This window comes from Amycolatopsis sp. NPDC003731 (assembly GCF_053586895.1).
The window spans coordinates 167,520-225,190 of sequence record NZ_JBSFNC010000001.1; the positions used below are offsets into that span (position 1 = coordinate 167,520).

Sequence of the window (57,671 nt, forward strand, 5' to 3'; positions counted from 1 at the left end):
CCGGCCGGCTGCCGCCGCCGGCCTCGGCGATCTCGCGCAGGTAGAGGTCGATCGTCCGCTGGAAGGCGTCGGCCGCGGCCTGCACGGCCTGGTCGCGGCTGAGGTTGGCGTCCGCGGCCGACTTGGCCGCGTCGGCCGCCGCCGTCCGCGCGTCGGCCGCCGAAGCCGCCGCGTCCGAAGCGGACGCCTGGGCCTTGTTCGCGGACTGCTGCGCCTGCTGGGCCGCCTGGTGGGCGGCGGCCTCGGCCTGCTTGGCCTGGTTCGCCGACTGGACCGCCTCGTCCGCCGACGCCTTGGCGTCCTGCGCCGACGCCGCGGCCTGCGCGGCGTAGGTCTTGGCCAGCTCGGCGGAGTCCTTGGCCTGCTGCGCGTAGCGGGCCGCGTCGTCGGCCGCGCCCCGCGCCACCGCGGCGGCCTTGGCCGCCTCGGCCGCGTTCTGGCGGGCCAGCGCCGCCGAGCGGGCGGCGTCGGCGACGTACCCGGCGACCTCGGCCCGGTGGGTGGCGGTCAGGGCGTCCCGCTGCCGCGCCCGGTACAGCCCGGATTCCAGGAACGTCCGGACGACGCCCGCCGGCCCGGCCAGCGCGGCCCGCGCCGAGGCGCGCACCTCCGGCCCGCCGGTCGAGACGGCCTGCGTGGCCAGCACCCGGTCGTCGGCCTCGCGGGCGGTGTACTGCCCGGTGCGCAGGAACGCCCGGACGTCGTCCGCGGTCCCGTCGAGGGCGCGCCGGCCGGCGGCCTGCACGCCGGGTCCGCCCGCCGCGATGATCTGGGTGGCGAGCACCCGGTCGTCGGTTTCGCTGCCCGGGTACCGGCGGTTGCGCAGGAAGTCCTGCACCTGCGCGTCGGTGCCGACCATCGCGGTCCGCGCGGTCGTCGCCTCGGCCGGGTGGGCGGTGGACGCCGCGATGGCCGCGACGCTGGCCCGGTCGTCCTTGCGCTCGGTGGCCGGCTGGACGGTGGTGACGAACGCCTTGACGTCGAAGTCGTCCCCGACCAGCGCCGTTTCCGCGGCGGAGCGGGTGAACGGGCCGCCGAGCTTGAGCAGGCCCGCCGCGGCCTTACGACCGTTGCGCGTCACCACGGCCGCGTCGGCGCCCGGCGTGCGCGCTTCGGTGAGCAGGCGCTGGGTTTCGGCGTCGAGCTTGGCTTCTTCGCCGGCGGTCCAGGTGGCGTCCGCCTGGGCGTCCGCTTCGGCGTCCTTGGCCGATTCGGCCTCGGCCGTCTCCTGGGCTTCCTGCTGGGCCAGCCGCTCTTCGTCGGCCTTGCGCGCGGTCGCGGCGACGGTCGCGGCGGTGTCGGACGCGGTCTTCGCATCGTTCGCGGCGGTGTCCGCTTCCCGCGCGGCGGCTTCGGCTCGTTCGGCCGCGTGGGCGGCTTCGCCGGCGTGGGCCGCGGCTTCCTCGGCGGCGGTGGCCGCCGCATCGGCGTGCGCGGCGGCCGAATCCGCGGCCGCGGCGGCCTGGTTGGCCGCCCCCACCGCCTCGTTCGCCAGCGCGGTGGCGGCGTTCGCCGCGCGGGTCGCCTCGGCGGCCTGTCGCTTCGCCTGCTGGGCCGCGCGCCGCGCCCGGTCGGCCTGCGCGCCGGCCTGCTCGGCGAACCCACCGGCGGCGTTCGCGGCGTCGCCGGCCGCGGTGGCGTGCTGCCCGGCCGCCGCGGCCGCCGTGGCGGCATCGGCCGCGGCGAAGGCCGCGGTCACCCCACCACGGGCGGCATCGGCGGCCCGGCGGGCGTTCCACGAGACCTGACGGGCGTCGACCGCGGCCTGCCGCGCCCGGTCCGCTTGGCCGGCGTCGGTGGCGGCCGCGGCCGCCGCGTTGCGCGCGTTCGTCGCGGCCTGCCCGGCCTGCACGGCCGCGGTGGCGGCCTGGGACGCCGCGCTCGCCGCGATCCGCGCCGATTCGGTGGCCGCGGAGGCCGCCCGGATCGCCGTCTTGGCCGCGTCGGCGGCTCGCCGGGCCGCGTCCGCCGCCCGGCCGGCCGCGGCGGCCGCGGTCAGGGAGTCGTTGCGGGCCGCCTCGGTCTCCTGGGCCGCCCGCTGCGCCGCCTGCTTGGCCAGCTCCGCGGCCTGCACGGCCTGGGCGGCGGCCTCCTTCGCGGCCTCCGTCTGGGCCGCGGCCCGCGTCTGCGCGTCCGCGGCGAGGTCCGCGAGCTGCGACACGGTCAGGGTTTCGTGGTCCTGCGCGACCGCGACCGGGTAGCCGGCGGTGAGGAAGCGCGAGATGTCTTCGTCGGTGCCGTCCAGCGCGATCTGCGCGGCCCGCTTGACCTGCGGACCACCCGCCGCCATCAGCTGGGTGACCCGCACGCGGTCGTCGCCGGCCTGGGCCCGCGCCCGGCCGGAGCTGAGGAATTCCCGCTGCTGCTCCGGGGTCCCGGCCAGCGCCGTCTGGGCGGCCCGCTTGACACCGGGGCCGCCCGCGGCCAGTGCCTGGGTGACCTGCACGCGCAGATCGTCGAGGCTCGGCTGCTGCCACCCGGTGTCGAGGAACGCCTGCATCTGCGGGACGGTGCCGCCGGCTGCGGTCTGCAGGGCGCGCCGCAGGCCCGGGCCCGCCCGCGAGACGAGCTGCGAGATGCGCACCCGCAGGTCCTGCTCGGCGGCGACGGCCAGCCCGGCGGTCAGGAAGGCGTGCACGTCGGCGTCGGAGCCGCAGAGGGCTCGCTCGGCGGCGGTCTTGACGCCGGGTCCGCCGGTCTTGAGCTGTTCGAGGGCCTGCGCCCGCTCGCTCGGCGGCGCCGGTTCGGCGGCGGCCGCGGGCAGTGCGGTGACTCCGGACAGGAAACCCACGGCGGCCAGCACGGCGGCCACGGGTCTGCGGAAGGATTTCATGTCTCGTCTCTCCCCTTTTTTGGGCACGACGAAATCGCGGAACCCGGCCACGCGGAAAACAGCGCGGCCGGACCGCGCGAATGGACGGAATACCGGTCAGCGGAACACGACCGGAGCGGCTCAGGACCGGCCGGAGCGCAATTCGACGAGCGGGGTGAAACCGTTCTGCGGGTCGGCACCCTCTCCGACCGGCGTGTAGGTGTTCTTGACCACGTCGGTGGGCGTCGCGGTGCCCTTGATCACCACGGTGGCCTTGAGCTCGTGGGCGTCGCCGGTGATCGCGAAGACGTCGGGGACGTCCATGGTCAGGTAGCCGGATTCGCCGGTGATGCGAAAGCAGAAGTAGGAGCGCTCGGCGATCCGGCTCCACACCTTGACGAGCGGGCCGCTCGCGGTGCAGTCGGTGAACAGGATGTGCCCGTCACCCTTGAGCAGCCGGATGTGGTACTGCGCGTAGATCGCGTCGGCGCCGGGGTAGTCGTACTCCTCGACGATCGGCGGCGGGACGTCGTCCGCGGCGGCGATTCCGGGAACGAACGGCAGAACGGCAGCGGAAAGAGCACCCGCGACGAGCGGGCGCGCGAACTTCTTCACAGTTTTCATCCCCCTGAAAAAAGGCGGCTTTCGCCGCCTCGAATCCCCGATCCGAAGCCGATCTTACGGAGACCACACCGGGGAAGTCAACGGGCGAACCCGGCGCACCGTTCGCTAACGCCCGGCGGCTTCGAGCCGCGCCCGGATCGCCCGCCGGGCCAGCTCGTAGGGGCGGGTCCCGCCGCCGAGGACGGCGTCGGCGTTGGCCGCGCGACCCAGCGCGTGGAGTTCGAAGGCCAGTATCTCGGCGTCCGCCTCGACGTGCCCGAGCGCGACCGCCTCCGCCGCGGTTTCCCGCAGGAAAGCGGCGAACGAGCCGCCCGCCGCCGCGACCGCGTCGTGCACCCGGCCCGGGCGCGCGTCGAACTCCGCGCCGACGTTGAAGAAGAAGCAGCCGCCCGGGAAGACGCGCTGTTCGGAGTAGGCCAGCCACTTCTCGCACACCGCGCGCAGCCGCGGCAGCCCGGGCGCCACCGCCCGGGCCGGTGTCACGACGTGCGAACGGAAGATCCGCAGCGCCGTGTCGATCGTCGCGAGCTGCAGCTCCTCCTTGGAGCCGAAGAGCGCGAACACCCCGCTCTTGCTCAGCTCCAGTTCGGTGGCCAGCCGTCCGAGGGAGAGCCCCTCGAGACCGTCGACCGAAGCGACGTCGACGGCCCGGCGCAGCACCAGCCGCCGGGTCGCGTCGCCGCGGGCGACCCGGCCGTCAGCCGGCACGCCGCGCCCGCCAGCGGTCCACAGTGGACTGGACGCCGCCGCGGTAGGACGCCGAGAGCGCGGGCGCGGCCAGCACGCGGTCGGCGAGGTCCAGCGCCGCCTCGACCTTGTCCTCCGGCAGCTGCCCGTAGTTGGCGAAGGAGACGAGGTACACCTCGGTGATCGTCGGCCCGTCCGCGCGCTCGACGAGCTCGACCGGCCCGGACGTCGGCACCGTGCCGGGCCGCAGGACGCGCAGGTACCAGCCGCTGCGCCCGCTGTCGATCATCAGCGGCGTGACGTCCTTGCGCCCGGTCTTCATGGCCAGCTTGAAGCACGGCTGCCGCGGCTGCGAGACCTGGACCAGCGCGTCACCCCAGGCCCAGACGTCCCCGATCCGGACGTCGTCCTCGGTGACGCCGGACAGCGAGACGTTCTCGCCGAAGCCGCCCGGCTCGGCGTCGAGACCGTCGGCCGCCCACGCCGGGTAGTGCTCGGCCGGGTAGACGTAGACCGCTTTGTCGACCCCGCCGTGCACGGTGAGGTCGGCCTGGCGGTCGCCGTCGAGGTTCAGCTCGGTCAGGTGCAGCTCCGGGGCGGTGACCCGCGCCTTCGTGATCGCGCTCAGCACCGGCCGCTCCCGCCGGTACCCCAGGACGCTCGGTTCCCCCACAAACACGCCGTCGACGTTCATGAGAGGAAGGTAGCACGATCGTTCGTTTATTTTTCTGGCTCCGCCGGCCGGCTTGTCCGCGGGTTAAGCGAACCGGCGGCCGGCAACGGAAGCCGGCCAACGACGTCACCAGGCCTCCCCCGCCCCTCATCCCAGCTTTCTCTTCAGCCGGCGGAGGGGCGGGGGCGGTCGGACCCGCTCTGCCGCGGCAGAGCACCTCGCCGAAGCCTCCCCAGAAACTCCCTAAGCCGAAGTGCCACATCACGGTGACATTTGGCCCTAGGGCGACCGAACGGCCCTTACAGCTTGCCACCTGCCAGCCCGCCAACTGATCTTTTCTGCCGCCGCAGAAAAGATCAAAAGCTGTCCTCGCCGGACGGGCAGGCTCCGGGATGACCTCCGGGAGCGCTGCCGTCTCACCTTCTGGAGGTGGGCCGCTGGGTGGTCATCCCGTCGCCTGATTGAGGCCTTTCACGGCCTCAGGCGACGGGATGACCACCCAGCTCCTTTCTTGGGTGTTGTTCGGGCCGTCACGGCTCGAGGTCGGTCCGGCCCTGGCCGGTCGCCATGTCGAGCGGCACCGATGCCTGGTCGTGGACGATCACCCAGTCGTCGCCCGTCTTCCGGAAGACGAAGGTCGCCCGGACCCACATGCCGTCCGTCACCACCCCGTTCTTCAGTGTTCCGCTGACCCTGCCGAAGCCGTGTCCGACAGCGAGGTTGCCGCTCGTCGTGATGGTCAGGTCTCGCAGCTCGTAATCCACCTTTTCGAAGACCGTGAACACCCTCGCCCAGTTCTCCAGCTTCGCGTCGGTCCCGACGTGCTGCAGCGGTGGTTCGACGTCGAAGGACACCACGTCCGGCGCGTAGACCCGCCGCAGGGCTTCGAGGTCCTTGTTCCGCAGCCCGTCGATGATCGCGTCGAGCCTGCTCCGGATCGCCGCTTCCGCGTCGCCGCCCCGCAGCGGCGCCAGCGCGGTGCTCCAGGCGACGACGTGGTCGAGCAGGGTGTCCAGCGCGGTGAGCTGGTGGTCGCCCGGCTTGAAGACAGCGTGGTTCTCGAACTCCGTCGCCAGGGGCAGCGTCACCTGCGGGGCCACGTCGGCCAGCTGGAGTGCGCCGCAGACGAGCCGCAGCTGCTCGACCGACCGGGCGCCGCCGACCCCGCCGTACGAGACGAAGCCGGCCGCCTTGCTGTTCCACTCCACGTAGACGTGGTCCAGGGCGTTCTTGAGCACCCCGGGCACGGAGTGGTTGTACTCCGGCGTCACGAAGACGAACCCGTCGCACGACGCGACGACGGCCGCGAAGGCCCGGGTGCGCTCGTCCTGGTACTGCCCCGAGAAGCCCGGCGGCTCTTCGAGGTGGGGCAGCGGGTGTTCGCGCAGGTCGATCACGGCGAACTCCGCGTCGCTCCGGCGCGCGGCGCGCTCGTGCACCCACCGGGCGACCTGGTCCCCCACGCGGCCGGGGCGGGTGCTGCCCAGCACGATTCCGATCTTGGTCATCGTCTTCTCCCCTGTTCGGTTGCCTTCGAGCGGTACGACGAAGCAGCCGCCGGGAACGTCAGGCCCTGACGTTCCGGCAGGCTGTGTCGTCGGAGGAGTCATGACAACGCCATCGGAACCGGTCGTCGCCGAACGACGTCACCTGGTCAACCTCGCCTACCGGCTGCTCGGCTCGCTGACCGAAGCCGAGGACGCCGTCCAGGAGACCTACGCCCGCTGGTACGCCCTGTCGCCGGCGCAGCAGGAGGAGATCTCCTCGCCCGGCGCGTGGCTGACGACGGTGGCCGGCCGCATCTGCCTGGACGTCCTCGGCTCGGCGCGGGTCCGGCGCGAGCGGTACGTCGGCGAGTGGCTGCCGGAACCGCTGCCCGACCAGCCCGATCCGGCCGACCGGATCACCCTGGACGAGTCGGTGAGCATGGCTTTCCTGGTGGCGCTCGAAGCGATGACGCCGGCCCAGCGGGTGGCCCTCGTCCTGCACGACGTCTTCGGGTACTCGTTCGCCGAGGTCGCCGAGACCACCGGCCGGACACCGGCGGCGTGCCGCGAACTCGCCTCCGCGGCCCGCCGCCGGATCCGCGCCGACCGGCCCGCCGTCTCGGTCGGCCGCCAAGCCGGTCTGGTACGGGACTTCAAGGAGGCCTGGGCCGCCGGCGACATCGGCACCCTCGTCGGGCTCCTCGACCCGGACGCCACCCTGACCGCGGACGGCGGCGGCCGGGTCCGCGCCGCGATCGCCCCGATCGAAGGTGGCGAACTCGTCGCCCGGTACGTGGCGGAGCTGGCCTCCTCCGGCGAGCTGACGCTCGAGGAGCGCATGGTCAACGGCCGCCCGGGCCTGGTGCTCAGCCGCGGCGACGAGCTGGCGGCCGTCTACTCCTTCGCCGTCGAGGACGGCCGGATCACCCGCATCTGGGCGATGCGGAACCCGGAGAAGCTGGGTCCCTGGCTGGGGTGAACGCCGAGTAGACACCGTCTACACAAGTTTGATAGACAGTGTCCACAAGGTGAACCACGGGTTACGGAGATCGGGATGAGCTACCACCGTTTCGTCGTCGTCGGCGACAGTTGCGCCGAAGGCCTCGACGACCCGTACCCGGACCAGCGGCACTACCGCGGCTGGGCCGACTTCGTCGCCGCCCGGCTGGCCGAGGACGAGCCCGGCTTCCGCTACGCCAACCTCGCCGTCCGCGGGCGCCGGCTCGACCAGATCGTGCCCGAGCAGCTCCCGGCCGCCCGGCGCCTCGAACCCGACCTGGTCGCCCTCTTCGGCGGTGGCAACGACGTCATGAGCCGGGGCTGGGACGCGCGCACGGTCGCCCGGCGGGTCGACGCCGCCGTCCGGGCCTGCACCGACATCTCGCCCGTCGTCGTCACCTTCACGCTCAGCGACGTCTCCCGCCGGATGCCGCTGGGCAGCCGGATGCGGCCGCGGATCATCGCGCTCAACGACGCCATCCGCGAAGCCGCCGTCAGCTACGGGGCTCAGCTCATCGACCTGTGGCCCGACCAGGCCGTCACCGATTCGCGCTACTTCGGCGCCGACCGGCTGCACCTGTCCGCTCACGGGCACCGACGGCTCGCCGCGTACGTCCTCGCGCGGCTCGGCCTCGATCACGATCCCGCCTGGCTCGCGCCCCTGCCCGGCAGCGCCGCGCCCGGCAGCCGGCGCGCCGACCTGCAGTGGCTGCTCCGGGAGGTGCTGCCGGTCGCCGTCACGCGCACGCGCAACCGGCTGATCGGCCGCCAGCCCGGCGACGGCTTCTTCCCGAAGCGCCCCGACCTGCTCCCGATGACCCTGGACGAGGCATGGGCACGCGGCAACGCCTGATCACGACGGCGTCGGAGCTGCTCGCCGACGAAGGCGTCGGCGCGGTCACCCTGCGCGGGATCGCCAAGGCGGCCGGGGTTTCCCACGGCGCACCCCTGCGGCACTTCTCGGGCCGCGCCGAGCTGCTGTCCGCCGTCGCGACCCGCGGGTACGCCGAGCTGCTCGCCCGCCGGGAGACGCTGCCGGACACCTCCCCGCGGGAGCGGCTCACCGCGGCTTGCCACAGCTACCTCGACTTCGCGCTGACCAACCCGGCGATGTTCGAGCTGATGTTCCGCCGCGACCTGATCGACCCGGACGACCCGGCACTCTCGGCCGCGGCGAGCGCGGTGTTCGACACCTTCGCCGTGCTGGTGGCGGCGGTGCCGACCCGGGTCGCGCGGTCCGGTGCCGACCTGCGGCTGGTCGCCGCGTCGCTGTGGGCCGCGCTGCACGGCCTCGCCCAGCTGTGGCTGTGGGGCGGCCTGGCCGGGGCGAGTTTCGCGCCGTCGCCGGAAGCGGCGCTGGCCGTCACGCTCGACGCCTACCTCGGCTGAGGAGCGCGTCGAGGTCCTGCTGAACGGCGATCACGGCCGGCAGCGAGCTGAAGCCGAGTTCGCGGTTGACCCGGATCATGTGCGCGTTCTCCACCCCGGTGGTGGTGCTGATCCGCCGCAGCCCGGGCCGCTCGGCGAGCAGCCACCGGATCATGTGCGCCTTGACGCACCGCCCCAGGCCGTGCCCGCGGTGCCGGGGGAGCACCGCGGTGTCCCGCTGGTAGCCCCAGTCCGGCCGGCGCGGGTGCACGCACACTTCAGTGAACCCGGCGACGTCTCCGGTTTCCTCGTGGACCGCGGCGACGATCCGTTGTTCGAGGCCCTGCGACCGGGCTTCGGCTTCGGCCGCGCGCACCCGCTCCGCCGTCCACGCCGGCCACTGGTAACCCGAGTCCCCGAGCGGGGCGTCGTGGATCGCCGCCCGTGCGCCGGCGTAGGAATCGAGCAGATCGCCCGGGGCCGCACCCGCCCACCGCACCACCCGGTATCCCACCGGGACGGTCACCTCCCAGCGCGACCGCTCGCCTTCGGCGACGACCAGGGCCTGCCGCACGATCGTCCGCACCGGCCGGAAGCCGAGCGCCTCGGCCCACGGCTCCCCGGCGGATCCCGCGGCAACCTGCCACCCTTCGACGCTCCGGCGGTCCCGCGCGCGCAGTTCCGGCAGCACTGCGTGCAGCAACGCGGTGCCGATCCCCGAGCGCCGCGCGGCCGGGTGCACGACGACGTCGATCAGCCCGATTCCGCTGTTTTCGGCCTCGAGGAAGTGCACCTCGGCGAACGCGACGAGCTCGTTGCGGCGGTAGGCCACCCACTGGGCGGCTTCTCCCATCCCCGGCAGCGGCCTCGTCAGCCGTCCGGCCAGCTCACCGAGCGGCAGCACGGGTTCACCGGGCCGGTCGGTTTCCCGGCTCGCCGCGAGCACGGCGTGGTAAGCGGCGAATTCCGCCTCGGCGGCCGACAGCGGGGCGAAGCGTTCGATCGTCACCATCCCCCCAGTGTCCAGGCCGACACGCCGACCCGGTCCCCGCACCCGAACACCTGATCGAATACCCTCTCGGCATGACCGAGTCAGACCCGCAGCTCGAGCGCATCCGCAAGCTGCTGGCCAAGGCCGAAGACCCGGCGGTCACCGAGGCGGAAGCCGAGGCGTACAACCAGAAGGCCGCCGAACTCGTCGCGCGGTACGGCATCGACCAGGCGATGCTCGTCGCGTCCGGGGCCGGCAGCGACGAGATCGGCACGCTGAAGATCCCGATGAACGACCCGTACAGCCGCGACAAGGCGAGCCTGCTGACCTCGGTCGCGTACCCGCTGCGCTGCCGGACGCTGCTGCACCGCCTCGGCCAGAAGGTCGAGAGCGTCACGGTGTTCGGCTTCCGCTCCGACCTCGGCCGGGTGGAGCTGCTGTTCACCAGCCTCCTGCTGCAGGCGAGCACGCAGCTGACGCGCGTCCGGCCGGACGGCTTCTTCCCCGGCGAATCCCTGGCCGCGTACCGGCGCACCTGGCTGCACGGCTTCGCACGCGCGGTCCACGAACGGCTTTCCCACGCCGAACAGGAGGCCGTCCGCACCGCGGTGCCGGGCGAGCGGTCGGCGGAACTGGTGGTCCGCGACCGCGCGCAGATGGTCCAGCACGCGTTCGACTCCGAGTACGGCGACCTGCGCGCCGCCTCGCCCCGGCGGCTGTCCGGCAGCGGTTACCTCGACGGCCACGACGCCGGCACCCGGGCCAACCTCGACCCGGCCGCACTGACCCGGCGGCGCAAAGCCCTGCGCTGAGTCGCCCGGTTGCCGCTATCGCGGCGGTGATCGCTTCCGCTTGTATGGGCGCATGCGCGTTGTCGATCTTGCCGGCCGCCCCGACCTCCTCGACGCCGCACTGGCCCTCGGCGACGTCGGCGGCCAGTTCATCTACCAGGGCGTGAGCGGCCGGATGATCACCGGCGAGCGCTTCCTGCGCCACTGGGCGCGGTACTTCCTGATCGCCCTGGACGACGCCGGCACGCCGATGGCCCGCGCCCTGTCGGTCCCGCTGGCCTACCCGGCCCCGGACCGCACCGAGCTCCCGGACCACGGCTGGGACCAGGCGATCGAGTGGGCGGCCCACGACATCATCGACGGCCGCGCGCCGAACGCGTTGTGCGCGCTGGAAGTCGTGATCGCCCCGCACCTGCGCGGCACGGGCCTGTCGGCCCCGATGCTGAAGGCGCTCAAGGCCCGGGCGACAGAAACGGGCCTGCGCAAGCTGATCGTCTCGGTCCGTCCGATCGGCAAGGAGGCCGAGCCGGCGGTCCCGATGCCGGAGTACGCGGCCCGCCGCCGCCCGGACGGCCTCCTGGCCGACCGCTGGCTGCGCACCCACGAGCGTCTCGGCGCACGGGTGGTGAAGGTGTGCCCGTTCGCGGTGACCCTCTCGGGATCCTTGTCCGACTGGCACGACTGGACGGGCGTCAAGCTCCAGGAAGGCGAAAACTTCATCCCGGGCGGCATCGCCCCGGTCCACGCCTCGACCGCCTACGACACGGCGACCTACGTCGAGCCGAACGTGTGGATGGAACACCCGATGTGATCTCGGGGATCACCCCGATGGCCAGGCCGCCGACCACCTGCTAACTTTTGTTGGCATGTGGACGACGGGTGACGAGCTCCTGCGGCAGCTGGGCGCCCTCGGCAACCCGCACCGGCTGCGGATCGTCGCGGCCCTGCACGCCGAACGCACCTACGTCAGCAAGCTGGCCCGCGAGCTGCGGATCAGCCGTGCGCTGCTGCAGGTCCACCTGCGCAAGCTCGAAGCCGCCGGCCTGGTCACCGCCAGCTTCGAGGCCGGCGAGGACGGCAAGACGCTGCGGTTCTACGAGCTGACCCCGTTCTCCGTCGTGCTGACGCCGGAGGCGATCGCGGCCGCCGCGCCGACGCTCACCACACCGGATTCCGTCCACGGGGACGGCGAGGAGGGACGGACATGAACTGGCACCAGTGGCAGGAGATCATCGGCGTCACCGGGGTGTTCGCCCTGCTGTCGATCGCGATCGTGCAGCTGGCCTCGACCTGGCGCGCCAAGGCGAAGCTGGCGCGGGAGCACGAATACCGGGCGCTGGCCGAGAAAGCCGTCCGGACGCAGGAAGAGACCGAACGGCAGCTCAAGGACGTCCAGGACCGGCTGCGCTCCATCGAACGCGTGCTCAAGGAGGTCGACTGAAGTGAGGCCCTGGGCCACCGAGCGGCAACTCGGCGGCCCAGGAAGAAGAAGCAATCACCTCGCCCGAGGGCGAGCTCTCATCGGATCACTCCTTCACGGAAGGACCTTAGTTCATGCTGCCCGCAAAAACGCCGGTGGTCGAGACCGTGACGAACTGGTCGTTGCGGCACCGCGCCGCCGCGATCCTCGGCTGGCTGGCGCTCGTCGCGCTGGCCTGGGCCGTCGGCACGTTCGTCCCCGGCACCGACGCGCGGTCGAGCCCGGCCGGCGACGCCGGCACCGGCCAGGCCGTCCTCGACCGCCAGGCCACCCGCGAACCCTTCTGGGAGAACGTCCTCGTCCAGCCCCGGTCCCCCGAGGCCACGGCCGACCTCGTGACCACCTTGACGACGTCGGGCGCGGCCGCGGACATCCGCTCCGAAGTCTCCGCCGACCACCGGTCGGAACTGGTCACCTTCCGGATCACCGGCAGCGGCCCCGAAATCCGGGCCAACCTGGCCACGGCGACGGCAGCCGTCGACACCGTCGCGACCCGGCACAGCGGCGTGCGGCTGGCCCAGGCCGGCGACCTCAGCGTGTCCGGTGCGGTCGACAAGAGCATCAAGGAGGACATCGGCCGGTCGGAGGCCCGCTCGCTCCCGATCACCGTGCTCATCCTGCTGCTCGTGTTCGGCTCACTGGTCGCGGCCGCGATCCCGGTCCTGCTGGCGGCCACCACGGTGGCCGCCACCTTCGGCTTTCTGTCCGTTGTGGACAATGCGATCCCGGTCAACAGCGCGACTTCCGCGATCACCTTGCTCATCGGCATGGCGGTCGGGGTCGACTATTCGCTGTTCTTCCTGCGCCGGGTCCGGGAGGACCTCGAACACGGCACCGACGAGTCCATCCGGATCGCGGCCCGGACGTCGGGGCACGTGATCGTCGTGTCCGGGCTGACCGTCGTGCTGTGCGTGACCGGCCTGCTGTTCACCGGCCTCGACAACCTCCGGGGCCTGACCGTCGGCACGGTCCTGGTCGTCGGCCTGGCCGTGCTGGCCGCGGTGACGGTGCTGCCCGCGACGCTTTCCCTGCTCGGGTCCCGCGTCGACCGCGGCCGCATCCCGTGGCTGGGCCGCCGCCGCCTGCGCTCCCGGTTCTGGGCCGGCGTGGCCGACGTGGTCACCCGGCGGCCCGCGGTCTGGAGCGGGCTGGCCACCGCCCTGCTCGTGCTGCTCACCATGCCCGCGCTGGGCATGCGGCTGCAGGACCCGGCACCGACCGAAAGCCTGCCGCGCAGCATCCCGGTGATCGACGCCGCCGTGCGCGTCCAGGAAGCGTTTCCCGGGGTCACCATGCCCGCGCACGTCGTCCTCTGGAACACCCGTGGCGGCCCGGTCGACACCCCCGCGCTGCGTCAGGCGATCGGCGAACTCACCGCGGAGGTCCCGCGCCCGGCCGTCGTCGTGCCGGTGGATGATGCACTCGTCGTCCGGATCCCGCTCGGCGGCACCGGCAACGACGAAGCGGCGAGCCGCACGCTCACGACGTTGCGGGAAACCCTGCTGCCGCGGACGGTCGGGCGGATCGACGGGGTCGGGTACGCGGTGGCGGGCCGGACCGCCGAAGCACACGACTTCACCGAGCAGGCGATCGCCCGGGCGCCGTACACCTTCGGGTTCATCCTGCTGCTCGCCTTCGTGCTGCTGCTCGTGGTGTTCCGGTCGGTCGCGGTGCCGGTGGTGTCGATCCTGCTCAACCTGCTGTCGGCCGGCGCGGCCTACGGCGTGCTCACCCTCGTGTTCCAGGACGGGTTTCTCGCGCCGCTGCTGGGTTTCACGCCCTACGGCGGGGTGCTCGGCTGGCTGCCGTTGTTCCTCTTCGTGCTGCTGTTCGGCCTGAGCACCGACTACCACGTGTTCATCCTGAGCCGGATCCGCGAGCGACGGCTGTCCGGCGCGCCGGTCCGGCAGGCGATCGTCGAAGGCACCGCGCGCAGTTCCGGCGTGGTGACGAGCGCCGCGCTGATCATGACTGGGGTGTTCAGCGTCTTCCTCAGCCTCGCCGCGATCGAGTACAAGATGCTCGGCCTCGGCATGGCGGTCGCGATCCTGCTCGACGCGACGATCGTCCGGGGTGTCCTGCTGCCCGCCGCGCTGGCCCTGTTCGGCGACCGGCTCTGGCGCCGGGAGGAATTAGCACTCCTTAAAGATCCGTCCAGAACTCTTCACTTGTCCTGACGGGTCCGCTTCGGCACGATTGATCTCATGAACGGTGGACGGGGCGCCTCGGCCCGGATAGCGGCCCTGGCCCTGCTGTGGGGCTCGGGTTTCCTCTGGATCAAGCTGGCCCTGACCGGGCTGAGCCCCGTCCACCTCACCCTCGTCCGCTGCGCCCTCGGCGCGCTGACGCTGCTGGGCCTGGCGTTCGCCGCCCGGCAGCGGCTGCCGCGGGACCGCCGGACCTGGGCGCGGCTGATCGTCGCCGCGTTCTTCTGCAACGCCTTGCCGTTCGCGCTGTTCGGCATCGGGGAACGCACCGTCGACTCCGGCGTCGCCGGCGTCATGAACGCCACCACCCCGCTGTGGTCGCTGCTGATCGGCGTGGCGCTCGGGACGGAACGGCGGCTCAACCCCGCGCGGCTGCTCGGGCTGGCCCTCGGCTTCGCCGGCATCGTGGTGATCTTCGCGCCGTGGCACCGGTCGGGGTTGCTGAGCACGGGTGCGCTGGCCCTGCTCGGCGCCGGCCTCAGCTACGCGATCGCGTTCGCCTACATGGCCCGGAAACTGCCGCCGGACGGCGCTCCGCTCGCGCTGTCGGCCGCGCAGCTGATGACCGCCACCGGGCTGACCGCGCTCGCCCTGCCGGTCGCGGGCACGGCGCCGCACCTGACGCTCACCGCCGTCGTCGCGGTGACGATCCTGGGTGTCTTCGGGACCGGCATCACCTTCTCCCTGAACTACCGGATCCTCACCGACGAAGGCCCGACCGCCGCGGCGACCGTCGGCTACCTGCTGCCCGTGGTGTCGGTGGCGCTCGGCGCGCTCTTCCTCGGCGAGCCGCTGTCGCTCCGGGTCGTCGGCGGGATGGCGGTCGTACTGGTCGCCGTCGGCCTGACCCGGTGGCAGCCTCAGGTGCGGGCGAACTGCCCGGCGAGCTCGGCCGGCGGCCTGGCCACCCCGAAGTAGTCGCCGGTCGCCAGCTCCGCGCCGGCCGTGCGCCACCAGTCCGCCTGGTCCTCGGTGTGGATCCCGTCGACGACGAGCGTCGCGCCGACCTGCCGGACCAGCGGTACCAGTGCGCCGAGGAACGTCGAGTCCGACCACGCCTGCCACTCCGCGAGCCGCCGGTCGACGCGCACGATGTCCACCGGCAGGTCCTCGATCGCGCGCAGGTCGTCGGGCCCCAGCCCGAACTCGTCGAGCATGACGTGCACGCCGAGGTCGGCCAGCGCGGTGACGTTCTCGATCACGCCGGAGACCGGCAGCGCGCCGGCCGGGACGCCGAGCATCAGCTGCCCGGGCGGCAGGCCGGTGTCGCGCAGCAGCCGCGTCACGCGCGTGCCGAGCGCGTCGTCGGACACCTGGTGCCCGGTCAGGCCGGCGACCATCGGGAGGCCGAAGCCCGCGCGCTGCCGCCACCATTCGCCCTGCCGGCCTGCCGCGCGCACCAGCCAGTCGCCGAGCGGCAGCATCAGCCCGGTCGACTCGGCGAGCTCGACGCAGCATTCGTGCGAAAGGGCCGTGTCGTCCGGCCGGTTCCAGTGCAGGCGGGCTTCGACGCCGGCGACTTCGCCGTCCGCCAGCCGCGCCATCGGCCGGTACCGCACGCCGATCTCGCCGTGCTCCCAGGCACCCGCCATGCCGACGGCCACCGCCTGCGTCCGCCGGTCGTGGGCGTCGGCGTCGCGGTCGAACATCTTCCACTGGCCGCGCCGGCGCTCCTTGGCCCGCCGCAGCGTCTGGTCCGCCTGGCGCAGCAGTTCGAGGGGGTCGATGCCCTTCGCCGGCCGGTGCACCACCCCGGCGCTGGCCGACAGCGCGAGCCCGTGGCCGTCGACGAAGAACGGCTCGGCGAGCTCGTCGTTGATCGCGCGGACGATCGTGTCGATGTCCGGCGTCGATTCGGTGTTCTCGACCAGGATGCCGAACTCGTCGCTGTGGAACCGCGCGATCATCGCGTTTTCGCGGGCCATCACCGCCTTGAGCCGCTGCGCGAAGTGCACCAGCAGCTGCTCGCCGACCCGGCGGCCGAGGCTGTTGCAGACCATGCCGAACGCGTCGAGGTCGACGTGGAACAGCGTGACCCCGTACGCCGGATCGGCGCGCCGCAGCGCCGCTTCCAGGTGCGTGCCGAAGTACTGGCGGTTCGGCAGCCCGGTGAGGACGTCGTGCAGGGCCTGGCGGCTCAGCTCGCCCTGCAGCAGCATCAGCTCGGTGCCGTCCTCGATCACGACGACGAAGTGGGACGGCCGGTTTTCCGCGTCACGCAACAGGGACGCGGTCAGCGAGATGCGGACGACGTCGCCGTCCTTGCGCAGCAGCCGTTCCGACTGCCGGATCCGCTCCTTGCCGCCGTCCAGCAGCGCCGTCATCGCGTCGCGGAGGACCTCGACGGACTCGGGGTGGACGACGTCGTACAGCACCGAGCCGGCCAGTTCGCCCGCCGGGTGCCCGAGCATCTCGGCCAGCGCCGCGTTGGCGCGCACGATCCGGCCGTCCAGCGCGACGACGGCGATGCCGCTCGCCGTCGACGTCACCACCTCTTCGAAGCGCGCTTCGCTCTGCCGCAGGTTCCACTGGGCGTCCCGCACCGCCTTGATCAGCGACAGGTGCATGATCTCCTGCTGGTCGAGGACGCTGCGCTCGTGCGCGAGCAGGAAGCCGCAGGCCAGCGCGCCGAGCGCGGCCACGACCCGGTCGGCGGCGCCGTCCACCTCCTGGAGTTCGGGCAGTGCGGGCAGGCCCTTGCCGAGGACGTCGAGCGTGCACCGCAGTCCGGGCTCGCCGACGTAGCCGAGCGCGACCAGCCGAGCGCCGATCCGCTCGGCCGGGGTCAGGTCCGGGGACGTCCGGCGCAGGGCGTCGCAGAGCGTGCCGACCAGATCGCGCAGTTCCGCGTCGAGTTCTTCGCGGCTCAGCGACACGACGGTCACGCCGCTGAGCAGGTACGCCCATTTCCGGGCGAGCAGCACCCGCTCGCGGCCCGCATCGGGTGCGAGGGGCTGATCCGGCTGGGATTCGATCATCGGCATGAGGGCGTCCGCCATCAGATCCTGCGGCCGATTCCGCAGGAAAGCGCGATGGGTACGGTTATATCGGCACCCGGCGGAACGAATCCCGGTGATCGTGTCACGAAGAACACCTTCTCGATGAGGCTTGTTTCAGCCGTCGGACGGAAAGAGCTTAGCGATTCCCGGTGGTCCGGCTACTGGGCCATCCGCGTGAGCCCACACCACCCGATCGGGCACTGTCCCGTTCGACCGGACAGGCCTACCGTGAGCCGTCTCGTTGGGAAATCCACACAATGGCGCAACGAGGAGTATGCATGAGCGTCCCGGTCGCCCCCAGCCGGTGGCCTTTTCTCGGCCACACTCCGGCGCTCCTCCGGCAGCGCTTCGCATTCACCGACTCATTGCCCGCCCACGGCGAGATCGTCAAACTCTATGTCGGACCCGCGCCCGTCTACTTCGTCGCGAGCCCGCGATTGGCCCACGAAGTGCTGGTCAACGAAGGACCGAAGTTCCGCAAGGGCGCAATGTTCGACAAGTTCCGGCCGTTCGTCGGAAACGGCTTGGTGCTTTCGAACGGCGACTTCCACCTGCGGCAGCGCCGGTTGATGCAACCGGCGTTCCACCGCGACCGCCTGGCCGCCTACGCGGAGATCATGCGGCGCGCGGCCGCGGACCTGAGCGACTCGTGGCGCGCCGGCGAAGTGCGGCCGATCGACGACGACATGCAGAGCCTGGCCGTGACGATCGTCGGCGAAGCGCTGTTTTCCACCGAACTGGGGAAAGCGGCGATCGCCGAAGCCCGCCGCTCGATTTACGTGATCATCCAGCAGGGGATGATTCGCGCGTTGTCGCCCAAGTTCGTCGAAAAGCTCCCGGTGCCGGGGAACCGGCGGTTCGACGAGGCGATCGCCCGGATGCGGGGAATCGTCGTCGAGGTGATCCGCGACTGGCGGCGCGCCGGCACCGACCACGGCGACCTGCTGTCGACGTTGCTGCTGGCCGGCATGACCGACGAGCAGGCGCGCGACGAGGCACTCACCCTGCTCACCGCGGGCATCGAGACGACGGCACTGGCCCTGGCCTGGACGTTCCACGAACTCGGCCGGCACCCGGAGATCGAGGCGCGGGTCCACGCCGAGCTCGACGAGGTGCTGGGCGGCCGCCCGGTCACCATCGAGGACCTCCCCCGCCTGACCTACACCCGGCAGGTGGTCGACGAGGTGCTGCGGCAGTACCCGCTCTGGATGCTGATGCGCCGCACGCTCACCGAAGTCGACCTCGGCGGCGTCCGGCTGCCGGAGGGGGCGGAGGTGATCGTCAGCCCGCACGCGCTCCACCACGACCCCACGTCGTTCGCCGACCCCGAGCGCTTCGACCCGGACCGCTGGACCCCGGACCGGGCGGCGGCGGTGCCGAAGGGCGCGTTCGCACCGTTCGGCGCGGGCACCCGGCAGTGCATCGGGAACCGTTTCGCCCAGAACGAAATCGTCATCACCCTGGCCACGGTGGCCGCCCGCTGGCGGCTGGTCCCGGTGCCGGGCAAGCCGGTCCGCGTGAAGTTCACGTCGGCCGCGTACCCGGAAAGCCTGCCGATGACGGTGGTTCCCCGCTAGCGCAGGCCAGATCCTGGACAGATCCGGGACAGTTGGCGGCGATCCGTGCCGGTCCGCCCGCCCGCGTAATACAAACGGGCCGCAGGCACGAGACCACCGGGGAGTGCGCATGCGGGTCGTGGCGGTCATGAACTACAAGGGCGGAGTGGGCAAGACGACGCTGACGGCGAACCTCGGCGCGGTCGCCGCTAGCCGCGGCCTGCGGGTCCTGCTGCTCGATCTCGATCCGCAGACCAACCTGACGTTTTCGTTCTTCTCCATCGACGACTGGCACGAGCGGCTGGCGGACAAACGCACGATCAAGCAGTGGTACGGCGCCGAACTGCCCGGCCGGGACATCCCGCTGGCCCAGCTCGTCGTGTCGCCGGAACGGGTGAACAAGGTCCTCGACGGCACCGGCGGACGGCTCGACCTGATCTCCTCCCACCTCGGCCTGATCGACATCGACCTCGAACTCGCCGCCCTGCTCGGCGGGACGACCACCCTCGACGGCTCCAAGCGGCGGTTCCTGGACCTGCACGGCTGCCTGCGGCAGGCCTTGGCGGACAGTTTCTTCGCCGAATACGACCTGGTCCTCATCGACTGCGCCCCGAACTTCGGGCTCGTCACCAAGACGGCGATCGTCGCGAGCGAGCGGATCCTCGTCCCGGCGAAAGCGGACTACCTGTCCACCCTGGGGCTGGACTACCTCGGGGGCAACTGCACCGGCCTGGTCGAGCAGTTCAACGACTTCGTCCACCACAAAGGGGGCAGTCACGGACACAAGCCGATCAATCCCGAGTTCCTCGGCGTCGTGTTCACCATGGTGCAGTTCTACGCCCAGCGGCTGACGGCCGCCCAGCAGAAGTACGTCGACGAAGCGCAAGCGAACTCCCAGGTTCCGGTGCTGAAGAGCTACATCCGCAACAGCACTCCCCATTTCGGCGACGCCGGCGAAGACGGCGTGCCGGCCATGCTTCGCGCCACCAGCCGCGACAACGTCGTGCGGGAGTTCGACGAATTCGCCGACGAGGTCCTCGGCGCCCTTTCCCTCTCCGGAGATCGCCGGTGAACGACCTGAAGCGGCTCGCCGCCCTCCAAGCGCGGGTGTTCGAATTCCTGGAGCAGCAGGACGAGGCCACGCTGGAAGCGATCATCGACGGCACTGCTCAGCTGACCGTCGACGGTGCGGCCGAGCCGCCCCAGACCCGCGCGGGCTTGGAGGCGAAGACGGTGCCCGAGCTCAAGGTGCTGGTGAAGAACCGCCGGTTGGGCCCGTACAGCAAACTCACCAAGCGCGAACTCATCGACCGGCTGCTCGGCGCCGGCTCCAGCGCCCCCGTCGCCGCGCAGCCAAAGGCCCCCGCCGCTTCCCAGCCGGTCGCGAGCCCGCCGCCCGCACCGCCGCCGGCCGCCGCGCGCCCCGGCGTCGACGCGGCCGCCATCGCCGCCCACCTGCGCGAAACCGAAACCGAAGAGGAAGGCGCCGCCTACCTCGAGGCGCAGCACCTCGACCGGGACAGCCTGCTCGCCGTCGCCACCGAGCTGCAGCTCACCCGGGTGGACCGCCTGAGCCAGAAGGAACTGAAACGCCGGATCCTCAAGCAGGCCATCGGCGCCCGGCGCAAGTTCGCCGGGCTGCGGAAGTGGTGACCGCCGACGGCCGCTCGATGTACCTGATCGACGGCCGCCGCGTCACCGTGCCGGACCTGCTGGAAGCCGGCCTGCTGGCGCCCGGGGCGAAGCTCAGGTTCGAGCGCAAGCGCGTCGGCGCGACCTTCGACGCGACCGTCACCGCCACCGGCAAGATCCGGCTCGAGCCCGACGGCGAAGAATTCCGCTCGCCCTCCCGCGCGGCGATGGTGGCCGCCGGGATGCGCGCGGTCGACGGGTGGCGGGCCTGGGTGGTGGTGGCCGAGCAGCGCCTGCTGGATTCGGTGCGCCAAGACTTCCTCGACCAGGCGATCTCCGCCACCGATCGGCAGACCGGGGACCAGCGCGTCCACGAGCGGTTGCGGCAGGCCCGCACCCGGGCCGACCAGGGCGATCCCGAGCGCATCACGGTCCGCGACCTGCTGAAGCTGTGGGGCGTGACCGACCGCGGCGACCAGGTCGGCCGGATCGAAGCGGGCCTGGCCAACCACGGATTGGTGACGTCCCCCGGCTTCCGCGCGGTCACCCTCGACACCGTCGTCACCCTGACGACGCCACCGGAGGAGCCCGAAGAACCGGCGGCCCCCGACGTCCTGCCGGCCACCGAAGACGACGAAGGCGGCGGCGACCTGGACGTCCGCTTGACGGTGGGCAACCTGAAGCCGGTCGAAGGCCTGGCGTTCATCGGGCCCAACGGCTCGCTCGAAGAAGCCATCACCACGATGCTCCTCAACGACTTCTCGCAGCTGGCCGTACTGAGCGGCCCGCGCAACCCCCGCGGAGCCGTGACGTGGCGCTCCATCGTGCAGGCCATGCACAGCAAGCCCGGGGCGAGGCTCGCCGACGCGATCGTCCACGCCGAGGTCGTCGCCTACGACCGCGACCTCTTCGATGTCCTGCCCACCCTCCAGCAGCAGGAGTTCGTGCTGGTCACCGACGAGAGCCGGGCCGTGCAGGGCATCGTCACGACCTCCGACGTCGCCCGGCGCTACGGCGAGATGGCCACGCCGTTCTTCCAGCTGGGCGAGCTGGACCAGACGCTCCGCTGGATCATCCGGTGCGAACTGGACCTTCCGGCCGTCCGGCCCCTGTGCGGCCGCCCGGTCGACAGCTTCGACCACCTGACCTTCGGCGACTACCAGCGGATCCTGGAGAACAAGGACGCCTGGAACCGCATCGGCTGGCCCCTGGACCGGCCGGCGTTCATCGCCCGCCTGAACGAGATCCGGCAGATCCGCAACAGCGTCATGCACTTCCACCCGGACCCGGTCTCCGCAGACACCGTCGAGAAGCTGCGGCACTTCAACAGCCTGCTGCACCGCTACCGCACCCGGGCCTAGGAGGCCTCGAGCACCGCAAGATCACGCACGGCGTAACGGTGGTGCTCGGCCTCCTCCTTCAGCACGACCTTGAGACAGCGCCGCACGACGTACTCCTGGTCGGGATACGGGTCGGCCGGCTTGCGGCCGCACACCCGGTCGAGCTCGGCCTCGGTGAGCCCGTCGACCACCCGCCGCATCGCGGCCATGCGGGCGAGCCGCGGTGCGAGCACCTCGTCGAGCGTCGGAGTGGCTTCGAGGGTGAGACCGAGCTTCGCGGCCGCGTCGGGCGACATCCCACCGGCCGGAAAGCCCAGTGGGTGGTACGGCGCTTCCTCCTCGAGCACGGCGTTGCCGAGCCAGGCGTCGCACGCGAACAGCAGGTGCCGCTGGGTTTCGACGAACGACCACTCGCCGTCGACCCGCTCGTGCAGTTTCGCCTCGGGCAGCAGCCTCGCCCGGTCGAGCGTCGCGCTCCACAGGTTCTCGACGGCGTCCCAAGCCGCCCGGTAGTCCTCGGGCGAAGCCGCCTCCCGCGCCAGCACGCGCGCGGGGTGCCTCCGGTCGAGCTCGGCCTCGACGTAAGCGGTCACGTCGACGTCGTTGACGACGAGGCGCTCGAAGTCGCCGCCGAGGTAGACGTCGCCGCCGTAGCAGTCGACGATCTTCAGGCCGCTCACCTCGCAGTCGCGGATCTCGAGGCCGGCGAGGTCGCACAGGTGGATGCGGGCACCGCGGAACTGGTCGCTCTGGGTGTATTCGGAAACCATCGGAGCAGTCTCCTCCTCCGGCGGCTACCGCGTCCGCGGATCCTGCGACGGATCGGCGTACATCGGCGGGCACCCGTGTTCCACGGCTTCGGGCCGCAGTTCGTAGTGCCACGGTTCGTTGCGGTAGATCTGGCACAACCCGTACCGGGCGCCGTGTTCGGCCAGCCACCTCCGGGCGGCGGGCGGGCCGATGTCGACCGCCTGGCCCCGCACGTGCGCCGACCTGTCCGGGGTCGTCACCCAGCGGGCCGCGGCCGCTTCCGAGCCGTGCTTCGCGATCCCCTGGCGGCGCAGCTGCTCCTGGTACGCCCAGGAACGCCACCCGCCGTTGACGACGAACGACACCCCGTCGGCCGCGGCGGCCACCGCGGCCCGGCGGAGAGCGTCGAGCAGGCCGGGGTCGAGGTTCGCCACGGCCGGGGAGTCGTCGAAGACCGGCAGGCCGTCCGGGACGGCGCCGTGTCCCCGGCCGAGGAACGTGCGTTGACTGGAGGTCATGGCGGCCAGTCAAGGCCGCGCGGTGTTGCCGGCACGTACGCGCTTTCCGATATGCGCCCGATATGCACCCGCTCGTAGCATCGGCGGGGTGCGTGTCTTGATCGTCGAGGACGAGCCCTACCTGGCCGACGCCATCCGGGACGGCCTCCGGCTGGAGGCCATCGCGGCGGACACCGCCGGCGACGGCGACACCGCGCTGGAGCTGCTGAGCGTCAACACCTACGACATCGCCGTCCTCGACCGCGACATCCCCGGCCCGTCCGGCGACGAGATCGCCCGGCACATCGTCGCCTCCGGCAGCGGCCTGCCGATCCTCATGCTCACCGCCGCCGACCGCCTCGACGACAAGGCCACCGGCTTCGGCCTCGGCGCCGACGACTACCTCACGAAGCCGTTCGAACTCCGCGAACTCGTGCTCCGGCTCCGCGCCCTCGACCGGCGGCGCGCGCACAACCGGCCGCCGGTGCACGAAATCGCCGGCCTGCGCCTGGACCCGTTCCGCCGCGAGGTCTACCGCGACGGCCGGTACGTGGCCCTGACGCGCAAGCAGTTCGCCGTGCTCGAAGTCCTCGTCGCGGCCGGGGGCGGGGTGATCAGCGCCGAAGAACTGCTGGAACGGGCCTGGGACGAGAACGCGGACCCGTTCACCAACGCCGTGCGCATCACGGTGTCCGTGCTGCGCAAGCGGCTCGGCGAACCCGGGATCATCGCGACCGTGCCCGGCGTCGGCTACCGCATCGACACCGGCGACGAGGACCGTGGCTAGGGAACCGGGGTTGAGCGCCCGCCTCAAGCTCACCCTCAGCTACGCCGGGTTCGTCATGCTGGCCGGCATCTTGCTGATGGGCGCCGTGCTGGCCTTCTACCTGTACTTCCTGCCCAACGGCTGGATCATCACCGAGGGCAACTTCTGGATCAACCGCTCGCGCCTGGTGCGCGCGTTCGTCCCGTTCATGGCCGTCGTGATCGTCTTCCTGCTGGTGTTCGGGCTGCTGGGCGGGTGGGTCCTCGCCGGCCGGATGCTCGACCCGCTGACCCGCATCACCGACGCCACGCGCGTCGCCGCCACCGGCACGCTCTCCCACCGCATCCGCCTGCCCGGCCGCGCCGACGAGTTCCGCGAACTCGCCGACGCCTTCGACACCATGCTCGCGCGGCTCGAGACGCACGTCGCCGAGCAGCGCAGGTTCGCCGCCAACGCGTCCCACGAACTGCGCACACCGCTGGCGATCACGCAGAGCCTGCTCGACGTCGCCCGCAACGACCCCGAGCGCACCACCGACGAACTCGACGAACGCCTTCGCGTCGTCAACACCCGGGCGATCGAGCTCACCGAAGCCCTGCTGCTGCTCAGCCGCGCCGAGCAGCGGGCCTTCAGCCGCGACCGCGTCGACCTGTCCCTGGTCGCGGAGGAAGCTGCCGAAACGCTCCTGCCCCTCGCCGAGAAGCGGGGCGTCACCGTCGAGACGTCCGGCGACGCCGCGCCGACCCTCGGCTCACCGGCGCTCCTGCTGCAGCTGACGACCAACCTGGTGCACAACGCGATCGTCCACAACCTGCCCGAGCGAGGCGCGGTGTGGGTCACGACCGGCGCCGAGCCGGGGGCGGTGGTGCTCACCGTGGAAAACACCGGCGAGCACCTCCCGCGGCCCCTGGTGGCCACCCTCGCCGAGCCCTTCCAGCGCGGCACCGAGCGCATCCGCACCGACCAGGCGGGCGTGGGCCTCGGCCTGGCCATCGTCAAGAGCATCACCCAGGCCCACGACGGAACGCTGACGCTGATCCCGCGACCGGCGGGCGGCCTCCGCGTCACCGTCCGGCTGCCCGGTCACGCGACGGGGAAGTCGAAGTAGGTGTCCGGGTAGGGCTCGTCCTTCAGGCCGTAGTGCCACCATTCGCGGTCGTAGGCGGCGAACCCGCAAGCCTCCATGATGGAACGGAGGCAGGCGCGGTTCCCGGCTTCGGCCTGCGGGATCCCCCGGGCACCGTGGTGCGAGATCGCGTCCATCAGGTCGTGGCCGCCGCCCATGGACGCGAGCTCGCCGGTGTCGAGGTGGTAGAGCGTCAGGTCGACGGTGCTGCCCCGGCTGTGGCCCGACTTCGCGGCCACGTACCCCTTGGCGAACATCGCGCGCCGGTCGATGTTCGGGTAGTGCCACAGCTTCGTGCGGCCGTCCTCGGGCTGGTCCACCCAGCGCAGGAAGCATTCGACAGCGCGCTGCGGGCGGTAGCCGTCCCACAGCACCAGGCCGAAGCCGAGGGAGGCGGCCTTCTCCTGCGCTTCGCCGAGGGCGGCGCACAGAGTCGTCGTCCCGGCGATCCGGTTGACGAGGTAGCCGTCCACCGGTCTGCCGGTGAAGTTGTCCCAGGTGGCGTACTTGGCGTCCCAGCGGATGCCGGGCACCAGCTCGTCCACGAAGGCGAAGTCGTCGTTCACCGCGCCACCCCGGCGACGATCCGGTCGATCAGCTCCGAAAGCGGCACCCCGGCGGCGGCCATCATCCGCGGGTAGCGGCTGTAGGACGTCAGACCGGGCAAGGTGTTGACCTCGTTGAGGACTACCGTGCCGTCGTCGGTGAGGAACATGTCCACCCGGGCCAGTCCCCCGCACCCCAACGCGCGGTAGATGGCTTTCGCCGTCTCCTGGACGCGTGCGCGGGTTTCCGCCGGGATGTCGGCGGGCACGATCGGTGTCGAGTTCTCGGAGCCGGTTTCGGGCGCGTCCTCCTGGTGGATCCGGAAGAAGCCGTGGGAAAGGGCGATCCGGTCCACCTCCCCGGCGAAGAGCTCCGGGCCGCGGCCCAGGATCGCGCACCCGACCTCGCTGCCGGCCACGGTCTCCTCGATCAGCACCTTCGAGTCGTACCGCGCCGCGGTCGCGATGGCCGCCGCCAGCTCGTCCGCACCGGACACCTTGCTGACGCCGAATGACGAGCCGGAACGGGCCGGCTTCACGAAAACGGGATAAGTGAGCCCTTCGACGTCCTCGCCCGCCTGAACGGTCCGGAAGTTCGGCGTGGCGATGCCCGCGCTCCGGGCGACGACGTAGGCGAGTGATTTGTCCATGCACAGGGCCGAACTCTGGACGTCGCAGCCGGCGTAGGGAAGGCCGGAGAGTTCCAGCAGCCCCTGGATCGCCCCGTCCTCGCCGAGCTTGCCGTGCAGCACGGGCAGCACCACGTCCAGCTCGATCGTCTCGTACTTCCCGTCTTCCAGGACGAGCAGCCCGGGAACGCTCCGGTCCGGCGACAGAACGACGGTCCGCCCGTCTTCCCAGCCCGCCTCCGGTCCGTCACAGAGCTTCCAGGCCCCGGTCTTCGTGATCCCGACCCAGCTCGGTGCGTACTTCCCGGTGTCGAGGTGTTTCGCGACCTCTTGCGCGGACTTGACCGAGACGGGGTGTTCTTCGGAACCGCCCCCGAAGATGATCCCGAGCCTAACCTTGGCCATGCCGTTCCCCGCTTTCGAATTCCAGGCAGTTGACGATGGAGTTTTCGACGGTGTCGCGCAGCGCGTGGTCCGTGTAGTAGGCGGTGTGCGGACTGACGAGCACGTTCGGCAGTTTCTGCAGCCGCACCAGCAGTTCGCTTTCGACGGGCCGTCCCCGCCAATCGGCGTAGAAGACGCCTTCTTCTCCTTCGAGGACATCGAGTGCGGCCCCGCCCAGCCGGCCGGTTTCCAGCGCCTCGACGAGGGCTCCGGTATCGAGAAGCGGCCCTCGCCCGGTGTTGACGACGAACGCACCGGGCTTCATCAGCTCGAGCCGCCCCCGGTCCAGGAGGTGACGCGTACCGGCGTCGAGTGGCGTGTGGAGGGTGACGATGTCGCTCGACCGCAGCAGTTCTTCGAGCGGCAGGTAGTCGACGTCCGCGTGCGGCCGGCTGTCGTACGCCACCACCCGGGCGCCGAACCCGCGCAGCCGCCGGACGACCGCGGCGCCGATCCGTCCGGTTCCGATCACCCCGACGGTCAGATCGCGCAGTTCTCTTCCCCGCACGTCGTTCAACCGGTAGTCGTGCTCGTCGGCCCGCCGGATGACGGACTGGGCGTCCCGCGACAGCATCAACATGAGCATGAGCGTGTAGTCGGCCACGCTGTCCGGCGAATAGGCGACGTTCCCCACGGAAATGCCGACGCTGTGCGCGTACCCGACATCGACGTGGTCGTAGCCGACGCTCCTCGTGGAGAGATAGGAGACGCCGACCCGGCTGAGCGCAAGAAGAGTCCGGTCGTCGACCGGCGACTTGTGGCCGACGCTGACGCACCGGCTTCCGGCGGCGAGCCCGACGTTGGCCTCGCACAGGGCAGCGTCCGTAATGGTCGGCGTCACCCCGAAGCGCGGCGCCATCTCCCGGAACAGCAGGGCCTCATCGGGTGCACACCCATAGATCGTCATCCCGAGTGCCGGTTCGCTCATGCCGGCCAGTCAAGGGAAGACGGCGTTGCCGGGACGTATGCGCTTTTGGATACACCGAAGATAAGTTACCGTCTGGTAAGTAACATCGACGCTGACACTCAACGCAAAAGGCCCGCACCCTGCACGGGTACGGGCCACCGAAGCGTGGCGGTCAGGGGGTCTTACTCGAGACGGAATTCGACTACTACTGTGGCTACGCCGCGGCGCGCGAGTAGTTGGCTCGCTTATACGCCAGGGTCACACCATCGAAGACCGGCAGCATGCTCAGGTCGACCCGGTCGTCATCGCATAGTGCGGCGTTCAGTGCGCGGAGTGAGTCTGTCTCCTCGTCACTGATGTCGGGGCGCGCCACCTTGCCTGACCAGAGCACGTTGTCCAGCACAAGCAATCCGCCCGGCCGGAGTAATTCAAGGCATCGTTCGAAGTAGTCGGAATAGCTTTCCTTGTTGCAGTCGATGAACGCGAAGTCCACCGTGCCGGCGGCACCGTCGGCAAGCAGTGCGTCCAAGGTCTCGACGGCGGGACGGATTTCCACCTGGATACGGTCGGCGACCCCGGCCCGTTCCCAGAAAGGGCGGCCGATCTCGGGCCACTGCGCGTTGACGTCGCACGTGATGACGCGCCCATGTGCGGGGACGGCGCGGGCCATGGCCAGCGTGCCATACCCGGTGAACGTCCCGACCTCGACGACGGTGGTGGCCCCCGTCAGCCGGACGAGGAAGCCAAGCAACTGCGCCTCCTCCGGTGGAGTCAACATGCCGTGCTCGAACGAGAGCCGCACGGTGGCCGCCCGCAGCTCACGCGCGATGTCGTCTTCGCGAAGGGAAACATCCCGCACATACTTCTGGATTCGATGGTCCAGTACCAAATTGCGGAGCACGCGGTTCCTCCTGATCTCGGCGATGGCGTGTTGCGAGTTCAGCTCGCGATGCCCAGTTCCAGTTGAGCGAGTTCACGGGGGGCGATGGTGGCCAGATAGATGTGCACTCCGGCATGCGTATGCAGGGTCGACATATCCCGCCAGATCCGCTCGAGCCGTTCGCCCGCACGTACGGCGCTGGTCCCGGCGGTGGGATACAGGACGTCGGACACCGTGTTCCACGTCATCCGTACGACCTCGCGGCTGATGATCGACATCCGGAGCTCCACCTCACGGGTGACATTCCCCTGCTCGGCTGTCTCATGCCATTGCCTCAGCACGTCCGTCATCGCCGCCCGTGCCGCCGCGATACGTCCAGCCGCTTCGCCGTAACGGAGCTGGAAATCCGGGTCCTCGGAACGCGGTCCGAACGGCGGATACGTGACCGGACGTTCCCGCGTCAGCTCGGCGTAGACATCCAGCGCCGCGGTGGCCATGCCCACGGACAGCGCGCCGAGCTGGAAGGTGAACGGGGCCACCACGCTGCCGCCGTACAAGGTGTTGCGATGCAGCCGAAGCCCCGGCGTTCCCCCGACGACGGAGATCATTCCCATATGCGTACCAGGCAGCGCGTAGTGCGCCGGGATATGCGCCTTCTCGACTTTGACGCTGTGCGAGCCACTGCCTTTCAGGCCAAGCTGGGAACCCCAGTCGTCCAGCCGCCGCCACTGGTCCCTCGGCACGATGAACATCAGCTGCTCGGGCGGTTCTCCTTCCGCTCCCGCGACGAAGGTCTGGCCGACGAAATGAGTGGCGTAGGGCGAGCCGGAGGCATAGCGGAACACGCCGTCCACGATCCAGCCGCCGTCTTCGGCGGGCTCGGCGAACCCGGCCGGCGCGATGACTCCCGGGCAGATGAAGTCACCGCCCGCGAATAGCTCATCCTGCGCTTCTTCGCCATAAACAGCAGCAATCAGATGGGCGTGGGACGCCCCAAAGGTGTACATCCACGCCGTCGACGCGCACCCCCGCGCGAGCCTTTCAACCACCTGCATGTGAGTGTCGATACCGAATTCGTAACCGCCGTATCGCCGTGGCACCATCAGCCGGTAGAAGCCGGATTTGAGCAGCAGTTCATGCGTGTCGAGCGCATAGAATCCGCGGGCCTCCGTCTCCTGCTGTCGGTCGACGAGGGTCTTGGCGATCCGTTCGGCGCGGGCCAAGACTTCGTGCTCGGTCAGGCCCGGCTCCGGTGGAAGCGGATAGTCCTTCGCCGAGGTATCCATGGCGGCAGTCATGTGCTGACGCTCCTTTCATCGAAACATGATCACGTCAGCCAAGGAGGGCGCGGCCTGCCGCGCCGACGTCGGGGAACGAGGCGAGGTCCGGCACCTGCCAGCCGTTCAGGTCATATTCGGCAAGACAGCGGTCGACGAACGCACGATAGCCGTCGAGTTTGCCGTCGCCGAGTTGCCCGCGAAGTAGTTCGGTCCTGGTGTTTTCGTGGTTACCGGTATAGTTGCGTTCGTAGAGTTCGTGCCTGCCGCCGAATTCGGTGCCGACCGCGTCCCAGAGCAGTTTCATCACCTTTACCCGCTCCACGGCGTCGACCCCGTTCGATCCGCGCAGGTACTTGTCAAGGTACGGCCGGATGTCATCGTTGTGGAAGTCCTGCGCGCTGGAGTTGAGGTAGATCAGTCCGCTCGCGACATCTTGCAACACGATCTCCCTGATCCTCGCGTAACCGATCTGGGAGAACCAGCGGTAAGCCATGGCGTAGTCCGGGTTGGGCAGGACAGCACCACCCCGCCACGGCACCGGGTTCCGCGCTGCGGCGTCGGACAGCCCCCAGAACAGATTGCGCCAAGCGAGCACTTCCCCCAGTCGCGTCTGGACCCCGCGGAACTCGGAGACCCCGGTGATGTCCAGCGCCTTGGCCAGCAGACCGGCGATGAACTCCAGTTTCACCGCGAGCCGCGTGCAACCGTGAAACATGGCGCGCTCGTTGAACCCGGAAAACCCGGTGAACATGCCGACCTTGGCAGTATCCCCGTAGATGAACACGTTTTCCCACGGGATCAGCACCTTGTCCAGCACCAGCACGCTGTCGTTCTCGTCCAGCCGCGAGGACAGCGGGTAGTCGAACGGGCTGCCGGTCAGCGCGGCCGAGGCGGCGTACGACTGGCGGCAGATCAGTTTTTGGCCGGGGGCGTTCATCGGCACGGTGGCGACAATGGCGAACTTGCGGTCTTTGATGGGCAACCCGGTGTGGGCGATGAAGTTGTAATGCGTGAGCGCGGAGTTCGTCGCGACGACCTTCGCTCCGCTCACCACCAGACCGCTGTCGGTCTCCCGCTCGACGTGCACGAACACATCGGCGACCTCGTCCGGCGGCCGGTGCCGGTCCACCGGCGGGTGTACGAAGGCGTGGTTCCAGTACAGGACCTTCTCCTGTGACTCCCGGTACCAGCGCTTCGCATTGTCGGCGAACGGGTTGTAGAACTCGGCGTTCGCGCCGAGCGTGCCGAGGAACGACGCCTTGTAGTCCGGGCCACGGCCCATCCAGCCGTAGCTCAGCCGGGACCACGCGGCGATGGCCTGTTGGTCAGCGATCAGATCGGCCGCGCTGTGCGGCGTGGTGAAAAACCGGTGCGTGTAGCCGCCGGGGCCGCCGGCGTCGGTCTCGGTGGTCAGCACGCCCCGATGCTCCGGGTCGTGCAGTGCGTCGTAGAGCCGGGCCGTCATGCGCGCCGGGTTGCGGAACGCGGGGTGTTCGGTGACGTCCTTGACTCGGTCGCCATAGAGGTAGATCTCGCGGCCGTCGCGGAGACTTTCAAGATATTCGGCGCCGGTCAGCGGCCGGGTCTGTTCGGTCATCGCGTTCTCTTTGTCTCTCAGGCCGCGGTGCTCTGCGTGGCGTCGACAAGTGCCGCGGGACCGGCCATCCGCTCGTCCGACCCGGCGCACGTCCGCTCGACCTGAGCGGAGAACAAGTCCCGAATGGAATCGGCTGACATCGCATCTCCTGTGCCTGATTGGTTCTGACGTGCGGCCTCGGTTCCGGCCGGACATGGCGGCGCGGTCCTAGCCGACACCACGCCTGGCCGCTTTGCTCGCGGTGACGCCACGTGACGCCACCGACCGCCACTTTCGTGGGGATGTCTCCTCAATCTCGATCGAGGTCGAGGAGACACCCTCCTAGCTGTTGACAGGGCTCGTCTGCCTCGACACGACCCGCCAGTCGCCGTCCTTCTTGACGAGCACCCACAGCGAGCGGGCCAGCTCTTCCGGTTCGATGTCGTCTTGGTCCTTCTTGACGACACCTCCCTCGGTGACCGCGATCGCTACCGAGTCGGTCAGCAGGCGGACCTCCTTCGGCTCGTCGGTCAGCCGGGTTCCCTGGAAACCACCGGCGAAGGCGTCGGCCAGGTACGCGCGGATCTCCTCACGGCTGCTCAGCTGGGCATCGCCCACGAGCATGCTGCCGTTGTCGACGAACAGGTCGGCGATGGCGTCGGCGTCGTTCGCGTCCCACCCCGCCCGTACGCGCAGCTGCGCGGTCACCACGGCACCCTCGACCCCATTGGGGTAGGGGCCGTAGTGCGAGGCCCACTTCTTCGCACCCTCCACGAGGGCTTCGGCGTTGCTGCTCATTGGATCGTCCTCCAAGCGAGTCTGGTCGGGTGTTTGCTGATCGCGGCGGATTACCAGCGCAGGGTCGCGCCGCCCCCACGCGGGCTGTTCTGGTAGGCGGCGAGCTGCCACTGGCCGTCCCGCTTCACGACGACCCAGCTCGACAGCACCGCCAGTTCCGGCGCGATCTCGGTCTCCCCGGGCGCGAGAATCCCGCCGTGCGTCCGGAACACGGCGACGTCGTCGGTGACGAACCGAAAATCGACCGGTCGTCCCGTCACGCCCGTTCCCTTGAACGGACCGGAATAGGCGGCCGCCATGAAAGCCTGGATCTCTTCGCGGCCGCGCTTGTAGACGTCGCCGGGAAGCAGCATCACACCCTCTTCGGTGAACACCTTCGCGACGTCGGTCGCGTCGTTGCGCGACCACGCCTCGACCAGCCGCAGCGGCACGCCAAGGGCTTCCTTCTGCTTCTCGCCGGTGAACTCGCCGTAGTAGGCGTCCAGGGCGTCGCTGGTCGCCTCGGCCTCGTGAATCGCGGTCATTGAACGTCCTCTCGACATCAGGACAGGCACTTCCAGTAATGGCCTGTCGATTATGGTTGCCGGCCACGGGCCCGGCCGTCTCCTCGCTTGCCGATCCGGTCCGCCCGCAGCTCCGACGGTGCGTACCGTGGCGACCTGGGGCCGGGTATCGGCCCCGGCGCCGCCGTCGCGGCCTCCGCCGAGCGCGACCGTCCGTTCCGCGGGAGGGATTCCAGCAAGCTCCAAGCTCAGCGTGCGCGGGTCGATCCGTTCAGTCGTGCTCACGTCCGTGTACGGCTCCTGTGCCCACCCCACTCCGGCCGGCATCGGCTCCGCCACGTCGCGCCAGTCGGTGCGCACCAGTTCGGCCGCGTCGATGGCGTCGAGCGACGCACCGAAGGCCAGCACCAGCGGCCTGCGCGCCGTGACCAGCCGGTGCAGGACGGCGTCCACTTCCGCCGGCTGGCACGCGGGCCGGCGGACCGGCTCGCCTGCCGTCACGCGGACCGCGCGGGCACCGATCGCGTCGGCGAATCCCGCCGTGTTCATGTCGAAAGGGCGTGGGCCGTCGGTCGGCGCATCGCCGCAGATGACGATCACGGAGCTGCGATGTTTCACCGCCTCGCTCAACGCCGTGGCGGTGTTGGAAAGACCGGCTCCGTGCGTGGTGGCGCAGACCGCGGTCTCGCCGGTGGCCCGGTAGCAGGCGTCGGCCATCGCCATCGCCTGCCGCACGCCGCCACGGGCGCGCTCCCTCACCAGAACGGACACCAGGTCTGTCATGCCCCGCGTCCCATCGTCGATGAGTGGCCTAGGTGGCACCACGTTCGCAGCACCCACGGAACCGGTGCATCTCCCTGGCTGCTTTCCGGCAGGGCGATCGGCACGAGAAGCGCACGGTCGAAGACGCCCTGGTGAGAACCGTGCTATACGGCCCGGCGCGAGTGTTCGTCCACGTGGAGAAGGAACCGACGCGGGGCTGGTGGTGAGCGGCGCCGAGGTGGTCGCGACCGGCTCGGCGCTGACCCACAACAACTTCGTCGCCCACTATGGACCGGCACCATCCTGGTGCCGGACAAGCCTGGCGAAGGGCGCTGGATATCGCCGGTGTCAGCGACTTCCGTGGGGTGCAGGTACGGCTCGGTGAGGTCCTGGCGTGGCGCAACCTGTTCCAGGGCCTTTCCGATTCCGCCGCGCGTACCCCGGTGCCGTGGGTCGACGGCGCGGAGGACTTCGCCAACGGCTGTACGGCCGCCTCTTCTCGATTGCTGCCCGCGACAAACAGCGATTCTCGCACGATTCCTGCGCGCCACGGCCGGGGCACTATCAGAGAAGACGTTTCCTTTCCGGCGGTTGCCGGACGAACGGATGAACAGCCAGGACTACTGGTCACCCGATCCCGAAGCCCCGGACCGGTTCTACTCGCAGCAGGCGGCCGTGCTGCGCGACTTCGAGTTCGACCGGGTGCGGTACAAGGTCGCGGGAAGCACGTACCGCTCCACCGACCTGACCCACTGGCTGGCGCTCGAGGTGGCGTCGAGGGCGCTGGCCGACGCCGGACTGCCCGGCGGCGAAGGACTGCCGAGGGAGTCGACCGGTGTCGTGCTGGGCAACAGCCTCACCGGCGAGTTCTCCAGGGCCAACCTCATGCGGCTGCGCTGGCCCTACGTCCGGCGGACCGTGGCCGCCGAGCTGGTCGAGAAGGGCTGGGGTGAGGACGAGACGGCGACGTTCCTCGGCAAGCTGGAGCAGCGGTACAAGGCGCCGTTCCCCGGGCCTGGCTGGAATGCGAGCTGGTCAAGGTGTACGGCGGGGGCGACCACTCGATCTTCGTCGGCGAGGTGCTCGAAGCCACTCGCGGCGCGGGTGATTCGGCGCTGCTCTTTCACGGCGGCCGGTTCGGGCACACCGGCACCGGGCCGGCCCACGGCAGAAAGGCCATCTCGTGACTACCGACCAGGCCGCGAGAACCACGACGTCCGGGAGGACCGGAGGGCCGCCTGATGAGTTCCGACCCGGCCGAGCGAAATTCGGCATACCACTTCCATTCTATCGACAATCCAGCGACACACCATGTTGGGCGCGTATATTCCGATCGGCGGAACCGGTAAACCGATAATGCCGAAGGTGGGGGCGTTTGTCTTGACACGGAAACCTTTGGGACAGTTGGCCAATTTTTCGCTGTTGCCGGCGGACGACAACGACCTGATTGCAGAATCGAACGATACGGCCACGGAATTCGCCGATTCCGAACGGTTGCTGCACGAATTGTTCCACCGCGCTGCGTTGCGGCACTCCGAAGAGCCGGCGGTCATCCACCCGGGCGGGCAGCTGACCTACCGGCAGCTCGGCGACCGGGTGAACAGGCTCGCCGCCCGGCTGCTCGCGACGGGTCTGCGGCCCGGTGACGCCGTCGCGATCGTCATGGACAAGGGGTGGGAGCAGGTCGTCGCCTCGCTCGCGGTGCCCGCGGCGGGCGGGTTCTTCGTGCCGGTGGATCCGCGGGTGCCGCGGGATCGGCTGCACCACCTGCTCGACCACGCGGGCGCCGCCGTCGTGGTGACCCAGCCCTGTCTGGTCGAAGGGGTGGACTGGCCGGACGGCGCCGTCGTGCTGGACGTCCCGGACACCGACCCGGGCACGCGGGAGCCGGTGAGCACGCCGGACCGGGGCCCGGACGACCTCGCCTACGTGATCTACACCTCCGGTTCGACCGGTGCCCCCAAGGGCGTGATGATCAACCACCGCGGTGCGGTGAACACCTGCCTGGACATCAACGAGCGGTTCGGGGTCACCACCGGGGACCGCGTGCTCGCCTTGTCGGCGCTGACGTTCGACCTCGCCGTGTACGACGTGTTCGGCGTGCTGGCCGCGGGCGCGACGATCGTGATCCCGGCGCCCTCCCCGGCACCGGATCCGGACTACTGGGCGGAGTTGACCCACCGGACCGGGGTGACCGTGTGGAACTCCGTGCCCGCGCTGATGGAACTCGCGGTCGCCGCGGCGCGGCCAGGGGCATTGGCGAGCCTTCGCCTCGTCATGCTGAGCGGGGACTGGATCCGCGTCGGGCTCCCGGCCGACATCGCACGCGCCTGCCCGGACGCCAAGGTCATCAGCCTCGGTGGTGCCACGGAGGCGTCGATCTGGTCGATCCTCCACGAGATCGGCGACGTCGACCCCGCATGGACGAGCATTCCTTACGGGCGGCCGATGGCGAACCAGACCTTCCACGTCCTCGACAAGGCGATGTCCCCCTGTCCGATCGGTGTGCCCGGTGATCTCCACATCGGCGGCGTCGGCGTGGCGATGGGCTACTGGAATGCCCCGGAGCTGACCGCGGCGAGCTTTGTCGACCACCCGGAGACCGGCGCTCGGATCTACCGCACCGGCGACCTCGGGCGGTACTTGCCGGACGGGACGATCGAGTTCCTCGGCCGGGACGACTTCCAGGTGAAGATCCAGGGTTTCCGAATCGAGCTCGGCGAGGTCGAGGCCGCGCTGCGGCAGTCCACGGGTGTGGCGGACGCGGTCGCGGCGGCCGAGGTCGGCGACGGTGGTGCGCGGCTGGTGGCCTTCGTCCGGGGCGCCGACGGGCTGGATCCCGAGCAGCTGCGTGCGGATATGGGGCGGACGCTGCCCGCGTACATGGTCCCGTCGAGTGTGGCCGTCGTCGGCAGCTGGCCGCTGACGGGGAACGGGAAGGTGGACCGGGCCGCCCTGGTGCGCGGGCACCTCCCGGTCGCGGAGGGCGGTGGGGAGCCGCGGGACGCACTCGACGAGCTGCTGGCCGAGCTGTGGGCCGACACGCTCGACCGGGACGCGGTCGGTACCCGCGACAGCTTCTTCACGCTCGGTGGCCAGTCACTGCTCGCCGCCCGGCTCGTGCTGGCCATCAACGCGGTTCTCGACCTCGAGGTGCCGGTCCGGGCGCTGTTCGAGGCGCCCACGGTCGTCGCCTTCCGGGACTGGCTCGAGGTCAAGCCGGAGGTCGACGCAGACGCGCTGCTCGGCACCGCGGAGGCGTTGCTCGCCGACGGGTACGAGATGGACGAAGACGAGAGCACGGTTCGATGACCGCCTCGCCCAGGAGGCGTCCCGCCGCCGTGCGCGCGGCCTTGCGCAAGGCCGCCGCCGGGACCGGCGCCTACCCCGACGAGCAGCGTCTCGTGCCGTCCGCCGGCCAGGAGCGGCTGTGGTTCCTCGACCAGCTCTCCCCTGGCAGTCCGGCCTACAACGTGCCGCTCGCGTTCCGGCTGAGCGGCCCGCTCGACGTCGCCGCAATGGGCCAGGCCCTCGCCGCGGTCGTCACGCGGCACGACTCACTCCGCTCGAACATCGTCGCCGCGGATGGCACACCGGTGCTCACGATCACCCCGGACCACCGGGTCATCATCGCCGTCGACGACATCGGCAGCGACGCCGCCAGTGAGCAAGCCTGGCTCGGCAGGCACATCCGGGCGCCGTTCGACCTGGGCCGCGACCCGCTCGTGCGTGCCCGGCTCGCCAGGTTCGGCGCGGATCACCACCTGCTGCTGGTGGTGATCCACCACGCCGTGTGCGACGGATGGTCCCAGGACGTCCTGGTTCGCGAACTGTCCACCGCGTACGATCAACTTGTCCGAACTGGACAGACGAACCTGCCGCCGGTGCCGGCACAGTACCCGGACTTCGCCGCGTGGCAGCGGGAGCGGCTCGCCGAGCGCAGCGCGGCCGAGCTGGCTCACTGGCGCGAGCACCTCGCGGGTGCGCCGGAATCGCTCGAGCTGCCGACCGACTTCCCGCGCCCGTCCGCCGCCACCCTGCGCGGAGACGACCTGCCGGTCACCGTGTCTCCGGAGACCTCGCGCAAGCTGCGAGCCCTCGCCCGGGCCGAGGGCACGACGCTGTTCCCGGTACTGCTCGCCGCGTTCCAGACGCTGCTCGCCCGCTACACCGGCAGCCGCGACGTGGTCGCGGGCACGCCCATGGCGGGCCGGGTCCGAGGTGGCACCGAGGATGTGATCGGGTTCTTCGTCAACACGGTGCCCTTGCGGGTCGACGTCGGCGACGCGTCGGTGCGCGAGCTGGTGACCCGCTGCCGGGAAGCGACGCTCACCGCCTACGAACACCAGGAACTGCCACTCGAACTGCTCGCCGGCCGCGTGCGCGGCACCGGGCACGACACCCTCGTCCGCGCGCTCGTCCAGCTCGACGACGCACCACGCGTGCTCGCGGCGGGTGGCGCGGAGTGGACGCCGGTGGCGGTCACCAACGGCGCCGCCCGCTTCGACCTCGACTTCATGGCGGTCGACGGCGGGGAGCTGACCGGGCGGCTGCGCTACGCCCGTGACCTGTTCACCCGGGCGACCGCGGAGCGCATGGCGGGTCACCTCGGTCTGGTGCTCGCGGCGTTCGCCGAGGACCCCGACCAGCAGGCGCTGGATATTCCGCTGTGGACGGACGAGGAGCGGGCGCTGGTCCGCGCCGCCAACGACACCTCGGTGCCGGCATCCGGCGCGTGCCTGCACGAGCTGGTCTCCGCGCAGGTGGCGAGAACTCCGGACCTGATCGCCGTCGCCGACGAGCACACCGAGCTGACCTTCCGCGAGCTCGATCGGCGGGCCAACCGGCTCGCTCACCGGTTGCGCGAGCTCGGTGCCGGACCGGACATCCTGGTCGGGGTCTGCCTCCCGCGATCGACAGAGCTCGTCGTGGCCCTGCTCGCGGTCCTCAAGGCAGGTGCGGGCTACCTGCCGCTCGAACCCGACCTCCCCCCGGTACGGCTCGGACGCATGGTCGCCGATGCGCGCCCGGTCGCGGTCGTGACCGAGGCCGAGGCGACCCGCGCACTGCGGAGCACCGACCTGCCCCCGGTCGTCCTCCTCGACCGCGACGACCTCACGAGCTTCCCGGACGGAGCACCCGGCACCGGCGTGACACCGGATGCCACCGCATACGTGATCTACACCTCCGGCTCGACCGGGTCGCCGAAGGGAGTGGCGATCCCGCACCGGGCCGTGGTCAACCACCACCTCTGGCTCGCCGGCGAGCTGGGCCTCGACCGCGCCGACGTCGTCCTGCAGAAGACACCGTTCGGGTTCGACGTCTCCGTCTGGGAGCTGTTCCTGCCGCTGATGACGGGAGCGCGCATGGTGCTGGCCCGTCCCGGAGGCCACCGCGACCCGCGCTACCTCGCCGAGCTGATCGACCAAGCGGGCGTGACCGCGGCACACTTCGTGCCGTCGATGCTGCGGACCTTCGTCGACGCCACCGGAGTCCCCGCCGGCACGAGCCTGCGCGTGATCATCTGCAGCGGTGAGGCGCTACCCGGCGACCTGCGCGACCGGGTGCTCGCCGAGTTCGACGGCTCCCTGCTCAACCTGTACGGCCCGACCGAGACCACGATCCACAGTACCGGCGCCTGGGCGTCCACAACGGACCACGGCGCGGTCGCGTCGATCGGCCGTCCGATGTGGAACACCACGGCGCACGTGCTCGATCCCGACGGCCGGGAGGCGGGGTTCGGGCTGCCGGGCGAGCTGTACCACGGCGGGACCGCGGTCGGCCGGGGGTACCTGAACAAGCCGGGGCTGACCGCGGAGCGATTCGTGCCCGATCCCACCGTGCTCGGAGGCCGGCGCTACGCGACCGGCGACGTGGTCCGCTGGCGGCCGGACGGCACGCTCGAGTTCCTCGGCCGCACCGACCACCAGGTCAAGGTCAACGGGCAGCGGATCGAACCGGCCGAGATCGCGGCCGCCCTCGCCGCGCACCCGGCGGTGGGCGAGGTCGCGGTGCGCCCGGTCGCCGACCGGGCGGGCACCACCACACTCGCCGCGTACCTCACCGTCGCCGGTCCGGCGCCCGGACCGGCGGAGCTGCGTGCCCACCTCCGGGAACACCTGCCGGCAGGCTGGGTACCGCAGCACTTCGTCGTGCTGGACGCACTGCCGCGCACAGCCAACGGCAAGCTCGACCGGGACGCGCTCCCCGCACCCGAACCGGCACCGGCGAGCAGCACGCCCCTCCGGACCGATGGCGAGCGTGCGCTGGCCGGAATCTGGGCCGAGGTGCTCGGCAGGGCGGACATCGGCGCCGACGCCCGCTTCTTCGACCTCGGCGGCCACTCACTCCAGTTGATCCAGATGGTGGTGCGGCTCGAGCGCGCGACCGGGGTGCGGGTTCCGGTGCAGACCGCGTTCGAGGCGGCCACGCTCGCCGACCTCGCCCAGTACGTCGAGGAACAGGCCGGTGGCGAGAGCACGCCGCCGGTCCGCGTGTCGCGTCGAAGCGGCACCGACGCGCTGTCATACGGCCAGGAACGGCTGTGGTTCCTCGACCGGCTGGTGCCCGGCTCCCCGGCCTACAACGTGCAGCTGGTGCTCGCGCTGCCCGAACTGCTGGACGTGCCCGCACTGCGGGCGGCACTCACCGAGGTCGTGCGCCGCCACGAGATCCTCCGCACCGTCTACGACGACACCGGCAGTGGCCCGGCCGGCCGGTTGCTGCCCGCCGAGCCGGTGCCACTTCCGGAGGTGGACCTGACGGCGCACGCGGACCAGGACGGCGCGGTCCGCGCCGCGGCCGACACCCAGGCGCGGCTCCCGTTCGATCTCGCCACCGGACCGCTGCTGCGGGCCGAGTTGCTGCTGCGGACCGGTCGGCCGGTGCTGGTACTGACGATGCACCACATCGTCACCGACGGCTGGTCGCTCGGGCTGCTCGTCGACGAGTTGGCCGCGCTGTACCACGGGCGCACGCTCGCCGAGCCGGCGCTCCAGTACGCCGACTACGCCGCGTGGCAGCGGGACTGGATGGCGGGCGAGCGGCTGGACCGCGAGCTCGACCACTGGCGGTCCGTGCTGGACGGGGCACCCGCGATCCTCGACCTGCCGGGCACCGGCGTCCGGCCACCCGTGCCGACCTACCGCGGCGGCATCCGGCGGTTCACGCTCGACGCCGGCCTCACCTCGGCGGTGCGTGCGGTGGCCATGGCGCACGGCGCGACGCCGTTCATGGTGCTGCTGACCGGGTTCACGCTGCTGCTCGCCCGGTTCGGCGGCACGGACGACCTCGTGGTCGGCACGCCGGTGGCCGGGCGTGCGACCTCGGAACTGGAGGACGTGCCCGGCTTCTTCGTCAACACCGTCGCGCTGCGCGCCGATCTGTCCGGCGCCACGACCTTCGCGGACGCGCTGACGGTCGTGCTGGACGCGGCAGTCGCCGCCTACGAGCACCAGGACGTGCCGTTCGAGAAGGTCGTCGAGGCGGCGGCGCCGCACCGGGACCTCGCCCACCAGCCGTTCCACCAGGTCATGTTCGAGCTGCACGCGCCCCGCCCGGCCGGCGAGACGTGGGCCGAGGTGTTGCCGGTCGGCGTATCCAACGACACGGTCAAGAACGACCTGACCCTGGTCGCCACCGACTCGGGCGACCGGTTCGACTGCGGGCTTCGGTTCGCCACCGACGTGTTCGCCGGTGCGGAGGCGGACGTCCTCGTCGAGGGATGGCGCACCATCCTGGCCGCCATGGTCGCCGACCCGTCCGCACCGCACGCCGACGTGTCGCTGCTGACCGCGGCGGGACAGGCCCTGCTCGACCGCGCGGGCGACACCGCCACACCGGTTCCCGACACCGGAGTGGCCGCGCTGGTCGCCGCGCGGGCGGCGCTGCACCCGGACGCGGACGCGGTGGTGTGCGGGGACGAGGTCCTGACGTACCGGGATCTGGACCGCCGGGCCGCCCGGCTGGCCGGCCGGCTCACGGCATTGGGCGCCGGACCCGAACGGCTCGTCGCGGTGCGGCTGCCGCGCGGCGTCGACCTCGTCGTCGCCCTCCTCGCCGTCTGGCGCACCGGAGCGGGCTTCGTCGCATTGGATCCGGAGCTGCCGCCGCGACGGACCGCGGACGTGCTCGCCGACGCACGGCCCGACCTCGATCTCACCGAACTGCCCCCACTCGAGGACGGGCCCGAGCCGCCGCCGCGGCTCGTCCACCCGGACGGCCGCGCGTACGTCGTCTACACCTCCGGTACGACCGGCACCCCGAAGGGCATCTCCGGCACGCACCGCGGAGTCGCCAACTACCTGGCCGATCTGAGCCGGGCCGGTCTCGTCACCGCTGCCGACACGGTGACGGCGTTGACCACCGTGTCCTTCGACGCGTCGCTGCGCGACCTGCTGCTCCCGCTCGCCGTCGGCGCACGCGTCGTCCTCGTGCCGGGCGGTGCGGCCGACCTCGACGCGGTTGCCGGCGCCATCGCCGAGACGACGGTCGTGCCCGCCGTCGTGCCGTCGCTGCTGCGCATGCTCACCACACGCGGGAGGCAGTGGCCGGATCTGCGGACCGTGCTGGTCTCCGGTGAGCCGCTGCACCCCGAGGACGTGGCCGCGGTGGCGGCCGTCGCGCCGAATGCGGTCGTCTACAACATGTACGGGCCCAGCGAAACGACCATGACCACCACCCGCCACCGCGTACGGCCCGGCGTGACCGACCGGATCCCGGTGGGCACGGCGATCGGCAACACTCGTGTCGAGGTGCTCGACGAACGGTTGCGCCCGGTGGGGATCGGCATGCCGGGCCGCGTCTTCATCGGTGGCGCGGGCCTCGCACGCGGCTACCACCGGCAGCCGGGGCGCACCGCCGAGCGGTTCGTCCCGCACCCCACCAGGGCCGGGGAACGGATGTACGACACCGGTGACCGCGCCAGGTACCTGCCCGACGGGACTCTGCAGTACCTCGGGCGCACCGACCACCAGCTCAAGGTCAACGGGGTGCGCATCGACCCGAGCGAGATCGAGGCAGCGCTGTGCGCGCACCCCGCGATCGCCGAGGCCGCGGTGCACGCACCCGGCGGCAGGTTGGTGGCGTGCGTGGTGCCGGCGGGCACTTTGCCCACGCCCCAGCGCATCCGCGCCGATCTGGCCGACCGGCTGCCCACCACCCACCTCCCGGCCGGTTTCGTCCCGCTCGACCGGCTCCCGCGCACCACGACCGGGAAGATCCGCCGCGATGCGCTCCCCGGACCCGCGGCGGAGGCGGTGACCGACCAGCACCCGCGCGACGGTGTCGAGGAGCTGATAGCCCGCGTTTGGTGCGACGTCCTCGACGTGCCGGAAGTCGGGGTGCACCAGGACTTCTTCACCCTCGGCGGACATTCGCTGCTCGCCGCGCGGACCGTCGCCGGGCTACGGGAGTCGCTGGGCGTACTGCTGCCCGTGCGTGCGTTGTTCGAGAGCCCGACTGTGGCGGAGCTCGCGACGCGGGTCCGTGACGCGGAAGCCGACCCGCTGCCCGAGCTCGTGCCGGCTTCGGGCGAGCCGGTGCTGACCGCCGCGCAGCGTCGGTTGTGGTCCCTGGAACGGAGTTCCGGGCGGTATGCGTGCTACAACGTGCCGATTGTCCGGCGGCTGCGCGGCGAGCTCGACCACGACGCGCTGGCGACGGCCCTCACCGGGCTCGTCGCACGGCACGACGCGCTGCGGACGGTCTTCCCCGCGCACGGCCCGCAGCTCCGGCCGCCCGCGCCGGTGCCGCTCGAGGTGGTCGACGTGGCTCCCGGCGACCTGGCCGGTGCGGTCGCGGCGCGGACCGGGCAGCCGTTCGACCTGGCGGCCGGGCCATTGCTGCGTGCGACGCTGCTGCGGCAGGGCCCGCGGGACCACGTCCTGTGCGTGGTCATCCATCACCTCGTCGCCGACGGGTGGTCGGTCGGCCTGGTTCTCCGCGACCTCACCGCGCTGTACCAGTCCACTGTGGAGCTTCCGCCGGTCGCGCGGTACGCGGACTTCGCCGCGTGGCAGCGGGCGTATCTCACCCACGAGTTCGTCGCGGCCGAAGTCGACCACTGGCGTCGCGAACTCGCCGGGGCCGGCGCGCTGTTCGAGCTGCCACCGGACTACCCGCGGCTCACCGGGGCCGCCCGGCCGGCCCGTGGCAGGGTGACCCGCACCCTCACCGCCGGGCAGAGCGCCCGGGTCCACGAGCTGTGCCGCCGGCTGCGGGCGACACCGTTCATGGTGCTCATGGCGGCGTTCCAGGCCGCGCTCGGCACCCGGTTCGGCCGGGACGACTTCACGGTCGCGGTGCCCATGGCCAATCGCGACCGCCCGGAGCTCGACGCGATGGTGGGGTACGTCGCGAACATGGTGGTGCTGCGGGCCGATCTGACCGGCCGGCCGGACTTCGCCACGCTGGTCGACCGCACGCGGGGCCGGGTGCTCGACGCCCATTCCCACCGCCACCTGCCGTTGGAGCTCCTGCTCGACGAGTTGGCGCCCGACCAGGCCGCGAGCCACGCGCCGCTCGCGCAGGCGCTGTTCAACATGCAGGACTTCCCGCACCGCGCCGTCGAGGTTGCCGGACTGGAGATCGAGCACACCGGCCTGAACGAGGTCTGGGCCCGCTACCCGATCACGCTGTTCGCGCACGACCGGCCGGGAGGTGTGTTCCTCGACCTGATCTACGACCAGGAGCTGTTCGACCCGGGCCGGGCTGGGTCGCTCCTGGACACGATGGTGACCGCGACCGAGGCGGATGGCGATGACCTTGCTGCGTAACGGCCCGTTCGTGCGTCTGTGGACGGGACAGACGATCTCCGAGTTCGGCTATCACCTCTCGCTGGTGGCGTTGCCACTGGTCGCGGTGATCCAGCTCGACGCGACGGCCACCGAGATGGGGCTGTTCGTCGGCGTCGGCATGGCACCCATGGCGTTCGCATGGCCGTTCTTCGGGGTGCTCGCCGACCGGGTCGACCGCCGCCGGATGCTGGTCGCGACCTACACCGGCCGCGCGGTGCTGCTCGGTTCGCTGCCGGTCGCGGCGCTATTCGGCCTGCTCTCCATGCCGTGGCTGATAGTCGTGTACTTCCTGGTCAGCACGCTGCACGTGGCGTTCAGTGTGGTGTCGCCCTCGCTGCTGCCCGCGCTGGTGAGCGGGCGCGAGCTGGTGGACGCCAACAGCAAGCTGGAACTCACCCGTTCCGCCGCGATGATCGTCGGTCCGTCGATCGCCGGGTTCCTCGCGGAGTTGCTCGGCGCCGCCAACACCGTCGCCATCGACGCGGTCTGCTACCTGGCGGCAGCCGGGTTGATCGTCACCCTCACCGTGCCGAAGCGGGCGGGGGCGGCGGAAACGACCGCGGCGCCCCCGGCGGCCTCGGTCTGGCGGGACATCCGCGAAGGCCTGTCGACCGTGTTCGGCGACCGGCTGCTGCGCCCTATGGCGATCTCGTCCGGGATCATGAACGCCTTCTTCTACATCCGCACCCCGATCCTCGCCCTGTTCGTGCTGGAGGACCTCGGTTTCTCGGCCGGGAGCCTCGGGCTGATCCTGGCCGCGGCCGGGCCGGGCGCGCTGGTCGGCTCGTTCGTCGTGCGCAGGGTCAACGGCCGAGCCGGCCTCGGCACCACGGTGACCTGGGCGGCGTTCGTCGCGGGCGGGCCGGTGCTGATCGTCCCACTGGTGCCGGACAACAGCTGGTGGAGCCTGGGGTTGCTGATCCTGTCGACCTTCACGGTGAGCGCGGGGGTGCAGACCTACAGCATCAGCCTGGTCAGCGCGCGGCAGATCATGACACCCGACCACCTGCTGGGGCGGGTGAACGCGACGTTCCGCTGGGTCGCCTGGGCGGCCACCCCGGTCACCGCGGTGGTGAGCGGGCTGCTCGCGGAGCTCTTCGGGCTGCGCGGGGCGATCGCGGTCGCGGGCGCCGGACTCCTGCTCCCCGCCCTGTTCCTGGCGTTCTCACCAGTCCGCGGCACCCGGATCGTCCCAGGCCTGGCGGGACAGCCGTCATGACGCTCGCCCACGACGACATGATGCCGCCGGCGGAGTACCTGGGCGCCCACCGCACGGCCATCGAGGAGGCGGCCCGGCGGGTGCGGTCCCGCATCCGGCACACGCCGCTGCGCGCGCTGCCCTGCGGGACCTGGCTCAAGCTCGAGTCGATGCAGGTGTCGGGGTCGTTCAAGATGCGCGGTGCGTACAACGCCCTGCTGCGGCTGCCCGGTCACCCCGCGGGTGTGGTCGCCGCCAGCTCTGGCAACCACGCCAAGGCGGTGGCCACCGCCGGGCGGGCGCTGGGCATCGCGGTGACGGTCGTGGCACCGGAGAACGTGCTGCCCACGAAGCTCGCTGCCGTCCGCGACCTCGGCGCCGAGGTGATCACCCACGGCGTCACCTTCGGCAACCGCGACGGGCTGGCCCGCGCGATCGCCGCCGAACGCGGCTGGCCGTTCGTGCACTCCTCCGACGACTGGGACGTCATCCATGGTCAGGCCACAGTCGCCGAGGAGATCATGGCCGCGGTCCGGGATCTCGCGACCGTCGTGGTGCCGGTCGGCGGTGGCGGCCTGCTCGGCGGAACCGCTCTCGCGGTCAAATCCCGCGCCCCGCACGTCGCGGTCATCGGGGTGGAGCCGGAACGGGCCGCGGACGCCGCGGCCAGCCTGCGCACCGGCAGGCTGCACCGGCTCCACGGCGAGGCCGACACCATCGCCGACGGGGCCCGGGTGGCGAACCTCGGCGAACGGCCTTTCGAGGTCGTCGTCGGCAGGGGGCTGGTCGACGACATCGTCACCGTCTCCGAGGACAGCATCCGCACCGCGTGGCACGCCATGGCAGACGTGCCGGCCGAACCGACCGCGGCGCTGCCGCTCGCCGCGCTGCTCGACAGAACGGTTCCCGCCGGCACCGGCACGGTGCTGGTCATCAGTGGCGGCAACGTCAAACGCCCCGCATCGGAGACGTGAGATGGACCTTCGCCCGACCCCGGATCTCATCGAGGAACAGTGCCACCGCGCACCGGACGCGACGGCGGTGACGTTCGAAGGCACCCACCTCACCTTTGCCGAGCTCGATGACCGGGCCGCGCGGTTCGCGGCCCGGCTGCGCGAGCTCGGCGTCGGCGCGGAGACGGTGGTCGGCGTGTGCCTGCCGCGCGGCATCGACCTGATCGTCACGCTCGTCGCGATCTGGCAGGCGGGTGGGGCGTACCTGCCGCTCGACCCGGACTACCCGCGGGAGCGGCTGCGGTACATGGTCGCCGACGCCGCCCCGGCGGTGCTGGTCACCGACAACACCGACCGGGCGGAAGCGCTGCTCGACGACAACGAGCACCGGCCCGAGCTGGTGTGCCTCGACCGGGACCGCGGCACGGTCCTGGCCGGGCCCCGGATCGACCTGCGCGTCCGTACCGCGCCGGACAACCTCGCTTACGTCATCTACACGTCGGGCTCGACCGGGCGGCCGAAGGGCACGATGCTCGACCACCGGTCGGTGGCCAACTACCTTGCGTGGACCAGGGATTTGCTGCCGGTCGGCGCCGGCGATGCCGTGCTGCTGCGCACCGCGATCAGCTTCGACCCGTCCGTGTGGGAGCTGTTCCTCCCGTTGACCACCGGCGCCCGGCTCGTCGTGCCGAAGCAGGACGGGCACCGCGAGCCCGACTACCTGTCCGCGTTGATCGCCAGGGAACGAGTCACGGTCGCGCAGTTCGTGCCGTCGCTGCTGCACCTGTTCCTCGACGAGGCCGACCCGGCCTCGTGCGCGAGCCTGCGCTGGCTGGTGGCGGGCGGCGAGGCACTGCCCGCCGCCCTGGCCGACCGGGTGGCGGCGGCGCTCGACGTCGAGTTCTACAACTTCTACGGGCCGACCGAGACCACGATCTCCTCGACGTTCGCCCGGTGCCGGGGCGGCGAGTCACCCGTGCCGATCGGGGTCGCTGTGCCCGGCAACACGCTGCACGTGCTCGACGAGCACCTGCGCCCGGTCCCGCCCGGCACACCGGGTGAGCTGCACATCGGGGGCGTCGCGGTGTGCCGGGGCTACTTCCGCAGACCTGTCCTGACCGCCGACCGGTTCGTGCCCGATCCGACCGTGCCCGGCGGACGCCTGTACCGGACCGGTGACCTGGTCCGCGAGCGTCCGGACGGGCAGCTCGACTACCTCGGGAGGCTGGACAACCAGATCAAGGTCAACGGAGTCCGGGTCGAGGCGGGCGAGATCGAGGCGGTGCTCACCGGCCACCCGGGGGTCGCGGCCGCCGTGGTCCACCAGCGCGACGGACGGCTCGTCGCCTACGTGGTGCCCCGTCCCGGCACGCCGGGGCCGGGCGCGCGGGAGCTGCGCGAGCACCTCGCGGACTCGCTGCCCGCCATGGTCGTGCCGCGGTACTACGTGACGTTGCCGCGTTTTCCGCTCAACCCCGCGGGAAAGGTCGACCGAGCCGCGCTCCCCGCGCCCGGCCCGGAGCGGGCCGAGGACCACGTCGCGCCGTCGAACGACCTCGAACGGCGGCTCGCCGGGATCTGGTCGGCGGTACTGGGTGCCGACGGGGTCGGCGTGACCGACCACTTCCTCGACGTCGGTGGGCATTCGCTCGCGGGGATCCGGATCGTCACCAGGATCGCGCGGCAGCTGGGCGTCCGGCTCACGCTCGCCGACCTGTTGCGTGCCGGCACGGTCGCGGGTCTCGCCGACCTGATCTCCACCCGGGGGCGGGACGCGGCGGACGAACCGCGGCCGCTGCCGCGTGACGGACGGCCGCTGCCGCTGTCGTTCGCGCAGCAGCAGCTGTGGTTCGTCGAGCAGGTGGGAGACCAGGCAGGCACCTACAACGTGGCGCTGGCCCTGCACCTGTCCGGGCCCCTCGACGTCGACGTGCTGCGCGAGGCGGTCACCGGGTTGCTCGCCCGCCACGAGACGCTGCGAACGACCTTCCACGCCGAGAACGGTGTGCCGTACGCCCAGGTGCACCCGCCCGAGGCGGTGAGGATGGCGGTCGAGGACGTCGCACCGGACGAGGTGGCCGCCGTGCTGGCCGAGGAGACCGCGCGGCCGTTCGACCTGGCGACGTATCCGCTGGTGCGGGCCCGGGTCCTGCGGGTCGGCGCGGACGAGCACGTTCTGGTCGTCGTGGTGCACCACATCGTCGCCGACGGGATGTCGTTGGACGTGCTCGCTCGCGACCTCGGCTCGATCTACGCGGGTGCGGAACTGCCCGTGCCCGCCATGCAGTACGCCGACTTCGCCGCCTGGCAACGAGAGCGGCTCACCGGCGCTCGCCTCGACGCCGGGCTCTCGTACTGGAAGTCCGCTTTGGATGGTGCGGAGCTCGTGCTCGACCTGCCGAGTGACCTGGTGCGCCCGGCGGTGCAGGACTTCCGCGGCGGCCGGGTCTCGTTCACCGTCGACGGCATCTTGTGTGCCCGGCTGCGCGAGCTCGCCAGGGCCGGGCAGGCCACGCTGTTCATGGTGCTGCTGGCCGGCTACCAGGCACTGCTCGCCCGGTACACCGGCCGGGACGACGTGCTGGTCGGTTCCCCCGTCTCCGGGCGGGACCACGTCGACTTCGAGCCGCTGGCCGGGCTGTTCGTCAACACGGTCGTGTTTCGCACCTCGGTGGCCGGCGACCCGAGTTTCCGGCAGCTGCTCGATCGGGTGGCCGCGACCGCGCTCGGCGCCTACGCGCACCAGGACGTGCCGTTCGAGCGTCTCGTCGAGGCGCTGGCACCGGACCGCGACCTCACCCGGCATCCCCTCGTGCAGGCGCAGTTCGTCGTGGAGAGCGATCCAGCGGCCGGCTTCGCCGTACCCGACCTCGCCGCGCGCTCGGTGCCGGTCCCGGTGGGCGGGGTCAAGTGTGACTTGCGGCTCGCGGTGACCGAGCACGCCGGCGGCCTGGCCGGGACGCTCGAGTTCGACAGAGACGTCGTCGACCAGGCCTGGGCGGAGACGTTCGTGGCGCACTGGCTGCGGCTGCTCGACCTCGTCGCCGCCGAACCGGACCGCCCGGTAACGCGCGTGCCGCTCACCCCGGCACCGGTCCCGCGACGGGTCACCCCCGCGGTGGCCGACCCGTGGGAGCCGGTGGCCCGGCAGATCACCGCCCGGCCGGACCGGGTCGCGGTGCGTGCCGCCGGGACCGACGTCACGTACGCCGAGCTCGGCGCCCGCGTCGACCGCCTCGCCACCCGGCTCGTGGCGGCCGGTGCGGGACCGGAGACGCTCGTCGCCGTCCACCTCGGCCGGGACGCGGAGCTGGTCGTCGCCCTGATGGCGGTGTGGCGGGCCGGAGCGGGGTTCGTGCCGCTCGACCCGGAGCACCCGCCCGCTCGGCTGGCCGGAATCCTCGACGACACCCGCCCCGGCGTGTTGCTGACGAAGAAACCTCTGCCGGGCTTCGCGGGCCCGGTGGTCCAGGCGGGCGACCTGCCGGTCGACCGGATCGCGGAGTTCCCCCGGGCCGAGCCGGACAGCCTGGCCTACGTCGTGCACACGTCCGGCTCGACCGGGGCGGCCAAGGGGATCGCGGGCACGCGCCGCGGCGTGGCGAACTATTTCGCGGATATGCGGCGGCGCGAGTACGCGGGCCCTGGTGACACCGTGGCGGCGATGACGACCGTCTCGTTCGACGCGAGCCTGCGCGACCTCGTGTTCCCGCTGACGGTCGGCGCGCGGATCGCGCTGCTGACCGACGGGGTGGCCGATCTGGACACGGCCGTCGACGTGCTCGCAGCCGAACCGGTGAGCGTGGTCGCGTCCGTCGTCCCGTCGGTCCTGCGGGTGCTCACCGGCCACCTCGCCCGGCGCAGGGTCACACTGCCGGCGCTGCGCACCGTCCTGGTCAGCGGCGAGCCGCTGCACGCGGGTGACGTACGCGACCTCACCGTGGTCGCGCCCTCGGCGCGGGTGGTCAACATGTACGGCCCCAGCGAGACGACGATGACGACCACCGCACACGAGGTCCGGGCGCCCGCGGTGCACCGCCACGTGCCCGTCGGCCGGCCGATCGACGGCACGTGGGTCGAGTTGCTCGACGACGGGATGATCCCGGTGGGCACGGGCCTGCCCGGCCACGTCTACGTCGGTGGCGCCGGCCTGGCCCGCGGCTACCATGGCAACCCGTCGCTGACCGCGGACCGGTTCGTGCCCCACCCGGCGCTGCCGGGGCAACGCCTCTACCGCACCGGCGACCGGGCCAGGTACCTGCCCGACGGCAACCTGCAGTACCTCGGGCGGTCCGACGACCAGCTCAAGGTCAACGGCGTCCGCTTCGACCCGGCTGACGTGGAGGCAGCGCTGCGGGCGCACCCGACCGTCGGCCGGGCGGCCGTCGCGGTTCACGGGGTGCTGGTGGCGTACGTGGTCGCCGACCCCGCCGTGGCGGCGGTCGCGGAACCGGTCGTGCTGCGCGCGTTCCTCGCCGAATCGCTGCCGCACGCGCTCGTGCCGTCGGCATACGTGCCGCTGACCGAGCTGCCCACGACACCGACGGGGAAGCTCGCCCGGCGCGCGCTGCCGGCCCCACCGGAGCCCGCGATGGCAGGCGGGCGGGCGCCGGAAACGGAGGCGGAACGGGTCCTGGCGGCCGTCTGGGCGCAGGTGCTCGACGTGCCGGCACCGGCGGCGGACGCCAACTACTTCGCGCTCGGCGGCGACTCGATCCGCGCCATCCAGATCGTCGCGCGGGCGGCGAGCGCCGGGCTGCACCTGACCCCGCGGCAGTTCTTCGCCCACCAGACGATCGCCGAGCTCGCCGCGGTCGCCACACCGGTCGAGGCACCGGTCGCCACACCGCCGGAGTGGGCCGCCCGGCGTGCGGCGATCCTGCGCCGCGACCCGGCCGCGGCGGACGCGTACCCGCTGGCACCGACCCAGGAAGGCATGCTCTTCCACGTACTCGCCGAACCGGGCAGCGGTCTGTACGTCAGCCAGACGGTGTGGCCGCAGGAGGGTCTCGACCCGGACACGTGCACCGCGGCGTGGGCGGAGCTGGCGCGCCGCCACCCGGTGCTGCGCACCCGTTTCCTGCTCGACGACCGGCAAGAACCGTGGCAGGTGGTGGACCGGCACGCCACATCGGCCGCCGACGTCGTCCTCGGCACCGCCTGGCCGCCGGACACCCACCGCAAACGGCTCGAGGAACTGTTGATGGCCGACCGCATCCGGGGCTTCGACCTGTTCGAGGCGCCGCTGGTCCGGGTGACCATGGTCGACCTCGCAGACGGGGACTGGGTGGTCGCGTTGACCAGCCATCACCTCGTGCTGGACGGATGGAGCCTCGTCGCGCTGGTCGACGAGTACCTCACCGTGTACGACGCGCTCCGCGCCGGCGCACCGCCACCGCACGACCCGGCGCCGTCCTGGTCGGCGCACATCGCGTGGCTCCGTGCGCAGGACCACGAGCGGGCCCGCCCGTTCTGGCAGCGGTACCTGGCGGGCTTCCGCGAGCCGACCCCACTGCCGTCGCACGCGTCCGGCGGGCCGGGGCACGCGCAGTGCGAGCGCCTGCTCGACCTCGGTGACCGGCTGACCGGGTTCACGAGGGCACACCGGGTCACCGCGAGCACGGTGCTGCAGGCGGCGTGGGGCCTGGTGTTGTCCCGGTACGCGGGCACCCCGGACGTCGTCTTCGGCGTGACGCGCAGCGGCCGGTCAACGGAACCGGACAACACCCGCATGCTCGGGATGTTCATCAACACGCTGCCGGTGCGGGTCACCATCCCGGCGGACGGGGACCTGGTGACGTGGCTGCAGGACAACCAGCGCCACCAGGCGGAGCTGCCGTCGGACCACACACCGCTGGTGCGGGTGCACGGCTGGAGCGAGGTGCCGGGCAATGTGCCGCTGTTCGAGACCATCCTGGTGTTCGAGAACTATCCGGTGCGCGAGTCGGCCCGCGAACGACTCGCGCCGGCGGGCGCCACCGCGGTATCCGCGAAGACGTGGACGAACTACCCGTTCACCCTGGTGGTCACACCGGGCGACCGGATGCGCCTCGAAGCCGTGTTCGACCGAGGGCGGTACGACGACCGCTTCGTGGCGCACGTGCTCGCCAACTTCGAAGCCGTGCTGGACAACATCATCACCGACACCGAGGAGCCGCAGTGACGTACCGGGTGGTCGTCAACGACGAGGAGCAGTACTCGATCTGGCCGGCGGACCGCGAAGGCCCGCCCGGCTGGACCGCGACCGGGTTCACCGGCACGAAGGAGGAGTGCCTGTCCCACATCGACGAGGTATGGACCGACATGCGCCCGGCAAGCCTGCGGCGCGCCATGTCTACTTCGGACGGACCGGTCACGGGACAACGTGTCGCGAAGCACCCGGGATAGCCTGGACAGCCGGGTGTAGGCGCGGAGTTAGCCAATGCTCGGGGCGCAGGAGGATGCGGACCACGCGTCCGGTGGCGCCGGTGCGCTTTCGATGTGGGCGCCGGCGCATCGGGCCGAGGTAGCGGCTGGCGAGACCCAGCGTTGCTCGACGGCGACGGGGTCCTCGATCGCGATGATCGAGCCCTCGCTGAGGCGTGCTGCAGCTCAACCAGCTCGGTATGCTCCGGCACCCGGTTGGACGCTGAATTTGCGGCAACGGTGACCGCTATTGGGGTGAGCTCAGCCCCGCTGATGGCGTCCGCACTGCAGATCAGCACTGTCGCTCACCCTGGCCCAGCGGCCGTCGAACCCCTCAACTCGTCCACAACTGACGACGCCGAATGAGAGGCTGGGTCAGATCCTTGTCGTCGAATGGGCTCGTCACCGCTGCGCCAATCGCTCGACCAAATCACGTCACGCACTTCGCAGAAGCAGCACCACGTCGTCGGGGCCGGTCACCAAGTTCTTCAGTTCAGCACGGAATCGGCTCACCCACTGCGCGATACTGCTTCGGTCAACAAGCCCGTCCTTGTACGCGATGTTACCGATGAGCTCGCCCGTCGTGTCAATGGTGAGTGTCCACAATACGCCGTCCGGGATATCCGACGTGCGTGATTGTGAGCCGATCCGCCGCCGGATCTCGCTGTACTCCAGGTCCCCCACTCGGGTGCCGTCGAGCGGGAAGGGGAAGGGAAAGACTTGGAAGATGATCGGCACCTCATTGTCCACCGCCATCGGCCGCATGAACTCGGGTGCTTCGCCCGGGATCGCCGGAATGTCGTGGACGTATGCCTCCAGACAGGTGTTTCGAGTGAGCTGCAGCACGTCCCGATACTTGGCGCATGCCGTGACATCCACGCGGATCGGTACGAAGTTGAAGAACAGACCGACCGCCTCGTCGAAACGGCCATATTCACGGCCAGGCGTCAATGTCGGGGTGGCGATGTCCGTCGCTCCGGACAGCCGGTTGACCGCGATCGTGAAAGCGGCGAGGAACACCATAAAGGAGGACCCGCGCACTTCCCTGGCCAGTGCGGACACGCCGGCCATCAGCTCAGCGTCCACTTCGAACCGGTACATGGCTGTTGTCTGCGGCAAGCCCATCGATCGCGGCCGGTCCGCGGGCATGGTCAGGGTTTCCCCACCTCGCAGCTTATCCTGCCAGTAACGACGCGACGAATTCTCGGCGGGACCGCCCAATCTCGCAAGCTGCCACGTCGTGAAGTCGCGATACTGCTGCGGCTCTGCGAGCTCATGGCCCCCGTGTCCGGTCCGGGTCGCATATCGGGCCGCGAGATCGCGAAAGATGACCTGCACGGACCACCCGTCCGCGGCCGCATGGTGCACGACGAGCACGAGCAGGGCGTCGTGGTCGTCGAACCGGTTGAGGACCGCGCGAAGTTTCGGTACCGAGGATGCGTCGAAGTCGGCCGTCTCCTCCTCGACGAGCAAGGCGTCGATTCGGCGTCCCCGCTCTTCCGGCTCGATCCCCGGAAGATCCCGAACGGTCAGCTCCGCGGGAGCCGGCTGATGGACGACCTGACACCGCGCTTCCGGATCGCGGATGATCACAGAGCGCAACGCATCGTGGCGCACGACGATGTCATCGAGCGCGCTCTGCAATGCCTGCACGTCGACCTGTCCATGGATGCGCCACCCGTGGACGATGTGGTGACGAGGACCGAACGGCCCCTCGGCGTCGCCCTGATCGAGGGCACAGAGGAACTCTTGATTCGCTGACAGCGGCCACCGCTCGCCGGCGCCGGTCGAAGTGTCCATGGTCGTCATGGTTTCTTACCTTCTTGCCAGGTGTTTCAGGCCGGTCGTGGGGTTCGCGGCACCCAGGGGTGCCGGGTATGACTTTCCTGCCTCTGCCGCTGATGGCCCAGGAGGATTGGCCGCCCGGCGCCCCCGAAGACTTGACCGCTGATGGGGAGGTGCGAGGACCTCAACGCCGATGGCGCGGCGCTGGCGGAAACGTGTCATCGCTCATGCTGCGTCCTCGACTGCACCGTGGCTTTGCTCGACCGCCTCATAGAGCGCCTTGATGTTTCCGCTCCCGAAGGTTGTCGCGCCAAGGCGTTCGATCAGCTCGACGAAGAAGGTATTGCGCGGGGTGACCGGCTTGGCGAAGATCTGGAACAGCTGCCCGTCATGGTCCTCATCAGCCAGGATGCCACGTACGCGCAGATCTTCTACCGAATGCCTTTCCAGCTCGATCCGTTCATCCAAACGGTCGTAGTACCGTCCGGGCGTTGAAAGGAACTGAACACCAGCCGCCTGGACCTGGTCGACCGCCCGCACGATGTCCGGCACCCGGAGCGCCACATGCTGGATCCCGGCACCGGCGTGGTCACGCAGGAAGGTGTCTATCTGGCCTGGCGACTTGGTCAAGTCCGGCTCGATCAGAGTGAAGGTGACGGCGCCGGAGGTACTTTGCACAACCTTGGAATTCATCGATTGTCTACCGACGAATATCTTCTCCTCGTACACGACGCGGAAGTCGAGTACCTCTTCGTAGAACGCCACGGTGGGATCGAGCTGCCCGCCGGGCAGGCAGACAGCGAAGTGGTCGATAGCAGCAGCGCCGATGTCACGCGCGGAAGGCGAACCGGCCGGGGAAAGCGGTCCGCTTGCGGCGCGCTGCACGAAGGTATGGGCGACATCCGCAAAGGCCAAGATGCTCGCCGTCACCACCCCGTCATCTTCGGTCGGCCCGTGTAGCGGTACGGCGCCGCGACTTACCGCCTCGTGGAACGCAGTCCGAGCGTCGGCCACGCCGAGCCCGATGTCGGCGACTCCGTCTCCGTGCCGGGAGACGTAGATGGCGGCCTGATGGTCAGGGACACGCGGCTCGGTGAGCAGCAACCGGATGTCATCGCGCCCAACTCCGACGGTTCGGCTTCGGCCGTCTTCGATCCGCTGGAACTCCGAGAAGGCATAGCCTCGGGTCCACAGGTCCGCCGCTGATGCGGAATCCTCGACGAAGAACCGAACGTGGTCGACCCTCATGCCCGTGTAGACAGAGTTCTGCTCGACCGCCATCACGCCACACCCTGGTTGCGGCCGGCACCACGTGGGCGGAGGTCGGTCCAGTTCATCGCGACGTAACGCAGACAGGACGTGCGATCTGTCGCAGCGAGGGCCACCCGCCAGCCCGCGGGCGCCACCACGAACTCGGGCCAGAGAGAGTGTTGACCGGCTTCGTTGACCAGCACGACGAACTGGCCGTCCTCGCGGTCGAACGGATTCGACATATCCGGAATCCTTCCTGTTAGCTCGCCCTGGCGACCTGGTCGCCGTGAATCGCGGTGATGTGCTGGTCAATGAGCGCGACGGTGGGGACATCGAATATCTCCACTACGCTGAGCTTCACGCCCAGCTCAGCCTCGATGCGCAACACGAGCCGCGCCGCCTGGAGCGATTGACCGCCCAGATCGAAGAAGCTGTCGTCGAGGCCGACTTGGTCGACATTCAAGGTCTTGCTGAAGATGGCGCACAGCGTTTCCTGACGTGGGCTGAGCGGCGCGCGATGTTGCTTGGCCCGGTCGAACTCCGGCTCCGGCAGAGCATCTCGATCCACCTTCCCGTTGACGGTCACCGGTATCGCGTCGATGGCGGTGAACGCGGCGGGCACCATGTAATCGGGCAGAGCCCTGCCCAGGTGGGTGCGCAGCTCGCCGAAGTCGACGCCGCCCGCACAGGGGACGACGTAGGCGGCCAACCGCTGATCCTCGTCGCTCGAGGTGCCGACGACCACCGCATCCGCCACGGCCGGATGCGTTCGAAGGGCGGCCTCGACCTCTCCCAGCTCGACCCGGAAGCCACGGACCTTGATCTGCTGGTCAGCCCGCCCGAGGAACTCGAGCGAGCCGCCGGCGGTCTGCCGGACCAGATCACCGGTACGAAACATCCGCTCGCCTGGAGCGCCGAACGGGTCCGCAACGAACCGCTCCGCAGTGAGATCGGGGCGGTCGACATACCCCCGCGCCAGGCAGCCGCCCGCAACGTACAGTTCGCCGACCCCACCTTCGACTACTCGGTTCAAGCTCTCATCGAGCACGTAAAGTCGCTTGTCATCGAGAGCCTGACCGAGCGGGACGAAAGCACCGACCTGCGCTTGCTGCGTCAACGACAGCTGGGTGGCGAACAGAGTGGTCTCAGTCTGTCCGTACATCACTCTGACCCGGATATCCGGATTTGCGGAAAGGATCCGACGCACTGCCTCTGGCGAGACGACGTCACCACCGGTCATGACTTCACGCACGGATGAAAGACAGGTGGGATCCTCCTCGGCAACGAGCCTGAAGAGGCCCGATGTCAAGTGAACTGCGGTCGCTTCGCCCCGCCTGAGATCGTCGCGCAGCGCATCGATGTCGAACTCGCCCGGGTGCGCCAGGACAATTTGTCCACCGCGCAATAACGGTGCCCACAATTCAAACGTTGACATTCCGAACGCATACGGCGCGATCATCAGGATCCGACTGAACACCGAATCGTTCCAGGTCTGGTCTTCGATCAGCCCGATCACACTGCGGTGAGAAACTCCGACACCTTTGGGCGCGCCGGCCGATCCTGAAGTGAAGAGAACGTAGGCAAGCTGGTCCTCGGCTACCGAAACCACCGGTTCGGACTCTTGCGCTTGTTCCGCGTCACTGGTCGTGATCACCTCGCCGAAGCTGGACAGCGTGGCCGCGGGCGTCGCACCGTCGGTGATTACCATCCGCACCTTGAGCTGGTCGCTGATCGACCGCAGTCGCTCCGTCGGCATCGATGTGGCCAGGGGCACATACGTGGCGCCCGCCTTGATCACCGCGAGGGTCGCAACGACCAGGTCGAACGACCGGCCGAGACATACCGCTACGGGCTGCTCCGCTTCCACTCCATGCTCGATCAGAAGGTTGGCCAAGCGATTGGCCCGGCGGTTCAGTTCATCGAAGGTCAGAAACCCGTCGGCCGACCGCACGGCAACCGCTTCGGGCCGCCGGCGAACCTGATTCAAAAAGGTCTCTGGCAGTGTAGAGGCCATATCGAAGCTCCCATCGGCATATTTTCCGGCGCGGCAGGACCGCCGGTCTGCACAAGTCCATGCCGCTCCGGCCTGCCCTACTCTCTGAGTCTTCCAGCCGCCATCGAAGGCTGCGTCTTCGATATTGCGACCAGGCCAACACACCCAGCGTGAGTTGTTC

Annotated in this window: 43 protein-coding genes and 3 pseudogenes (1 of these 46 only partly in view); 23 read left to right on the forward strand and 23 right to left on the reverse strand. The window is 70.7% G+C overall.

Translation table 11 applies throughout. The annotated features are described in order from the left end of the window. The 5 genes from ACWDN5_RS00820 to ACWDN5_RS00840 all read right to left on the reverse strand — a co-directional run. On the reverse strand, positions 1–2,833 hold the 5' portion of the coding sequence (locus tag ACWDN5_RS00820; protein ID WP_449673744.1) for an ALF repeat-containing protein. Its footprint begins 665 nt before the window's first position; the window shows 2,833 of its 3,498 coding nt (coding positions 1–2,833); it begins with the start codon at positions 2,831–2,833; the stop codon falls past the left edge of the window. A gap of 120 nt (positions 2,834–2,953) precedes the next feature. Continuing rightward, positions 2,954–3,436: a hypothetical protein gene (locus ACWDN5_RS00825; protein WP_310973928.1), complete on the reverse strand. Its 483-nt coding sequence runs from the start codon at positions 3,434–3,436 to the stop codon at positions 2,954–2,956. Positions 3,437–3,541: 105 nt separating this feature from the next. Continuing rightward, positions 3,542–4,144, reverse strand: coding sequence for a TetR/AcrR family transcriptional regulator (locus tag ACWDN5_RS00830; RefSeq protein ID WP_449673745.1), 603 nt, complete (start codon positions 4,142–4,144; stop codon positions 3,542–3,544). Further along, on the reverse strand, positions 4,134–4,817 hold the full coding sequence (locus tag ACWDN5_RS00835) for an MOSC domain-containing protein (protein ID WP_449673746.1): 684 nt from the start codon (positions 4,815–4,817) through the stop codon (positions 4,134–4,136). The genes ACWDN5_RS00830 and ACWDN5_RS00835 overlap by 11 nt, the downstream gene beginning before the upstream one ends. Before the next feature lie 509 nt (positions 4,818–5,326). After that, the gene (locus ACWDN5_RS00840; RefSeq protein WP_449673747.1) at positions 5,327–6,304 is read right to left on the reverse strand and encodes an NAD(P)H-dependent oxidoreductase; all 978 of its coding nucleotides are present in this window, start codon (positions 6,302–6,304) and stop codon (positions 5,327–5,329) included. 100 nt (positions 6,305–6,404) lie between these two features. On the opposite strand from ACWDN5_RS00840, the gene sigJ reads away from it, so the two are divergent. The 3 genes from sigJ (at position 6,405) to ACWDN5_RS00855 (ending at position 8,671) form a co-directional block, all read left to right on the forward strand. Further along, positions 6,405–7,262, forward strand: a complete 858-nt coding sequence (gene sigJ, locus ACWDN5_RS00845; RefSeq protein WP_449673748.1) for an RNA polymerase sigma factor SigJ — start codon at positions 6,405–6,407, stop codon at positions 7,260–7,262. Positions 7,263–7,337: 75 nt separating this feature from the next. Then, entirely contained in the window at positions 7,338–8,135 is a 798-nt protein-coding gene (locus tag ACWDN5_RS00850; protein WP_449673749.1) for an SGNH/GDSL hydrolase family protein, read from the forward strand. Continuing rightward, complete coding sequence (locus ACWDN5_RS00855; RefSeq protein WP_310973939.1) at positions 8,114–8,671, forward strand: TetR/AcrR family transcriptional regulator; 558 nt, start codon at positions 8,114–8,116, stop codon at positions 8,669–8,671. Before ACWDN5_RS00850 ends, ACWDN5_RS00855 begins: the two co-directional genes overlap by 22 nt. Here ACWDN5_RS00855 and ACWDN5_RS00860 read toward each other — a convergent pair. Continuing rightward, a complete protein-coding gene (locus ACWDN5_RS00860) occupies positions 8,646–9,662 on the reverse strand; it encodes a GNAT family N-acetyltransferase (protein WP_449673750.1) in 1,017 nt (338 codons plus the stop codon). The genes ACWDN5_RS00855 and ACWDN5_RS00860 overlap by 26 nt on opposite strands. A gap of 71 nt (positions 9,663–9,733) precedes the next feature. Between ACWDN5_RS00860 and ACWDN5_RS00865 the strand changes: the two genes are divergently transcribed. The 6 genes from ACWDN5_RS00865 to ACWDN5_RS00890 all read left to right on the forward strand — a co-directional run bounded on the left by ACWDN5_RS00865 (position 9,734) and on the right by ACWDN5_RS00890 (position 15,037). Continuing rightward, positions 9,734–10,453, forward strand: coding sequence for a DUF2786 domain-containing protein (locus tag ACWDN5_RS00865; RefSeq protein WP_449673751.1), 720 nt, complete (start codon positions 9,734–9,736; stop codon positions 10,451–10,453). A 52-nt stretch (positions 10,454–10,505) separates the two neighbouring features. Continuing rightward, the gene (locus tag ACWDN5_RS00870; protein ID WP_449673752.1) at positions 10,506–11,243 is read left to right on the forward strand and encodes a Long-chain-fatty-acid--CoA ligase; all 738 of its coding nucleotides are present in this window, start codon (positions 10,506–10,508) and stop codon (positions 11,241–11,243) included. A gap of 55 nt (positions 11,244–11,298) precedes the next feature. Continuing rightward, positions 11,299–11,640 (forward strand): ArsR/SmtB family transcription factor, encoded by a 342-nt coding sequence (locus ACWDN5_RS00875; protein WP_310973949.1) that lies wholly within the window; start codon positions 11,299–11,301, stop codon positions 11,638–11,640. Beyond that, a complete protein-coding gene (locus ACWDN5_RS00880; protein WP_310973950.1) occupies positions 11,637–11,873 on the forward strand; it encodes a hypothetical protein in 237 nt (78 codons plus the stop codon). The genes ACWDN5_RS00875 and ACWDN5_RS00880 overlap by 4 nt, the downstream gene beginning before the upstream one ends. Before the next feature lie 113 nt (positions 11,874–11,986). Beyond that, on the forward strand, positions 11,987–14,089 hold the full coding sequence (locus ACWDN5_RS00885; protein WP_449673753.1) for an MMPL family transporter: 2,103 nt from the start codon (positions 11,987–11,989) through the stop codon (positions 14,087–14,089). 27 nt (positions 14,090–14,116) lie between these two features. Continuing rightward, positions 14,117–15,037, forward strand: coding sequence for a DMT family transporter (locus tag ACWDN5_RS00890; RefSeq protein ID WP_310973953.1), 921 nt, complete (start codon positions 14,117–14,119; stop codon positions 15,035–15,037). Here the strand turns inward: ACWDN5_RS00890 and ACWDN5_RS00895 are convergent. After that, positions 14,980–17,103 (reverse strand): putative bifunctional diguanylate cyclase/phosphodiesterase, encoded by a 2,124-nt coding sequence (locus ACWDN5_RS00895; protein WP_449673754.1) that lies wholly within the window; start codon positions 17,101–17,103, stop codon positions 14,980–14,982. The two genes, ACWDN5_RS00890 and ACWDN5_RS00895, sit on opposite strands and share 58 nt — an antisense overlap. Positions 17,104–17,396: 293 nt before the next feature. On the opposite strand from ACWDN5_RS00895, the gene ACWDN5_RS00900 reads away from it, so the two are divergent. The 4 genes from ACWDN5_RS00900 to ACWDN5_RS00915 all read left to right on the forward strand — a co-directional run bounded on the left by ACWDN5_RS00900 (position 17,397) and on the right by ACWDN5_RS00915 (position 21,667). Continuing rightward, positions 17,397–18,695, forward strand: coding sequence for a cytochrome P450 (locus ACWDN5_RS00900; RefSeq protein WP_449673755.1), 1,299 nt, complete (start codon positions 17,397–17,399; stop codon positions 18,693–18,695). A 109-nt stretch (positions 18,696–18,804) separates the two neighbouring features. After that, positions 18,805–19,746 (forward strand): ParA family protein, encoded by a 942-nt coding sequence (locus ACWDN5_RS00905; protein ID WP_449673756.1) that lies wholly within the window; start codon positions 18,805–18,807, stop codon positions 19,744–19,746. Continuing rightward, on the forward strand, positions 19,743–20,327 hold the full coding sequence (locus ACWDN5_RS00910) for a hypothetical protein (RefSeq protein ID WP_449673757.1): 585 nt from the start codon (positions 19,743–19,745) through the stop codon (positions 20,325–20,327). Before ACWDN5_RS00905 ends, ACWDN5_RS00910 begins: the two co-directional genes overlap by 4 nt. Next, entirely contained in the window at positions 20,321–21,667 is a 1,347-nt protein-coding gene (locus ACWDN5_RS00915) for a restriction system modified-DNA reader domain-containing protein (protein ID WP_449673758.1), read from the forward strand. Before ACWDN5_RS00910 ends, ACWDN5_RS00915 begins: the two co-directional genes overlap by 7 nt. On the opposite strand, the gene ACWDN5_RS00920 is transcribed toward ACWDN5_RS00915, so the two are convergent. Both ACWDN5_RS00920 and ACWDN5_RS00925 read right to left on the reverse strand, forming a co-directional pair. Continuing rightward, on the reverse strand, positions 21,664–22,416 hold the full coding sequence (locus ACWDN5_RS00920; protein WP_449673759.1) for a DinB family protein: 753 nt from the start codon (positions 22,414–22,416) through the stop codon (positions 21,664–21,666). The two genes, ACWDN5_RS00915 and ACWDN5_RS00920, sit on opposite strands and share 4 nt — an antisense overlap. Before the next feature lie 24 nt (positions 22,417–22,440). After that, the gene (locus tag ACWDN5_RS00925) at positions 22,441–22,914 is read right to left on the reverse strand and encodes a M15 family metallopeptidase (RefSeq protein WP_449673760.1); all 474 of its coding nucleotides are present in this window, start codon (positions 22,912–22,914) and stop codon (positions 22,441–22,443) included. 88 nt (positions 22,915–23,002) lie between these two features. Between ACWDN5_RS00925 and ACWDN5_RS00930 the strand changes: the two genes are divergently transcribed. Both ACWDN5_RS00930 and ACWDN5_RS00935 read left to right on the forward strand, forming a co-directional pair. Then, entirely contained in the window at positions 23,003–23,680 is a 678-nt protein-coding gene (locus tag ACWDN5_RS00930; protein WP_310973964.1) for a response regulator transcription factor, read from the forward strand. Positions 23,681–23,690: 10 nt separating this feature from the next. Further along, entirely contained in the window at positions 23,691–24,767 is a 1,077-nt protein-coding gene (locus ACWDN5_RS00935) for a sensor histidine kinase (protein WP_449673761.1), read from the forward strand. Here the strand turns inward: ACWDN5_RS00935 and vanX are convergent. The 10 genes and pseudogenes from vanX to ACWDN5_RS00985 all read right to left on the reverse strand — a co-directional run bounded on the left by vanX (position 24,743) and on the right by ACWDN5_RS00985 (position 33,130). Further along, positions 24,743–25,351, reverse strand: coding sequence for a D-Ala-D-Ala dipeptidase VanX (vanX, locus tag ACWDN5_RS00940; RefSeq protein ID WP_449673762.1), 609 nt, complete (start codon positions 25,349–25,351; stop codon positions 24,743–24,745). The genes ACWDN5_RS00935 and vanX overlap by 25 nt on opposite strands. After that, the gene (vanA, locus tag ACWDN5_RS00945) at positions 25,348–26,364 is read right to left on the reverse strand and encodes a D-alanine--(R)-lactate ligase (protein ID WP_449673763.1); all 1,017 of its coding nucleotides are present in this window, start codon (positions 26,362–26,364) and stop codon (positions 25,348–25,350) included. Before vanA ends, vanX begins: the two co-directional genes overlap by 4 nt. Then, complete coding sequence (locus ACWDN5_RS00950; RefSeq protein WP_449673764.1) at positions 26,351–27,331, reverse strand: D-isomer specific 2-hydroxyacid dehydrogenase family protein; 981 nt, start codon at positions 27,329–27,331, stop codon at positions 26,351–26,353. The genes vanA and ACWDN5_RS00950 overlap by 14 nt, the downstream gene beginning before the upstream one ends. Before the next feature lie 193 nt (positions 27,332–27,524). Continuing rightward, a complete protein-coding gene (locus ACWDN5_RS00955; RefSeq protein WP_191307087.1) occupies positions 27,525–28,211 on the reverse strand; it encodes an O-methyltransferase in 687 nt (228 codons plus the stop codon). Between the two features lie 38 nt (positions 28,212–28,249). Then, positions 28,250–28,942 carry a hypothetical protein gene (locus ACWDN5_RS00960; RefSeq protein ID WP_449673785.1) on the reverse strand — a complete coding sequence of 231 codons (693 nt, stop codon included), beginning with the start codon at positions 28,940–28,942 and terminating at the stop codon, positions 28,250–28,252. A 198-nt stretch (positions 28,943–29,140) separates the two neighbouring features. Continuing rightward, positions 29,141–29,488: pseudogene (locus tag ACWDN5_RS00965) on the reverse strand (acyl-CoA dehydrogenase family protein); the annotation flags it as partial. A gap of 34 nt (positions 29,489–29,522) precedes the next feature. Continuing rightward, a complete protein-coding gene (locus ACWDN5_RS00970; RefSeq protein ID WP_449673765.1) occupies positions 29,523–31,067 on the reverse strand; it encodes a 4-hydroxyphenylacetate 3-hydroxylase family protein in 1,545 nt (514 codons plus the stop codon). A 17-nt stretch (positions 31,068–31,084) separates the two neighbouring features. After that, positions 31,085–31,207 carry a hypothetical protein gene (locus tag ACWDN5_RS00975; protein WP_310973979.1) on the reverse strand — a complete coding sequence of 41 codons (123 nt, stop codon included), beginning with the start codon at positions 31,205–31,207 and terminating at the stop codon, positions 31,085–31,087. A gap of 181 nt (positions 31,208–31,388) precedes the next feature. Then, positions 31,389–31,844: an SgcJ/EcaC family oxidoreductase gene (locus ACWDN5_RS00980; RefSeq protein WP_310973981.1), complete on the reverse strand. Its 456-nt coding sequence runs from the start codon at positions 31,842–31,844 to the stop codon at positions 31,389–31,391. 50 nt (positions 31,845–31,894) lie between these two features. Continuing rightward, positions 31,895–33,130: an SgcJ/EcaC family oxidoreductase gene (locus ACWDN5_RS00985; protein ID WP_449673766.1), complete on the reverse strand. Its 1,236-nt coding sequence runs from the start codon at positions 33,128–33,130 to the stop codon at positions 31,895–31,897. 266 nt (positions 33,131–33,396) lie between these two features. Between ACWDN5_RS00985 and ACWDN5_RS00990 the strand changes: the two are divergent. The 8 genes and pseudogenes from ACWDN5_RS00990 to ACWDN5_RS01025 all read left to right on the forward strand — a co-directional run. Then, positions 33,397–33,513: pseudogene (locus ACWDN5_RS00990) on the forward strand (hypothetical protein); the annotation flags it as partial. Positions 33,514–33,634: 121 nt separating this feature from the next. After that, positions 33,635–34,120, forward strand: a pseudogene (locus ACWDN5_RS00995) (beta-ketoacyl synthase N-terminal-like domain-containing protein); the annotation flags it as partial. 483 nt (positions 34,121–34,603) lie between these two features. After that, entirely contained in the window at positions 34,604–36,421 is a 1,818-nt protein-coding gene (locus ACWDN5_RS01000; RefSeq protein WP_449673767.1) for an amino acid adenylation domain-containing protein, read from the forward strand. Next, the gene (locus tag ACWDN5_RS01005) at positions 36,418–43,884 is read left to right on the forward strand and encodes an amino acid adenylation domain-containing protein (RefSeq protein ID WP_449673768.1); all 7,467 of its coding nucleotides are present in this window, start codon (positions 36,418–36,420) and stop codon (positions 43,882–43,884) included. Before ACWDN5_RS01000 ends, ACWDN5_RS01005 begins: the two co-directional genes overlap by 4 nt. Further along, entirely contained in the window at positions 43,868–45,124 is a 1,257-nt protein-coding gene (locus ACWDN5_RS01010) for an MFS transporter (protein ID WP_310973995.1), read from the forward strand. Before ACWDN5_RS01005 ends, ACWDN5_RS01010 begins: the two co-directional genes overlap by 17 nt. Beyond that, positions 45,121–46,077 carry a threonine ammonia-lyase gene (locus tag ACWDN5_RS01015; RefSeq protein ID WP_449673769.1) on the forward strand — a complete coding sequence of 319 codons (957 nt, stop codon included), beginning with the start codon at positions 45,121–45,123 and terminating at the stop codon, positions 46,075–46,077. The genes ACWDN5_RS01010 and ACWDN5_RS01015 overlap by 4 nt, the downstream gene beginning before the upstream one ends. Before the next feature lies 1 nt (position 46,078). Further along, on the forward strand, positions 46,079–52,219 hold the full coding sequence (locus tag ACWDN5_RS01020; protein WP_449673770.1) for an amino acid adenylation domain-containing protein: 6,141 nt from the start codon (positions 46,079–46,081) through the stop codon (positions 52,217–52,219). After that, positions 52,216–52,443, forward strand: a complete 228-nt coding sequence (locus ACWDN5_RS01025) for an MbtH family protein (RefSeq protein WP_449673771.1) — start codon at positions 52,216–52,218, stop codon at positions 52,441–52,443. The genes ACWDN5_RS01020 and ACWDN5_RS01025 overlap by 4 nt, the downstream gene beginning before the upstream one ends. A gap of 453 nt (positions 52,444–52,896) precedes the next feature. Here the strand turns inward: ACWDN5_RS01025 and ACWDN5_RS01030 are convergent, their stop codons facing one another. From ACWDN5_RS01030 to ACWDN5_RS01045, 4 genes are all read right to left on the reverse strand, one after another. Further along, the gene (locus tag ACWDN5_RS01030; RefSeq protein ID WP_449673772.1) at positions 52,897–54,270 is read right to left on the reverse strand and encodes a condensation domain-containing protein; all 1,374 of its coding nucleotides are present in this window, start codon (positions 54,268–54,270) and stop codon (positions 52,897–52,899) included. Positions 54,271–54,471: 201 nt separating this feature from the next. Beyond that, a complete protein-coding gene (gene hppD / locus ACWDN5_RS01035) occupies positions 54,472–55,527 on the reverse strand; it encodes a 4-hydroxyphenylpyruvate dioxygenase (protein WP_449673773.1) in 1,056 nt (351 codons plus the stop codon). Continuing rightward, on the reverse strand, positions 55,527–55,739 hold the full coding sequence (locus ACWDN5_RS01040) for an MbtH family protein (protein WP_310974005.1): 213 nt from the start codon (positions 55,737–55,739) through the stop codon (positions 55,527–55,529). The genes hppD and ACWDN5_RS01040 overlap by 1 nt, the downstream gene beginning before the upstream one ends. A 17-nt stretch (positions 55,740–55,756) precedes the next feature. Further along, positions 55,757–57,511, reverse strand: a complete 1,755-nt coding sequence (locus ACWDN5_RS01045) for an amino acid adenylation domain-containing protein (protein ID WP_449673774.1) — start codon at positions 57,509–57,511, stop codon at positions 55,757–55,759. Positions 57,512–57,671 lie beyond the last annotated feature (160 nt).

What these genes read in the sequence shown, in the direction of transcription:
- ACWDN5_RS00960 (WP_449673785.1), bottom strand. Translation starts at nt 28,942, where the DNA reads ATGTTCATCGTGCCGAGGGACCAGTGGCGGCGGCTGGACGACTGGGGT.
- ACWDN5_RS00885 (WP_449673753.1), top strand. Translation starts at nt 11,987, where the DNA reads ATGCTGCCCGCAAAAACGCCGGTGGTCGAGACCGTGACGAACTGGTCG.
- ACWDN5_RS00860 (WP_449673750.1), bottom strand. Translation starts at nt 9,662, where the DNA reads ATGGTGACGATCGAACGCTTCGCCCCGCTGTCGGCCGCCGAGGCGGAA.
- ACWDN5_RS00875 (WP_310973949.1), top strand. Translation starts at nt 11,299, where the DNA reads ATGTGGACGACGGGTGACGAGCTCCTGCGGCAGCTGGGCGCCCTCGGC.
- vanA (WP_449673763.1), bottom strand. Translation starts at nt 26,364, where the DNA reads ATGGCCAAGGTTAGGCTCGGGATCATCTTCGGGGGCGGTTCCGAAGAA.
- ACWDN5_RS00840 (WP_449673747.1), bottom strand. Translation starts at nt 6,304, where the DNA reads ATGACCAAGATCGGAATCGTGCTGGGCAGCACCCGCCCCGGCCGCGTG.
- ACWDN5_RS00890 (WP_310973953.1), top strand. Translation starts at nt 14,117, where the DNA reads ATGAACGGTGGACGGGGCGCCTCGGCCCGGATAGCGGCCCTGGCCCTG.
- ACWDN5_RS00985 (WP_449673766.1), bottom strand. Translation starts at nt 33,130, where the DNA reads ATGACAGACCTGGTGTCCGTTCTGGTGAGGGAGCGCGCCCGTGGCGGC.
- ACWDN5_RS00835 (WP_449673746.1), bottom strand. Translation starts at nt 4,817, where the DNA reads ATGAACGTCGACGGCGTGTTTGTGGGGGAACCGAGCGTCCTGGGGTAC.
- ACWDN5_RS01020 (WP_449673770.1), top strand. Translation starts at nt 46,079, where the DNA reads ATGGACCTTCGCCCGACCCCGGATCTCATCGAGGAACAGTGCCACCGC.
- ACWDN5_RS00855 (WP_310973939.1), top strand. Translation starts at nt 8,114, where the DNA reads ATGGGCACGCGGCAACGCCTGATCACGACGGCGTCGGAGCTGCTCGCC.
- ACWDN5_RS00980 (WP_310973981.1), bottom strand. Translation starts at nt 31,844, where the DNA reads ATGAGCAGCAACGCCGAAGCCCTCGTGGAGGGTGCGAAGAAGTGGGCC.
- ACWDN5_RS01045 (WP_449673774.1), bottom strand. Translation starts at nt 57,511, where the DNA reads ATGGCCTCTACACTGCCAGAGACCTTTTTGAATCAGGTTCGCCGGCGG.
- ACWDN5_RS00905 (WP_449673756.1), top strand. Translation starts at nt 18,805, where the DNA reads ATGCGGGTCGTGGCGGTCATGAACTACAAGGGCGGAGTGGGCAAGACG.
- ACWDN5_RS00825 (WP_310973928.1), bottom strand. Translation starts at nt 3,436, where the DNA reads ATGAAAACTGTGAAGAAGTTCGCGCGCCCGCTCGTCGCGGGTGCTCTT.
- ACWDN5_RS01030 (WP_449673772.1), bottom strand. Translation starts at nt 54,270, where the DNA reads ATGACGACCATGGACACTTCGACCGGCGCCGGCGAGCGGTGGCCGCTG.
- ACWDN5_RS00895 (WP_449673754.1), bottom strand. Translation starts at nt 17,103, where the DNA reads ATGCCGATGATCGAATCCCAGCCGGATCAGCCCCTCGCACCCGATGCG.
- ACWDN5_RS00975 (WP_310973979.1), bottom strand. Translation starts at nt 31,207, where the DNA reads ATGTCAGCCGATTCCATTCGGGACTTGTTCTCCGCTCAGGTCGAGCGG.
- ACWDN5_RS00920 (WP_449673759.1), bottom strand. Translation starts at nt 22,416, where the DNA reads ATGGTTTCCGAATACACCCAGAGCGACCAGTTCCGCGGTGCCCGCATC.
- ACWDN5_RS01015 (WP_449673769.1), top strand. Translation starts at nt 45,121, where the DNA reads ATGACGCTCGCCCACGACGACATGATGCCGCCGGCGGAGTACCTGGGC.
- ACWDN5_RS01005 (WP_449673768.1), top strand. Translation starts at nt 36,418, where the DNA reads ATGACCGCCTCGCCCAGGAGGCGTCCCGCCGCCGTGCGCGCGGCCTTG.
- ACWDN5_RS00900 (WP_449673755.1), top strand. Translation starts at nt 17,397, where the DNA reads ATGAGCGTCCCGGTCGCCCCCAGCCGGTGGCCTTTTCTCGGCCACACT.
- ACWDN5_RS00870 (WP_449673752.1), top strand. Translation starts at nt 10,506, where the DNA reads ATGCGCGTTGTCGATCTTGCCGGCCGCCCCGACCTCCTCGACGCCGCA.
- ACWDN5_RS01010 (WP_310973995.1), top strand. Translation starts at nt 43,868, where the DNA reads ATGACCTTGCTGCGTAACGGCCCGTTCGTGCGTCTGTGGACGGGACAG.
- ACWDN5_RS01040 (WP_310974005.1), bottom strand. Translation starts at nt 55,739, where the DNA reads ATGTCGAATCCGTTCGACCGCGAGGACGGCCAGTTCGTCGTGCTGGTC.
- ACWDN5_RS00950 (WP_449673764.1), bottom strand. Translation starts at nt 27,331, where the DNA reads ATGAGCGAACCGGCACTCGGGATGACGATCTATGGGTGTGCACCCGAT.
- ACWDN5_RS00925 (WP_449673760.1), bottom strand. Translation starts at nt 22,914, where the DNA reads ATGACCTCCAGTCAACGCACGTTCCTCGGCCGGGGACACGGCGCCGTC.
- ACWDN5_RS00850 (WP_449673749.1), top strand. Translation starts at nt 7,338, where the DNA reads ATGAGCTACCACCGTTTCGTCGTCGTCGGCGACAGTTGCGCCGAAGGC.
- hppD (WP_449673773.1), bottom strand. Translation starts at nt 55,527, where the DNA reads ATGGCGGTCGAGCAGAACTCTGTCTACACGGGCATGAGGGTCGACCAC.
- ACWDN5_RS00865 (WP_449673751.1), top strand. Translation starts at nt 9,734, where the DNA reads ATGACCGAGTCAGACCCGCAGCTCGAGCGCATCCGCAAGCTGCTGGCC.
- ACWDN5_RS00970 (WP_449673765.1), bottom strand. Translation starts at nt 31,067, where the DNA reads ATGACCGAACAGACCCGGCCGCTGACCGGCGCCGAATATCTTGAAAGT.
- sigJ (WP_449673748.1), top strand. Translation starts at nt 6,405, where the DNA reads ATGACAACGCCATCGGAACCGGTCGTCGCCGAACGACGTCACCTGGTC.
- ACWDN5_RS00880 (WP_310973950.1), top strand. Translation starts at nt 11,637, where the DNA reads ATGAACTGGCACCAGTGGCAGGAGATCATCGGCGTCACCGGGGTGTTC.